The organism is Marinifilum fragile JCM 15579 (assembly GCF_001310955.1).
Taxonomy (GTDB): Bacteria; Bacteroidota; Bacteroidia; order Bacteroidales; family Marinifilaceae; genus Marinifilum; species Marinifilum fragile.
Window position 1 is genome coordinate 1 of sequence record NZ_BAZX01000029.1, and the last position, 56009, is coordinate 56009.

Sequence of the window (56009 nt, forward strand, 5' to 3'; positions counted from 1 at the left end):
ATCAAAGCTGTATAAATTCCTTTCTCAGAATCCACAGAAATTAATTGGTTACCAGTCATCTTGCACCATGCTTCTACATCTTTTGCAAATCCAGGATCGGTAACCTTCTGTTGCAAGCGTTGCCCATTTTCCAATTGATCCATCTCTTTTTTCAATTTGATGATTGGACCAGGACATTGCAAACCGCAAGCATCAACTTCTATTACCTTTGTATCTGTGTTGGTTCCTTTATTTTCAGATTTGGGTTTCCCTCTGTAGATATGACTGTCTCTTGCAATATAACTCGACTCAAAAATATCTTCATTACTTTGTTTACAGGTTGCATGTTCGTAAGTTTTGTAGCCACCACTTAGGTTGTATACTTCCGAAAATCCTTTTTGCATTAAAATACGTGCGGCAAAATATCCTCTTAAACCAACACCACAATAAATAACAATCTTTTTATCTCTCGGAATTTCATCCAGGCGGTTTCTGATCTGATCAACTTCGATATTTACCGATCCCTCAATATTTCCCAATTCATATTCATCCGGAGTTCTAACATCCAAAATGAAGTTGTTTGGAGCATGAAGTTGATAAAGCTCATCCCAATGCATGATTTTCACCAATTCTTCGATGATATTTCCTGCAGTAAATCCAGCTTGGTTGACAGGATCTTTTGCAGACGAGTAGGGAGGAGCATAAGCATGTTCAATTTCTTGAAGATCGTAAATGGTGCCGTTATTTTGAAGAACTGTAGCAATCATATCCGTACGCTTGTCAACTCCTTCGTAGCCTAAAACTTGTGCTCCATATAGCTTCCCATTTTCTGGATGGAACATCAGTTTAATACTGGTAGGAGTTGCTCCTGGATAATATCCGGCATGTGATCCTCCATGAGTGATATTTGAGATGTAATTGATTCCTTCCTTTTTCAATACTTTCTCTGCCAATCCGGTAGACCCAACAGTCAAATCGAATACTTTAGCGATTGCTGTAGCAATTGCACCTTTGTATTCGTGTTTGTGACCCAATACCAAATTGTTAGCAAGCAAACGTCCTTGCTTATTAGCGGGACCGGCCAAATAAGCATTGGTATATTTTCCAGTAATAGGGTGAGGAAAGGCGATTGCATCCCCCAAAGCATAGATATGCTCATCACTGGTTTGTAGGTATTTATTAACTTGGATACCACCATTTGGAGCAAGATCAATTCCAGCTTCTTTAATTAATTTTGTCTCAGGACGAACACCAATTGATAGAATAACCATATCGGCTTCAATTTTTCTTCCCGATTGTAAACGAATTTCAAGATAATCGCCTTTGCGATCAAATTCACTTACTCCATCCTTTAAAAAAAATTCTACTTTCTTAGTTTTCAGATGCTGATGAACTACTGCTGCCATTTCATAGTCCAATGGAGTCATTACCTGTTCTGCCATTTCAACTATAGTAACCATCATTCCCAGGTGGTGAAGGTTTTCTGCCATTTCCAGTCCAATGAAGCCTGCACCTACTACAACGGCTTTTTGTGGCTTGTTTTCATTGTAGTAAGCTTTTATTTTATCTGTATCTTTTACATTTCTTACAGTGAAAATTGCAGAATCGTTGATGCCAGGAATAGGAGGCTTAATTGGTTCAGCTCCTGGTGAAACAATCAGTTTATCGTATGTTTCTATATATACAGTATTGCTTTTTAAATCTTTTACTTCAACTTCTTTCTTCTCTCTGTTGATTTTAATTACTTCATTAAGTATTCTCACATCCACATTTAGTCTTTTGTTGAAACTTTCAGGAGTTTGTAACAAAAGATGTTCCCTTTCGGTGATTACATCTCCTACATAGTAAGGCAATCCACAGTTTGCATATGAAATGTGTTCACCTCTTTCAAACATGATTATTTCTGCTGATTCATCCATTCTTCGAAGACGAGCAGCCGTTGTTGCACCTCCTGCAACTCCACCAACAATTAAATATTTCGCCATTGTATATCTTGTAATAATTATATCTGTACAAAAATAAACATCCAGATATCTAGATGTAATAGGTGCAAAAGTAAGATTTGATTTAATGGATACAAGACTTCTGTACAGTTTTGAGATGTGTTTTGTAGCATGTTTTTAACCTATGTGCTTGTTAGTTGTTGAATATCTGTTTCATATGTAAGGTGTGATATATCTCACACTGTATTAAATTGAGAAATATCTCAATATTATTATCGTGGAATTTAACTTACTCTACAAGTAATGAGCATCTAGAGCATTACAAAAGATCAGGAATAAGGAAATCTATCAGCAAAATAAATGTGATAAATGCACGGGTAAAAAGGTAAAATAGGCTTATTTTCGTTTTAAGGATAATACCGATTTTTAATTAGTAAGCGCTATTTGTTCGTATCACTCCAAATGTAGAACTAATTATATATCGGCATTTTAATTTAAAATTTCAGAGTAAGTTTTAAGCGAAACTATGAAATTTAAATGGTGTAAATTACAGTATGATAAAATTTGATAATGTAAGCTTAAAATTCTCAGATCAAATTATTTGTGAGAGACTTAATTTCGATGTAAAATGTGGCGATTCATTTTGTTTGAGTGGGCCTTCTGGAAAAGGAAAATCGACTCTGTTGAAATTGATGCTTGGAATTATTTTACCTGATTCTGGTGATATATTTATAGATGGTCACAAACTTGCTTCTGATAATGTTGAAGAACTCAGAAAACAAATGAGCTGGCTTCCTCAAAATGTTAATCTACCTGTTGATTCTGGACAAGACTGATAGAATTATTACAGTTGAATGAAAAACAGGTAGAAATGTTTAAGCATTATCTGCAGCAGCTTGAAATAAATAATGGAGAGCAGGAGAGAGTCTTTACTGAAATTAGTGGTGGACAAAAACAGAGAATTGTATTGGCAGTAAGTCTGAGCCTGCAAAAGCCAATTATATTATTAGATGAACCAACTTCTGCACTTGATGAAGAATCAATAGAACTATTGATTCAACTGGTGAATAGCCTTAAGGATAGGACCGTTGTATCTACTTCCCACAATAGCCAATGGGTGAAGAGTTGCTCAAATGTATTTGAATTGTAATGATTTGATAAAATCAATCTGGCATGCAAGAAATAGCTGATATTGGAATAATACACCTAATTGTTGGAGGTTTTTTAATGATCATCCCTATTGTGGGATTTTTGTATTTCAAAGTTAAAATTATCAAAGAAACTTTGATTGCAATGATTCGAATGATCATTCAACTGTCATTGGTGGCACTCTATCTTGAATATATTTTTGAATGGAATAATGCGTTCATTAATTCAGTCTGGGTAATTGCCATGGTGTTGGTTGGAACTTTCACTACCATTAAACGAACTGGCTTATCTTACAAGCATTTTGTACTTCCGTTTTTTATATCTGGATTGACCAGCATATTTATTGTAGATACCTTTTTTCTTGGTTTCATCATTCAATTGGATTATGTATTTGATGCCCGTTATTTCATTCCCATTTCTGGTATGATTTTAGGGAATGCATTAAATCACAATATTGTTGGAATTAGCAATTACTTTTCACGATTGCATAAAGAACAAGAATTGTATTTCTTTCTCTTGGTGAATACCAATAGTCAAAAACACTCCTTGTTACCATATATCCAATCAGCCATTAAGAGTGGTATGAACCCTTTAATTGCAACCATGTCGGTATTGGGCTTGATTTCCTTACCAGGAATGATGACAGGACAAATTTTGGGAGGTAGTTCTCCAGTGATAGCCATAAAATATCAGATTCTAATCATGATTGCCATATTTGTTGGATGTTCTTTAAATTTGATGGTAAGTATCATCTTGACCAATCGATTTGTATTTGATTCTTACGGTAGATTTAAACCGGGTATTTTTGCAGCTAAGAAATAACTTTTTGCCTTATGATGTGGTAGATAGATTAGTCTTGTGATATCTACGCAACCGTTTTCGTTATTTGAAATGAATCTAAAAAATCTCTGGGGAATATTTTTTTATTGGCTTTAATCCAAATAATGGTATTTTAGCAGCAAATAAAAGTAGAAAGCTCATTTGAGTTACAATCTATAAGTAGAAATGAAAGATTATTTTGAATTTTACTTTTACGTTCTCGCATACTTAGTATGTTTTTTTGAAATCTTCGGTGGATTATAAAATCCACCTCTTACCGTGATCCTTAAATTTTAGGGTCCGTTTTCCTATACACAATAATTTGTAACTGAGTTTTTGAATTTGAAGTATTTTTTACTTCAAATCGTAAAATCACATCTCTCGCATACCTGCAATTTTAGATTGCAAGTTGTCTGAACATATAGAAAACTAAATAGTTAAACAAATATAACATGCAAAAGTCTTTACTATTAGGTGTTGAAGCCATTGCACAAGGTGCAATCGATGGCGGAATGTCTGGAGTTTATGCTTATCCAGGAACACCTTCAACCGAAATTACAGAGTACATTCAACACTCTAAGCAAGCACAACAATTAAATATTCACAGAGACTGGGCAGCCAATGAAAAGACTGCTATGGAATCTGCATTGGGAATGTCATATGCTGGAAAACGTTCTATGGTGTGTATGAAACACGTAGGTTTGAACGTTGCTGCTGACTGTTTTATGAATGCTGCAATTACTGGGGCAAATGGTGGTATGTTGATCGTTGTTGCTGATGACCCATCAATGCACTCTTCTCAGAACGAGCAGGATTCACGTGTGTATGGTAAGTTTGCCATGATGCCAATCCTTGAACCATCTAACCAGCAAGAAGCATATGATATGGCTCGTTTCGGATTTGAATTGTCTGAAGCTTGTGAAATTCCAGTATTAATGAGAATTACTACTCGTTTGGCTCACTCTCGTGCAGGAGTTACTCGCGCTGCTGAGGTTGTTGCTCAAAACGACATGAAGTTACCAGAAGACAAAGTACAGTTCGTATTGCTTCCAGGTATCGCGCGTAAGCGTTACAAGTTGTTGTTGAACAACCAGGCAAAATTCGAAACTGCTTCTGAAGAATCACCATATAACAGCTATAACGAAGGTACTGATAAATCAATGGGTATTATTGCTTGTGGTTTAGGTTACAACTATTTAATGGAGAATTATCCTAACGGAGAATGCCCGTATCCAGTTGTAAAAGTAAGCCAGTACCCAATTCCTCGCACAATGATTCAAAAAATCACCAGCGAGTGCGATAAGGTAATGGTATTGGAAGAAGGATATCCTGTAGTTGAAGAAATGTTGAAAGGATATTTGGAAAAAGAAGCTGTAATCGGTCGTTTGGATGGTACTCTTTCTCGCGATGGTGAGTTGACACCTGAAATGGTTGGTAGAGCTTTAGGTTTTGATGTTGAAGAAGGTGCCGAAGTTCCAAGCTTGGTATCTGCTCGTCCACCAGCATTGTGTGTTGGATGTTCACACATTGATGTATATACTGCATTGAACGAAGTTGTAGCTGAGTATGGTGCAGGTCGTGTATTTGCAGATATAGGTTGTTACACTCTAGGTGCATTGCCTCCATTTAATGCTATCAACTCATGTGTAGATATGGGTGCTTCTATAACCATGGCTAAGGGTGCTGCTGATGCAGGATTGATTCCATCGGTTGCAGTAATTGGTGACTCTACATTTACTCACTCGGGTATGACTGGTTTATTGGATGCTATTAACGAAAAGACTCCAATTACAGTAATTATTTCTGATAACGAGTCTATTTCTATGACTGGAGGTCAGCATTCATCTGCTAAAGGTAAATTGGAATCAATTTGTGAAGGTTTGGGTGTTGAGCCAGAACATTTACATGTATTAACTGCTGTACCTAAAAAACGTGATGATTTAAAAGATCTTCTTCGCAAAGAATTTGAATACCAAGGAGTATCTGTAATTATTCCTCGTCGTGTTTGTGTTCAGAAGAACGTTCGCGATCAGAAAATCAAGAAAGCCGCTATAGCAAAAGCAGCTGCTAAAGCATAATTCAATTAATAACCTGAAAAACTAAAAAGACGATGAAAACAGATATGGTCATAGCAGGTGTTGGTGGTCAAGGGATTTTATCCATTGCTGCTGCTTTAGGATCTGCTGCTCTAGAAAATGATTTATATATGAAGCAAGCTGAAACTCATGGTATGAGTCAGCGTGGTGGTGATGTTCAGTCATTCATGAGAATTTCTGACAAGCCAATTTATTCAGATTTGATTCCAAAAGGAGGTGCTGATATCATTTTATCAGTTGAGCCAATGGAAGCGCTTCGTTACCTGCCTTACTTAAAGCAAGGTGGATACGTAGTAACCAACTCAACTCCATTCGTGAACATTCCTGATTACCCGGAAATGGAAAAGTTAGAGAAGACAATTAAAGATCTTCCAAACTACGTTTTGATCGATGCTGATAAGATTGCTGAGGAAACAACTGGTTCTAAGCGTGCTTTCAACTTCGTAATGTTGGGTGCTGCTTCACCATTTATCGATGTTCCTTTCGAGTATCTTGAAGCAGGTATTCGTAAGATTTTCGAAAGAAAAGGAGAGGAAGTAATCGAAATAAATATTAAAGCACTTCACGCAGGACGTAAGTTTGCTGAGGAAAACAAATAATACCGTAGTATAGTAACAAATATTCCGGTATTATGCCGATGGATATTTGATATTCAATATCAAGTTTATGCAGATAGAGAATTAATCAAATACCAATCGGTATAGTATTTGTACCTAACCTAGACTACTATAACTCAGAATCCCCGTCAGGAATTTTCCTTTCGGGGATTTTTTGTTTCCAATTAGAGAAGATCTTAACCTGTACTTATTTATATTTTAAGTATTAGAGTTTTTTTTCTAGTACTACCATAGGTTTATTTCCAATGTAAGACGACAAGTTAATCTAGTACTAGTCAAGACTTTTTTCTACTACTAGAGAGTAATCTCATCCTGCACTGGTCATCGGTTTAATCTAATGCTAGAAAATAATTTTATCAATCTTCAGATGATTTAAATAGCCAGCTCTAATTTAAAAGCATTGCACTTTTATGAGTAAGTTAAAATTTAGTTTAATCAGGATATGTCAATGTGAAGGCCATATTTTTATTGAATTGTTTATAATAATGTTTTACTTTGCGCAAAAATTAAAACTTTGGCAAAAAAGAAGAAAAATAAACTGTTAAGTTGGATATGGTACTTTGTTGTGGTGCTAATTGTTTTGGGCATTGGCTTTAATCTTCCATCTTTAAATTGGTTAGAATTCAATTTAAAATTGGCCTTACAAATCATCATTACCACAAGCATTGCAAGTTTTATAGGTAATCTTATCGAGGAGAGAAACTGGTCACAATTGATGAAGCGATTTACCAGTCCGATTACCCGATGGGCAAAACTGCCAAATATTTCCGCTACCGCTATATTTAGTTCATTTTTCTCTTTGATTACTGCAAACAGTATGCTTACATCTGCATACGAAAACAATCAGATGAGTCGCAAACAACTTCGAGTAAGTGCAATGTGTACTTCTTTCATGAGTTATTTGTACCATAGCCTTCGAATCATGTATCCAACCATTGCAGCAGTGGGAGTGGTTGGAGCCAGTTACTTTGGATTGCTTTTCGGATTGGGTTTTCTTGTAGTTTTAATAGCCTTATTGGCATCGAGATATAGCAAAACGATTCCTGATATTCAGAATGATATTCAAGTTGAGAAAGAGGAGAGAAGTGCTGATACCTGGAGGGTGAGCATAGAGAAAGCTCGCAAAAAAACTTACTTGGTGGTGCAAAGGATGTTCCTTATCGCAATCCCGATGTTTTTGTTTTTCTCTTTTTTAAATGAAATTGGTTTTTTCGATTTATCGGATAGTTTGTTTAAATCTTCAAGTTTGAGAGAGTACTTTCCTCCGGAATCTGTTGCTGTGGCAAGTTCTATGTTGGGCGGCATTCTTAGTGCAGCTACTGTTGCTGCAGGCTTTTTAAAAACTGGAAGTTTACAGGCTTCTCATGTTTTAATAGCTTTGCTAATGGGCAATATTATTTCACTTCCCATAAGAAGTTTAAGAAGAAGTTTGCCATCAGCAATGAGTGTTTTTCCTGCTAAAGAAGCACTTGTAATTGTATTGCTAAATCAAGGAAGTAGGTTGGTGAGTAATATATTATTATTAGGAACGATATTACTACTGATGTATTATCATATCATTTAAAAAGCAGACTGCTTGTACTTGTTTCGGTAAGTATAGATGCTATAAATTGCTTTTGACTCAGGCCATTCACCTGAGTCTTTTGATCGAATCATTAATTACAATCAGAGCATTGGTTTAGCAATTCATCCGCCTCTTCGAGCATAGGCATTATATTTTCACCAATAAGCATAATGGTTGGCATTTCAAGAGGATTTTGCTCCAATTTACTCATGAAATTGCTCAAGTTTCCAAATAGCATCTTTTCGTCTGGATAGGATACTTTCGAGATCGCACAAATGGAAGTGTCTGCTTTAACACCATTTCCAATTAGTTTGTCAATGATACTACCAAGGTTATTCAAACCCATGTATATCATTACAGGAGTTCCCAGTTGAATCATGCTTGAAACGGCATCGAACTGTTTCATGTCGCCATCCAAAGTAGTGCCTGTACAAAATAATAGGGTGCGGTTTATTGAGCGCTCGGTAATTGGAATTTGGCAATGGTTTGCCGCAGCAATACCAGCTGTAATTCCTGGGACAAGTTCATAATCAATCTTTTCGTTTCGAAGAAAGCGTACTTCCTCAATTCCTCGACCAAAGATTAGAGGGTCGCCGGTTTTTAAACGAACAACACGTTTGCTTTCTTCAACACCTTTTTTCATTAAGGCATTGATTCTACACATGCGCTTTATTTGGTCCTGCTGATCTTTATAAGTTTTCCCAACATAGATTTTTTCACAACTCTCAGGAAGCATTTCAAGAATTTGTTTTCCAAGCAAAGCATCGTATAATACCATGTCTGCCTCCATTAAAACCCTGTGAGCTTTTACCGTCAATAAATCCGGATCTCCAGGTCCTGCCCCTACAATGTACAATCTATGTTGCATTTCAGTTCTCTTATATGATCAATTCTACTTCTGTAATTTATAGGATCACAAAAGTAGAATATTCTTAAAGAACCTCAAGTAAATTCAATTTAAATTGTGTCAAGAGGACTTGTGTAAATAAATTTATAATTCAATTTCTTGATTAATTTGGATGAATCAACCCATTTGTAAGCCATTTGTTCATCTTCTAGAAATTCAGGTTCGGGCAGATTGGCTGCACGAGCTGCTTTTTGGTAAAAATCTTTTCGAGTTGGGTGCTCCGGACAGCAAGCATTAAAAACATCTCCCCAAACATCTTGCCTGATAATCTCAGATATGATTTTCACGCAATCATCCTGGTGAATTAGATTTACCGGAACCAAACCATTTTTTAATTTCTTTTTGTTCGATAAAAATCTTCCAGGATGGCGATCATAGCCTATTAAACCACCAAAGCGTAATATGGTAGTTTCAAAATCATTTGATTGGGAGAGTATTTCTTCCGCCATAACTAAAGCTTTACCACTTGCCTTTTCAGGAGTTAATTGAAGCTCTTCGGTAACTTTTTCAAGTGTATTTGGATAAACGGAGGTACTACTAATGAATAGTATTTTTTTTACGCCATGTTTTTGGGCGTTCTGTTTTAGAGCCTCAATTTGTTTGGGATAGAAGGTGTCAATATCCTCTCTTCGTTTAGGAGGAATACTGCATACTATAAGATCTGTATTAAAAAAATCATCATCACTACACACCTCTAAATGTGGATTTAATACTACTTGGTAGGCTTTTAGTCCAAGTTGATGCAGCTCTTCCAGGTTTTCTTCTTGCATTACTGATCCTTTTACCTCAAAGCCTTGTGAAAGCAGTTTTTTGGCTAAAGCCAAACCTAGCCATCCACAACCAAGTATTGAGATGCGCTTCAAATTAGAAGTGTCTGTCATAGTTCAATGGATTTTATGAATTAGGTTTGTTTTCGTCAAGAATTTCGGTAATGCTCACCAGGCAGTTTGCAATTTCACGTTTAAAAGGATGATTTGGCATAATACCACTTTCAGCATCCAAGCCATTCAATATTCCCATCCAAATTGCACTAATTCCAAAACCAACCAAAATGTCTTTCTGATAATTTTTTACAAATACCTTTCTAAACTCTTCAGTAAAATTGTTGAATTTAACCGCGATTTGAAATGCATAACTTGAATCGGTATTATTTCTATTTTCAGTATGATAGTTAATTGCTTCAACAAATGCTGTGGCAAGTTGATTGGATTCAATTTCAATTTCGTTTCGCTTGTCCTGATTGATATCCATGTCATTAACTCCTTTTAGAATCAGATCATTGATATCCTTTGTATTTAGTGAATCCTTTAATAATATAGCGTCCATATTGTATTTGTATTTTATAAGAGGATCTAAAATAGTAGAAAAAACTGTGACTTGGATATTATTTATATTTCAAATGCTTTATTAATTTTGATTCATACTTAAAATAAACACTATTATAACCTTTAAAATTCACAGATGAAGAAACTATTATCACTTGTTATATTAGGCGGAATTATTGCATCGTGTACCCAAAAGCCAGATGCAAATCTGGAAATGAATCAAGTTGCAGAAAGTTACGTGAAAACCGTATTGGAGATTGGTCTTTACGATCCATTGTATGTAGATGCTTATTATGGGCCAAAAGAATGGAAGACAGAAGTGGAGCAGCGAAAAATGAATCAAATTCCATCGGCGGAGCTCTTGAAACGAATTGAAGATTTAAGTCAAAAAGTGAAGACGCTTGATGTTTCGGAAAAAGACGAAATGTTGAAATTGCGTAAGCTATACATGTTAAAACAATTTATTGCAGTTAAAGCAAGAATTGAAATGCTATCAGGAAAGAAATTTACATTTAATGAAGAATCTAATGCATTATATGATGCAGTAGTTCCTGATTTCGAAGACGAGCACTTTGCAGAAATTATCAATGAATTGGAAATATTGCTTCCTGGTAAAGGTAATTTAATCGATCGCCTGGCCAAATTTCAAAAGGATTTTGTAATTCCCAAAGACAAGGTAGATACTGTTTTTAGAGCTGCAATCGAAGAATCGCGCAAGAGAACAAAACAACATATTTCTTTGCCGGAAAATGAAAATTTTGAATTGGAATATGTTACCGATAAAGCTTGGGCTGGTTACAATTGGTATAAGGGGAACAACTTTAGCTTGATTCAGGTTAATATCGATTTTCCGATTCTTATCGATAGAGCCATTGATTTGGCAAGTCATGAGGGATATCCTGGACATCATGTTTACAATTCATTGTTAGAAAGTAATTTGGTGAAGGAAAGAGGATGGGTTGAGTTTTCTGTATATCCATTATTTAGCCCTCAATCATTAATTGCAGAAGGAACTGCAAATTATGGTATTAACGTGGTTTTTCCTCGCGAGGAAAGGATGAAGTTCGAGAAAGAAGTTCTATTTCCTTTGGCAGATTTAGATACCGAAAAAGTTGATTTGTATTACCAAATTCAAGAATTAACGCACGAGTTGACTTATGCCAGAACTTCGGCCATGAGAAATTATCTGGATGGAAAATGGACGAAAGAAGAAACCGGTAAATGGATGGAAAAATATGCTTTGCGCAAAGCAAATGAATCAACTTTCAGATTTCCGGAAACTTATCGTAGCTATATCATCAACTACAATTGGGGGCAAGATTTGGTGAAAGAATACGTAGAGAAAAGAGGAGGAGTGGAAACCAATCCCGATAAGCGTTGGGAGATTTTTACGCATTTAATTTCGACACCTCAAGTTCCAACCAATTTAAAATAACTAGAAACAATTATACAACGCCATTGAAATTCATCAATGGCGTTTTTCTTTAAAAATCACTACAAGTAGGTATATGTTGTTAGGCTGATAAAAACTAGCTTTGAATAGAATGATTTTTAATGCTAAGCATATGAATTACCAAAATGAGGAATTGCCAAAAGGAGCAATAAAAGTGGGAAGTACACCTAGTATGAATGAGGAGACAGTAAAGCCTGCCATACTAAAATCGCATTTAGCCCCAAAAGGTAAAATTGGTTTGTTGGTGGTAGAAGAGGGGCATTGCCAATATGTATGGGAAGATGAAGAAGGACCTGCTTTAGATGCTGATCCGCAACATCCGATTGTTATTTATCCTGAAAGATATCATCATGTAATAATAACCGGACCTGTAAAGTTTAGAGTAGAGTTTTATACTCTATTGGATAAGGTGATTGAAATAAAGCACCCTGAAGAGAAGGAAAGACCGGGACAAGATTTTTTATAGCTGCAAGAAACAGTGAGAAAAAGCCATTGAAATTGTTTTCAATGGCTTTCTTATTTTTGTTTACGTAAGTTTTTTCAGACCAAAAGTTAGCGTTGCTGCACTAATTATTAGAATTAAGGACAAGATTTTATGGGATCAATTTTCAAATTCACTTAATATGAGAATTTTGATCATATCATTAACAAAATTGAATGACATTGGATTTGTGGGTAAGCGCATCATATACCAATAGTTTACCTGATAGAACTTCACCAATTTCAAGAATGATTTTAATTGTCTCACAAGCTTGCATACTACCTATGATTCCAGCAAAACGCCCAGGACTCCCGAAGGAAGACTTGCTTCCTCTGGTGTTTCAGGAAACAAATCGAAATAGGAGGGCCCATTTTGATAATTAAAGACAGCAATTTGCCCTTCGAATTCTCCAATGGATGCATGAACAAATGCTTTTTCCTGTTTTTTTGTCACTTTATCAATGCATTTTCGTGAGTTAAAATTATCCGTTGCACCTACTACAATATCATATTTAGAAATGATTTCATGTGCATTATCATCATCCAGCATGACTGAATAGCAGGATATTTTCACATCAGAATTCAATTGATTTAATGTTGCTTTGGCTTGCTCAGCTTTCGATTTACCAATTTCATTTTCTCGGTAAAGGATTTGTCTTTGAAGGTTGGAAAGACTTACATTATCGGCATCGACAATACCAATTTCACCCACTCCGGCAGCTACAAGATATTGAAGAACCGGAGCTCCTAAGCCTCCGGCACCTACTACCAAAACTTTAGCATCTAATAATTTCTTTTGTCCTGATTCGCTAATTTCAGACAAAATAATATGTCGATTGTATCTCTCTTTCTGAATTTCGTTCATATTACTATTGTTGCATAAAGTTATCCCAATCTTTCCAAACAACTTCGTAGCCATTGGTTTGAATCATCTTGGCAATTTCAGAAGGACTTCTGTCATCGTTTACAGAAAACTGTTCCAATGATTCCTTTGCATTCGTGTACCCGCCAGGATTGGTTTTAGAACCAGCGCTATATGAAGTTGCACCAAGTTGTAACATGTTGTCCCTGAATTTTTCACTTTCTCTGGTTGATAGTGAAATCTCAATGTGATGATTCAAAATCCGATATGCAGTGATCAGTTGTGCCAGGTCTTTTTGAGTGGTTTCATAATTAGGCTGAAATCCACCAGCGTGAGGACGAAGACGAGGGAAGGAGATGGAATATTTACTCTTCCAGTATTTTTTCTCAAGATACTGAAGATGAAGTGCGGTAAAGAAAGTATCAACGCGCCAATCTTCTAATCCTAGCAAACAACCTAAGCCAATCTTGTGTACGCCGGCTTCCCCCAATCTGTCAGGCGTTTCCAATCGGTATTGATAATTCGATTTTTTTCCCGCCGGATGATATTTTTTGTAATTGGTTTCGTTGTAGGTTTCCTGATAGATGTAAACTGTATTCAATCCCTTGTGAGTCAATTTCTCATACTCATCAGTTGATAAAGGTTGTGCTTCAAGCGAAATCAATGAGAATTGATCTTTTATGCTATCCATCATTTCTCCTATATAATCGCATCCACAGTTTTTTTGATCTTCACCGCTAACCAAAAGAATGTGTTCAAATCCTAACTTTTTAATCTCTTCAGCTTCCTGTTTAATCTCTTTAGAAGTAAGGATTTTGCGATCAAATTTATTTTTGTGATTGAATCCACAATAAACGCAAGTGTTGGTGCAGGAGTTCGAGATGTACAAAGGAATGTACATCTGGATGCACTTGCCAAATCGCTTTTGTGTGAGCTGTTTGCTTTTTTGCGCCATTGCTTCCAAACAGGCAGTAGCAGCTGGTGAAATGAGGGCTTGAAAATCATGCAAATCAATCTTCTCTTTTTCCAGAGCTCTTTTCACATCGGCTTCCGTTTTTGAGTAGATCTGTTTCCTGACTTCTTCCCAATTGTATTTTTGTATTTCGTTATAGAAACTCATAAGTGTAAGATTAGTTGATTAGTCCAAATCATCAAGAAAAGCAGTTAAAGGACTGCTGGCATTGGCACCAACTGATCGTTCCGCTAATTTTGCCTCATATGCCATTCTTCCTGCTTCAACTGCCATTTTAAAAGCTTTAGCCATTTCAACTGGGTTTGGAGATACAGCGATTGCAGTGTTTACAAGCACGGCATCAGCGCCAAGTTCCATGGACGCTGCAGCATGAGAAGGAGCTCCAATTCCTGCATCAACCACTACCGGCACATTGCTTTGTTCGATGATGATTTTTAAGAAATCGATGGTTTGTAGTCCGTTGTTTGATCCAATAGGAGAACCCAATGGCATTACGGCAGCTGTTCCAATTTCTTCCAGTTTTTTACAAAGAACTGGATCGGCTTGTATGTAAGGCAATACATGAAAGCCCAGTTTCACCAGTTCCTCTGCCGCCTTTAAAGTTTCTTCACCATCAGGGAGCAAATATTTTGGATCGGGATGAATTTCCAGTTTTAGCCAATTGGTTTCCAGGGCCTCACGAGCCAATTGTGCTGCAAATACTGCTTCTTTTGCATTTCTGACTCCTGAAGTGTTAGGCAATAGGTTGACATTAGGAATATTGAGATGCTGTATCATGTTGTCATTCTCATCCTTAATGTCAATTCTTTTCAATGCCATAGTTACCAGTTCTGATCCTGAAGCTTCAATGGCTTGTTTCATTATTTCGTTTGAGCTGAACTTTCCGGTTCCTGTGAACAAACGCGATTTGAATATTTTGTCTCCTAGTTTTAAATCATTCATGAGTTTGGTTGTTTAGTGTTTTTAATAAAGCTCCTGAGATGGCAACTCCATACATTCCCGCTTCCAACAGTTTTTCAATTTCATCCAGAAGTATTCCTCCAACGGCAACAAGTGGAATTTCGATTCTTTGTACATTCATTTCTGAAATGATTCTTTGATATCCTTCCATTCCAACAATAGGGCTTAGCTTCTTCTTTGTAGTAGTATGCCTGAATGATCCCACACCAACATAATCGGCACCACGTGATTTTTGAAGAATGATATCATCTAATGTGTTAGCCGTTCCTCCAATAATCATTTCGCTGCCCAGAATTTTTCTGGCTTCATCAATGGGAGTATCTTTCAGACCAAGGTGAAGGGCATGAGCACCAATTTCTTTGGCAATATCAATGGAATCGTTTATAATTAAAGTTCCATTGCTCATATTGGCATATTGCAACGCTCTTGTTGCTTCCTCCAAAATTTCTTCCTTACTGCTGTTTTTCATCCTGATTTGAACTGCCTCAATGCCTTTTTCAAATGCCAGTTTTGCTTGCATGGAGTGAGACAATTCATGATGGTCTTGTGTAATGTATTGAATTTTAGGAATTGCTCTTTTCATATATGCTTTGGATTATAGAGTAAATTTTTTTGAAATTTGATCGAATCTTATCCTGATTTTGATGAGGATCATTGGTCCAAACAGCACCTAAAACAGCAAAGCCATCGAATCCCAATTCTCTAATTTGTTCCATATTTCCGGCTGCTATTCCTCCAAGTGCATGTACCTGAATCTTTCTGGACTCATTGAGGAACTTTTTGATTTCATACACATCTAGCTTTCCCTTGTATCCTGGTTTTGAAATGCTATCGAAAATCGGACTCAGATAGACATAGTCATAGCCGTCATCTAACTTTCTGATTTCATCTATTGAATGGCAAGAAGTTCCTCTATAGCAATTTCCAGCCAGGTAATTTCCATTCTCTCTATTCAAAGTGGAGAAATGAATTCCTTTCACTTTGAACCTTTCAAGAATCTCAATCGAATTAGAGACTACTATTTTTTCATGTAGGTAATCAGGAATTTTTCTAAGGAAACTCTCGAGCTCATCATAACTTGCATCAGGTTTTCTCAAATGATAGGTAAAATCAAATTGATCCAGTAAAGAGGAAACAAGATCTGTTTCCCCTTTAAAAAATTCAGGATAAGAAATCAAAATCAAATACATTTCCTTAGCTGTACAGTTCATTACCAGCTTGTTCAAATTCTTTGGCTTTTTCCTGAGCCTTTTCAGCCAATTCACGTACCTCCATAGTAGCGCGCATCGAACAGAAGTTTTCACCGCACATTGAACAGAAATGAGTGGATTTGTAACCTTCATCCGGAAGTGTTTCATCATGGAATTTCATGGCTTTTTCGCTATCTAATGCCAACGAGAATTGATCTCTCCAACGGAATTCAAAGCGAGCTTTGCTCATTGCGTTGTCGCGATATTGAGCTCCAGGAAATCCTTTTGCCAAATCGGCTGCATGGGCTGCCAATTTAAAAGTGATTACACCTTCCTTTACATCATCTCGATTCGGTAATCCTAAATGTTCTTTTTGAGTTACGTAGCATAGCATGGCGGTACCATGCCAGGCAATCATTGCACCTCCAATTGCCGAGGTGATATGGTCATAACCAGGAGCAATATCAGTAACCAAAGGACCTAAGGTGTAGAAAGGAGCTTCGTCGCAATGTTTCAATTGCTCATCCATATTTTCCTTAATCATGTGCATTGGTACATGACCCGGGCCTTCAATGATAACTTGCACGAAATTTTCGCGCGCAATCTTGGTAAGATGACCTAAGGCTTCCAACTCTCCAAATTGTGCTTTGTCGTTGGCATCGGCCAAGCATCCTGGTCGCAATCCATCACCCAAAGAAACTGCCACATCGTATTTTGCCAGGATCTTACAGATATCTTCAAAATGAGTATAAAGGAAATTCTCTTTGTGATGATTTAGAATCCATTTCGCCAGGATTGATCCACCACGCGATACAATCCCGGTAGTTCTGTGGATGGTCATTGGAATGTGTTTCCAAAGCAAACCTGCATGAATGGTAAAGTAATCAACACCTTGTTCGCATTGTTCAATTAAAGTGTCTTTGTAAATTTCCCAAGACAAATCTTCTACTTTACCATTAACTTTCTCAAGCGCCTGGTACAATGGAACGGTTCCTACCGGTACCGGACTATTTCTAACAATCCATTCTCTCGTTTCGTGAATATTCTCACCAGTAGACAGATCCATAATGGTATCTGCGCCCCAACGGAATGCCCAAACAGCTTTTTCAACCTCTTCTTCTATGCTCGAAGTAGTAGGGGAGTTCCCAATGTTTCCATTGATCTTTACCAAAAAGTTTCTGCCAATAATCATTGGCTCTGCTTCTGGATGGTTGATGTTTGCCGGTAGAATGGCACGTCCTTTGGCAATTTCATTACGCACAAATTCTGGAGTAATGTGGGTTTCAGGAATCTGAGCACCCATGGGACAACCTTTGTGCTGAGCGTATTTTTCCTTGATCTTATCGATGCGTTGGTTTTCACGAATGGCAACATACTCCATTTCCGGCGTAATGATTCCCTTCTTGGCGTAGTAGTATTGCGATACATACTTTCCTTCCTTCGCCTTTAATGGTTGGGTGCTTACATGATCGAAGCGCAAATGATCTAGCTCTCATCCGTCAAACGGATGCGTCCATAATCCGACGACAGCCCATCAAGTTCTTCTACATCTTCACGATCAAGAATCCACTGTTTACGAAGTTTTGGTAATCCTTTTTCAAGATTTACCTCAATATTTTCATCCGTATAAGGGCCTGAGGTATCATATACCGTTACCGGATGATTCTTAATTACATTTCCATTTTTATCAGTGGTATCTGCCAATTCTATTTCGCGCATTGCCACTTCTATGTTATGGATTTTACCTTTTACATAGATTTTTTGGGAGTTTGGAAAACTACCTTGAGTAATGTTTTTTGTTTTCAATCTTCTATGAATTTAATTGTTCTTCTTGCATTAGAAGAGGCAATTAAGCGACAGAAGAATATTGAAAGTTTAAGCAGTGGAGCCTGGGATCATCCACCTTTTGTAGCCGAAACAATCAAAACTTTGTCGTTTTCCTGAAGTTGGTGAGATTCCCAATCCTGTTTTTTCACTACACAATTGTTTACTGCTACTGCAATACCTTTTTGATCCACGTATTCAGTCACCGATAAAAGTGTAAACAACGAAGCACAATCATCCAAAGCAATTGGATTACCATTACAAAAAATGTTCATTTTCAAAAAAGATTACAGGAGTAGAAACAGGAGATACATACATCCCTTGGCAGCATTACTTGCCCAGGTTCATAGGGTATAATCTCAGCCGTTACAGGCACCCCTTGTTAATAATGTTGACAAACTTAAATGAAATATTTTGAATTTTTACTGTAAACGATTGAAAAATTTATTGGGATGATTTTATTGTGGTGATATTCAGTAGAATAAAATGTTATTTATTTTACTCTTTTTTCTTCTTCAATTTCTCTTGCTTTAGATAAGGATGTAGCTACCAAACCAGCCGGAACCGTAACGACACCTACACCAATTAGCAATACAAAAAATGTAAAAATCTTACCTCCTACAGTGATCGGGTAAACATCACCATAGCCAACTGTGGTAAGAGTAACAATGGCCCACCACAAACTATGAAAAACAGAGGCGAATACTTTGGGTTGGGCCTCATTTTCAAAAAAGTATATTCCAGCTGCCGATAAAAAAATTAAGATACCTGTTACGATAAAGAACAGAATGATTTCTTCTTTTACAATTTTAGCTGCGATATGAAATCGGTGTAAAGCTCTGTTGTATCGAATCAACTTTAACGTTCTGAACACTCTAAAGATTCTGAATGCACGAATTGCTCTAAAATCCAAAGTTCCTTTAAGATAAAAAGGCAGTATGGCCAAAAGATCAATGATTCCATAGAAACTGAAGATGTATGAAAGAGGACGTTTTGAAACAAAAATTCTAAGGATGTATTCAGCGGAGAATATGATGATACAGAAGATCTCAAAATATCCCAGAAACTTTACTACATGAGGAGAATTATTAGGTAATGTTTCTACTGAGAATGAAATCAGCGAAAGCATAATTAGAGTTTGGATAAAATAATCGAATATTTTTCCATTTTTTGTTGTATTGTCTTCAACAATGCTTCTGATAATTTCCTTCATTACTGATAGATATGTTAAAAAATTCTTAAAAATAATTTAAAGTTATTCTAATTTATTAAAGATTGTTCCTATTCCTAAATTATACAATTATTGTAAAAAAGTATTAGAAATAAAATTTGTAATACCAAATTTGGATAAAAAAAATAATTACGCATACAACTTATAACGACAAGTTTATACGCTTTTGATGCGTCAGCTCATCTGTGAACCTTATAAGTATAAGTTTTTTCAATAAATCAGAAATTATGTTTTTAGGAGCTTGATTTTTCGAGTGTTATACATATTCAGAATTTGTATTATAAGTTGTTGGAATGCTTAAAAATAGTTAAAATTGCTTATCAAATAAGGATAGCAGTTATTAAGAGGAGGTGGTAGAGTATGGATTATTTGTTTGTGATTTGTTTGGCCATATTGGGATTTTTATGGTTTCCATCTTGTCGCGTAAGGCAAACCATTTATCTGATAAGATATTCTCAATTTGGCTTTTTCTTGTTGCCATAGCTGAACTAACTTTCTTTTTATCTTCTCAGAATCTATTTCACGATTTTCATTGGGTTTATGAATTAGCATGTGCCAGTCATGTGATGCATGGAACCATGTTCTATTTTTATATTTTGAGTCTTGTCGACCCAAACTTTAGTTTTAGCAAGAAGCATTTATTACACTTTATTCCTTTTGCTGTGTATATGGGATACAAAACAACTACCAAATCATTGGGATTGGTAGATTGTCTTGGTGAAGGCGGTTGTTCTCATTCCGATAATATCTACGCCATTATTTCTGTTTATTTGAAATTCTTGATCATTTTGGCCTATGTGGTAATGGGTTACTTGATGATATTAAAGTTTCAGAAAAATGAGATATTTTTAAAAGGAAATCCATACAGGTTGAAATGGATCAGTAGTATCGGAAATGGTGTAATGATACTGCTATCGGCGGTTTTCCTGATTAAATTACTAGGTGTTTTAGGCTTTCACTTTGTAATTGACCAGGTAATGCTTATTAATATTATTGTATCGGTGTTTGTGATATCATTTGTTTATATCTACAGTAAGTACTCCTACATATTTGCACATCCTATGAATAATAACATTGCTATTCCAACATCTGGGAGTACCAATTCAGGAAGTAATTCAATGGATGAAAATCCATATGATGAGCAATTTCAGAAAATTTGCAATTTCATTGAAACAAAGGAGGTGTATAAAGATGGTGATTTAACACTGCGAAAATTGTCTGATATGATTGATATGCCGGAACATATCATTTCACAAGCAATCAACCGCAGTGCAAATCGATCTTATTCTGATTTTGTGAATTCTTATCGTATTAACTATTTCATCCAACTGATAGATCAAAAAGCACACGAAGATAAAACCCTACTTTACCTGGCTTTCGATTGTGGATTCAATTCCAAATCTTCATTCAATCGTGTATTCAAGCAATTCCATGAAATTACTCCTACGGAGTATATCAAGTCAAAATCCTAAATCTTGCCCAATTTATAGGGATTCTACTTTATAGTTTAAGTTACAACTACAGAGTATTTAAATGGTGTTATTTCGTGAAATGACACATATTTAGTAAGACTGAGAATCAAAATACTGAGGTTATCTATTAATGATTCTGTTATTTTAAGTTAATAAAGTTTAAGACTCCTTTTCGTTAGTGCATGATGTAATAATGAAAAGAAGTCTACTAACTACATTAATAATTCGATAACAAAAACATTAAAATTATGAGGATTTTATTTTCACTTCTATTTTTAGGTATTTCATTGGTATCAATTGCTCAGTCAAGAGAAATTCCACAATCTTATAAAGATTACGATTATCTAACTCATAAGTATGAACATTTGGATAAGGATTTTAAGATTCATATAGAATCTGTAAAATTTGATTCTATCATGACGAAATATCAATATGCACCTCAAAGAGTAGATTCATGGAGGGATTCATTAAGTGTTGTGCTAATGGGTGAATTTGGAAATTGGGATCAGCAACGAATTGCTAGCAATCGAATTTCTTATTCAAATTTAAAAACAAGCTATTATCTGTGGATTACTCCAGAAGAAGCCAAACAAATGGCAGAGAAACGAGGATTTAAACATCCTTATAGGTTTTATGAATATTTCAGGTATCATGAAAATAAATGGGACAAAGAGATGAGGGGGTTCATGAAAAAGCTTAGAAAAAAAGTAGCAAGTGTTTCAGAAAGAAAGGATGTTTTAGAAATGGATAATAGGAGTTTTTTGGGTGAAGCTTTAAAATTATCACCTCAACGAGTTAAGGATTTTTTAGAGTTGAGAGAAAAGCGCATGAAGAATCGTTCAAGGAGATGGTAAATATTGAATATTAAATAGAGAGCCTGCATCATTAAATGCAGGCTTTTTTATAACCTATAGCAGAAATACCAAAATCATGCGATTACATACTCGAACCCATACAGACAATTTTGCAAGCAGAAGGTTAATTGTGTGAGGTAATCACGCTGAAAAAAGAAAGCCTCAGGTGATTGTCAAAAGTGAAAAATCTTTTGAGTTGTGTAGAACGATTCAAAACAGTAGGATGTCATACATATTTTAGAGTGAATCCAATTAAAATCATAAGTGGCAGAAAAAGAGAGTGGTAAAAGTGTCAGAAGCCAAAATGATACGGTAGCAAAAGTCTCATATTCCAAAATGCAGCGTGTAGGATTGTATCATTTCCCACTTTTCGGTTGAAATCAAAAATCAATCTAAATCTTATGAGTAAAAAACGAGTTAGCCTATTCAGAAACATTTTGCAGTTTTCTGTTCTTTCTCTGATTATCCTATTCTTTATTGGAAATCAAGTAGGCTTAAGTGTAGTCGATTTTGAGACTTATTGTCCGATGGGGGGAATTCAAGCCATTCTTACTTTAATGAAAGATGGCCTTATTGCTTGTAACATGACCGTAACACAAATGGTACTTGGAGCAATTTTTATATTCTGCATATTGGTTCTTGGAAAATTGTTCTGTAGTCACCTTTGTCCTTTAGGTACAGTATCAGAAGCTATTGGAAAAATAGCTGACAAATTTAAAATCAGAAGAGATATTAATGGTGTTACCGATAAAGTATTAAGAAGTTTAAAATACATTCTTTTATTTTTCACACTTACCATTACGCTTGAAACCGGAGAATTGTTCTGCAAGACATACGATCCATTTTATGGTTCTGTTACCATGTTTGGGCACAGAGTAAACTTTTTGTTTGCAACAATCTCTATTTCTGTATTTCTTCTGGGTTCAATCATTTTCAGATTGTTCTGGTGTAAGTACTTGTGTCCGCTGGGAGCAATTTCAAACATTTTTAAATATTGGATTGGAGTTGGAGTTGTTGTTGCCGTATTGTCTTCAATGTACTTTTTCGAGGTAGGTGTTGATATCAGCATTATTGTTGGAATTATCTGCTTGGTAGGATATGCTTTGGAGGTTCTTAAGATTCAAACAAAACAACAATCTGTTTTAAAAATTACTCGTCACACACATACTTGTATCGATTGTGGTCTGTGTTCAAGAACTTGTCCACAGGGTATTGATGTTGCAGATCTTGAGATGGTAAAACATCCTGATTGTAACCTTTGTGGTGATTGTGTTTCTGCATGCCCAAAAGATGGTGCACTTACATTAAACGAAAAGATGAATGTGAAGTGGTTGCCTTCTGTATTGGTAGTGGTATTGTTCATTTCGGGATTACTAATTGCAAGTCAATATAATTTGCCAACTGTTTCTAAAGCTTGGGGAAGTAAGGAAGATATGGAGAAGTCGAAGGAGTTTACCATTAATCACATGAGTCATTTGACTTGCTTTAGTAGTTCTATGGGATTTGTGCGTCAGATGAAAGAAGTAGATGGAGTTTTGGCTGTTAATACTTATATCAGCGATCACAAAGCAGAAATTACCTACGATACTACAAAAATTGATGAGCTAAGCATCAGAAAAATGCTTTATGCCAGATCAAAACAATTTGTGAAGGCTCCACAATTGGATCAGGAGTTAACCGTTCACAAACTTCGTGTTGCCAAGTATCTTACAGAGGCTGACTTGAAGATTATGGCTGAGGCGCTAAAAGATAAAGGTGTTTATCAGTTGGAGACTCAATTTGATACTGAGATTAGATTATTGGCATTCTGTGATGCTGATATGAGCGAATCAAAAATTGAGACTTTGATTACTACCATTAAGCATCGCAGAAGTTACCCATACGAAGTGAAGGATGTTGTTAAATCTAATGTGCCAATTAATGGAATGGGCTTAATGAAAAGAACCTTTAAGAAGCATGAGGCAACCTTCAACAACTTTAAATCTTATCCAAGAGAGCAGTTGAGATCAGTATTGTTGGTATTGGAAGATTTTCCTAAAAATGAGAACAAGTTTAAGGAGTTGTCAAACCATGTTGCTAAGAAATACAAGGGAGTAGTTGGTATTCAGGCTGATTACCAAACACAACCAACCGTTCGATTCTTTTACATTCAGGATAAAGTAGATCCGGATGAAATAGTGAGTTGGGCAGCGAATAAGGAAATGACCTTGGTTTATACCAATGGTGAAACCGAGCAGGTTGCAAATCCATACAAATTTAAATTTACAAACTAACCCATACTAAAATCAATTAAATAACAAGTCTATGATAAGAATTTATTTAATAGCACTTCTTGTTTTACTTCAGTTCCAGCTTTTTGCGCAGGGACTGACGGTAACGGGAACGGTAAGAGATGCAAGCGATAAGCTTGGTATACCTGGGGTTACCGTGCTTGAAAAAGGCACATCGAATGGGGTAACAACTGATTTCGATGGAAAATTCAATTTGAAAGTAAGCAAAGCGAATGCTGAATTGATGTTCTCGTTTATTGGATATGAAACCCAGTTTATTCCAGTAAAAGGACAGAAAATCATTAATGTACAATTAAAATCGGCAGACCAAAAGTTAAACGAAGTGGTGGTGCTAGGTTACGGTAGTGTTAAATCACGTGAAGCTGTAGTAGGTTCTGTCGAGCAGGTAAAATCAGATGAGTTGTTAAAGCACAGTAACGCTCAAAGTGTTGACCAAATGTTGGAAGGTCAAGTTGCTGGTGTTTATTTGGAGTCGGATGATGGAGATCCAACAAGTCCCGTTAAAGTTCGTATTCGTGGTAATAATTCTATTCCTGAAATTGGAACTAATTTTTCCGCTTCGAGTGAACCGCTATACATACTAGACGGAGTGCCTTTGATTGATGCGTTGAATCCTAACGTAAATACAGGAACAGAAACGGTTATTAACCCATTGGCTTTGATTAATCCTGAGGATATTGAATCCGTTTCAATTCTGAAGGATGCTTCAGCTGCAGCGATTTATGGTGCAAATGCGGCTAATGGAGTGGTTATTATTACTACCAAAAAGGGTAAACAAGGTAAAACCAGAGTATCATTCTCTCAAAAAATGTTACTAAATACTCCAATCAATAAAATTGATTACTTAAATACGGAGCAATATGTAGAATTAGCAACTGAATTTTACAGAAATTCTGGATATCCTGAAAATGACATCCCTGATTTGGTTGGGCCATCGGATGTTTATACCAATTGGAGAGATTTAACCCTACAAAATTCGGTTTCTCACCAATCTAATCTTACAATATCAGGAGGTGGTGATAAGTCAACTTTTAGATTATCTTTAGGTTACAAGGATAATGAAACTACTACCAAAGGGAATGATTATGAATCAATTACTTCTCGTTTAAGTCTGGATAGTGAATTGGCAAAAGGTGTTAGATTGTCTTACTCGGGAGGTATAACTTCATTTAAAACCGATAAGTATAGTGCTTATGCAACTTATGCATATCAACCTAACATTCCTGTTTATGACGAGAATGGTGATTATACACAAATGGAAACCTATGCCAATCCTTTGGCAGCTTTAGAGCAAAACGAAAACTATACTAAAAAATTCTATTCGAATAACAGTTTAGAATTAAATGTGAAAATTTCGAAGAATTTTAGCACCAGAACCATGTTTGGTTTGGATTATACAAACACTAAAAACTATACTTTCTATTCAAAAGAAAATGGATTGGGAAGAAAAAAAGGTGGAGTGATTAAAGAATCCAGACGTGAAAATATGAACTGGATTGCTAATACCCAGTTGGAATATAATGGTTCATATAAAAAGCATTCGCTTGGTGCTACCGCTGGTGTTCAGTTAAGACACGATAACACCAATAGTACATCTGTTTCTGAAGATAACTTAGTTACAGAAAAATTGAAGATTCCTGGCCAATCGAAGGAGGATGAAGACAGTACTGTAAAGGGATATGAAAGTGAAAATGCAATGAGATCATATTATGGGAGATTGAATTATGATTTCAATAAAAAATATTTCATGTCTATTAACTATCGTGCGGATGCAACATCTTATTTTGGTGGGGATCAGCAGGTGGAAAACTTTGCTTCTATTGGTGGTTCATGGATCATTTCAAAAGAAAACTTTTGGGCAGAAAATGATATCATCAATTTCGTAAAACTGAAAGCATCTTACGGTAAATTAGGTAATGCAAAAGTAGGATCGTACTCAGCAAGAGGATTGTATAGCTACAATACGTCATCTAATTACAATGGTAAATTGGTTGCTCAACCTTTTGCTGCGCCAAATGAAGAACTTGGATGGCAAAAATCATTTAAGTTTAATACAGGTTTAACCATTAAGTTTTTGAAAAAGTTTAACCTGGATGTTGAATATTATAACAACAAAACCAAGGACGGGATTATGTCACTTAATGTGGTGCCTGAAACTGGTTGGGACCAAATCTCTGTGAACACTGCTGATTTGACCAATTATGGTTTAGAGTTTACCTTAAAAGCAAATGGAATTAAGCTAGGTGAGGTGAAATGGAATTCAAACTTAAATGTTGGTTTCAATAAAAACCGTTTGGATAAGTTAAATATTTATGCCGATAGATTAATTTCCGGAACTGCAGGTTTGATTGTTGGAGAGTCTACTTCCCTAATTATGGGGAACAGATATGCAGGAGTAAACCCAGATAATGGTAACCCCCAATGGTATAAAAAAGATGGTACAATCACTGACGTTTACAGTGACATTTCAGGTGATTCGAGTGAAAAAGTTAAGATTGGTAAGAGTAATCCTGACTTTTCGGGTGGTTTCTCTAACAACTTTAGCTACAAAGGATTCAATTTAGCATTTATGATTTCTTTTGAATATGGTGCTGATAGAATGCTTCCTTATGCGGCTCGTGATATGGAGAATATTAAAACTTTCCATTTGTACAATAAAAGTATAAACCTAGTAGATAGATGGCAAAAGCCAGGTGATATTACAGACATCCCGCGTTTGGATCAGAGCATTTCATTTAATGCTTATAGTGATAGATTCTTGTTTGACCAGACTAACGTATCACTTAAATCAATTTCATTGTCATATGCTTTCCCTAAGCATATTTGCCAAGCTCTTAAATTGAATAAAGCTTCCCTTAGTGCCAATGTTTCAAATATTTATACTTGGTACAAAGATCCTGGTAAATCAAATCGAAACGGATTGGCTGAATATCGATACACATTCCCTCAGTCAAGAATATTTGCATTCCAATTAAGCTTAGGAATTTAATCATTATTTAAAAAAGAAGAAATGAAAAAACTAATATACATAGCATTACTGGCAATTGGTTTTGCATCTTGTTCCGACTTTTTGGACATTGATGATGCAACAAAGATTTCCAATGATAAGTTATTTTCGACTTTAAGTGGTGTTGAAGAAGCTTTGAATGGTATTTATTATGGAATGACAGATTTCGACTATTACGGTTGTAATATGATTATGGCAGCTGAGGTAAAAGGAGGTAATCTGAAAATTAATGATCTTACTTTTGAAAATCCATTTTCATTCAACTACATTCCAGCTTTTCAATTTACTCATACCGAAGATGGACAGGATGATTATTTCGATGGCTTTTATTCTGAAATTTATAAGATTATTAGCCAGGCAAATAATATAATAGAAAATATTGAATATGCTGAAGATGCCACTGAATCTGAAAAGGCACAAGCGGTAGCAGAAGCAAAAGCAATTCGAGCTTTGGCTCACTTTGATTTAACCAAGTTATATGCACAACCTTACGCTTATTCAGCAAACGCACAACATTTGGGAATTCCTTATATGCTCAGGAATATTGCCTATGATGAATACACTACACGCGATCTGTTATTCAATAACTACGAAGCAATTGTTACCGATTTATTAGAAGCTGAAGCTGTTTTGGGTACTGCTATCGGAATTGAAGAAGCAAATTATTCTAAAGCTTACATGTCGAAACTAGCAGCACAGGCTTTATTGGCAAGAGTTTACTTGTATAAAAATGACTGGGATAGAGCCAGAGAATATGCAACCAAAGTTATTGAGAATGGTTCAGTGTCATTGGTGGAGAACCCGGAATTAGTGGATTACTATATTAAAAATGAGCCAACAAGAGAGGATATCTTTATTCTTGACAATGCAGGAGTGAATCAATCTGCACCACTTTCAGATAGAATTGGAATTAGTGATGACAGAACAAAGCTTCTGTTGTTGGCAACCAATGATATTATTGATTTATATGAAGCTGGTGACGTGCGTGCTGAATTGATTGGACAGCAATTAGGCGGGAACTTAACACGCAAGTGGACAGAATTCTCAAATAAAGATCATTATACTCCAGTAATTCGTCTTGCTGAGATGTATCTGATTCGTGCAGAAGCATCGTTGAATTTGCCAATTACCGATGAAGTGCAGGCACGTGCCGATTTGGATGTGATTCGCAAGCGTGCAAATCCTAATGCTACAAATCTTCAATTATCTGGTGCTGCTTTAAAGGAAGAATTGTTCCAGGAAAGAAGAAGAGAATTGGCATTCGAGGGGCACTTGTTTTTCGACATTGTACGTATGGGTAGAGATCTTAGAAGAGTTGATTGTAACGCATTGCAAAATGTGAACGTGGATTACCCTAGCAATTTGTTTGTATTACCTATTCCTGAAGACGCCATCAGAGGAAATTCTAGCATGGTTCAAAATCCAGGGTACTAATATTTAATGAGATAAATAAATTCTAATAAAGGATCTTACCGATTCCCTTTGGGAAGATCCAACCATAACCAAAAATCTATTAACACATGAAAAAAAGTTATTTAAACATGCTGTGGCTAATGATCGCTGCACTAATCCTGGCAAGTTGTAGTAGCGATGATGATCCTATTATCCCTAAACTATCGCTCACTGCTGATGTAATTGAAATTTCGGAAATGGCTACTTCTGCTTTGGTTGTAAAAGTAAATGCTGATGCTCCAATTGAAACAGCTTATACTGTAGGTATTGCTTTATCGGGTACAGCTGTTGAGGGAGTAAACTATCAGGAAATTGCAAAGACGGTAATCATTCCTGCTAATCAAACTAAAGCTAATATTTTTGTTACTCCGATTAATGTTTCGGCAATCGAGGACAGTAAAGTTGTGAATATTGCATTACAAGCTGGTACAGGTTATGAATTATCTACTCCTGCAAATGTAGACATTATTATTGTTGACAATGCAAATCCTCCTTCTGATGCTCCTGAAGTATCGTTTGCAACTTCTAACATGGTTACGAATCCATACATGGAAGAAGTAAAAACCATTACCGTTGGTTTGAGTAAAACATTTGCTACTGATATTGTAATTCCATTAACAATTACAGGTGATTTGCTTGCTGATACGGATTACGAAATTGCTGGTTTAACTAATAATGCAATTACTATTCCTGCAGGTAATGTTTCTGCTGACTTTACTGTGACAATGAAAAATACTGCAGTTGTTGATATGGATAAAACAGTAACTTTCGGTTTTGCAACACCATCTACAACTGACTATGCTGTAAAAGCTACAGAAAATACTTTGGCAATTAATGCTGTTGATCCTCAGGTTGATTTCTCCGTTTGGTTCAATGTTGATAACCAATTCAACTACCTGTATGCACAGTGGAATACTCAAGACAATGTTTATATTACCGATGCCGACGCTTATTGGTTGAAGCGTTACTATTGGGATGTAATCGATGGAGCGTGGAAAACACTAACAGGTGAGCATTACATGCACATAACTCCTAACGATGGTAACCAATGGGGCGAAGTGGTAAATATCTTCAAGAAAGAAATGGGAGGTAAGTTTATTGATATTGTTGAGCAGGAAAGATATGAAATTCAGGCGTTCGATTATTTAGGTCTTACTAAATATTTCTCAAACGAAGCTACTTACGGAAAAACTTCTATTTATGCACCAGAAGGATGGTTCCGTTTTGTTTCTACTGATGCTTCAGCATCTGAAGGTACTGTTGTTGTTCCTGCTCAAACATTAACTCTTTACAAAATTAAAGAAGGTGTAGATTGGAAAGCTAAAACAACAGTAGATGTTAATGGTAGTGCAGAAAGCTATTATTTCTGGTACGAAGATTCAAGAAATACTCAAGGTGATCTTTCTCTATCAACCAATGTAACTCCGGTTTCTATTGAAGTTGCTAAGTCTGTTGGTACTTACAATATTGCAACCAAAGAAGTTCAGGTTGATATTACTTTCACCTGTGATGACGCTGATTTGAATATCGACCCTAAGTATATCTATGCTCAAGAAGGAGATACTTATACAATTAGAATTAAATACATTAACAGATACTAGTATTGACAATAAGTGATCGGCAATTGCCGATCGCTTATCTATATTTTATTCAGAAACAAGCCACAAAACTATAAATAACAAAAAATGTTTCGATTTAAATTATCTTTTCTCTTCATTATAAATTTGATGGTGTTTCACCTATCCGTGAATGCGCAGTCGAATAATGCAGTATTAGCAAAAAAATACCAGACTTTGGTAAGCAAAGCTGAAATCAGCGACAGCGGGTTTATTAGCATTCATTTGAATGATAATGATTTGTGGCTTGAAATTCCCGATAGCATTATGGGGAGAGATTTGTTAATTGGCAGCCGGGTGGAAGAGATTAGCTCTACCAAAAATGCAGTTGCAGGCCAAATGATGCACAACCCAATGTTGGTAAGGTTTAGCCAGGATGATAAGAGTGTGTATTTACATGTAATAGATACTGAGAACGTAATGGATGCCAAGGATCCAATCAGTATTTCTTTCGATCGAAACAACATTCAAACCATTTATACTGCTTTTAAGATAGAAGCTAGAAACGCAAGGAATGATGCATCAGTAATTGATGTGACAAAATTCTTTAGCAACCAAATTCCTCAAATTTCTCCATTTGGAGGAGGAGGCAGTGGGAAAGTAATCCCTGAGGTAACAAAGACTACCGATGCCAGAGCCTATGATGGCAATGTTGAAATTATTACTCAAATGGGATTTATGGGGAAGCGCAGTCAATTTATGTGTTCATTGCATCGCTCAATTGTTTTACTTCCCAAAGAACCTATGCAACCTCGTTTAGCGAGTGCCCAAATTAACTACTACGAAGAAGTAAGAAAAGAACTGTCATCTGAATATATAGATGTGAAAAACTACTCATATATAAGAAGATGGAGACTAGAACCTAAAAAGGAAGACATTCAAAAACATAAGAATGGCAAATTGGTTGAACCTACGAAACCAATTGTCTTTTACGTGGACAATTCGTTTCCGGAAAAATGGAAACCATTTATTAAGGCTGGTATTGAAGATTGGCAAATGGCATTTGAGAGAATTGGATTCAAGAATGCAATAATTGCTAAGGATTATCCGGTAAACGATACATATTTCCATGCTAACGATTTTACAAACAATTGCTTTAGATACATTACAACGGAAAAGGCAAATGCAATGGGTAACCATTGGATTGATCCTCGCTCCGGAGAAATCCTTCAGGGAGATGTGCTGTTTTATCACAACGTAATTAGCAAATTGTACCAGTGGCGTTTTTCTCAGACAGCGGCAAACGATCCTGCCATTAGAGGAAATATGAATGATGTTTCAGATGCAATAATGGGTGAGTTAATTCGTTATGCAGCAGCTCATGAAATTGGACACTCTTTGGGCATGAAGCACAACTATCGTGCATCCTATGCTTTCCCTGTAGATTCATTGCGCTCGCCAAGTTTTACCAAGAAATATGGAACTGCCGCTTCAATTATGGATTATGCCCGCAACAATTACATCGCTCAGGCTAAAGACAAAGGAGTATGCTTAACCCCACCTTTATTGGGAGTATATGATTACTTTGCGATTAAATGGGCATACCAACCTATTTACGAGGCAAATACTTCAGAAGAAGAAAAGGCAACATTGAACAGGTGGTTCGAAGAACGTAGCAAAGATGATATGTATTTGTTTGGTGCTAAAAATGGTATGGGAGATGGAACTTTAGATCCTTCTGTTTTAACAGAATCCTTGGGAAATGATGTGGTGAAAGCAAGCCGTTACGGTGCTGTAAACGCAAAGCTAATCATGAAGAATTTGATTGAATGGTCTGCTGCTGATGAGCTTGGAGATGATCATTTGCGTTGGATGTACGATGGTGTAATCAAACAGTACAACAGGTACTTTAAACATGTTGAAGCCAGATTGGGTGGTGTTTTCGAATTTGATGTTACCAATGAGATGCATCCTGAAAAATATGTGGCAGTAAGTCGCGAAAAACAAAAGGAAGCATTAGACTATATCATGGATGAATTACTTGGCCAATTTGATTGGATGAAGAGTGAAGATTTAGAGAAAAGATTGGGAAGTCTGGATGAAGAGATCATTAAAGCACAAGGAAAAAAGATTGAAGATCTTTTGAATAGAGCTGTTCTGGTTAGAATGTATACATGCACAACAGAATCAAAAGATCCATACTCGGTAAGTGAATATCTATCAGATATTACAAAGAGACTATTTAATTTATCGGCTAAAAAGCAAAGTACAGACTGGGTGAGAAATCTACAGGTAGAATATGTAAAAGGTTTACAGAAACTATTGAAAGATAATGCTGACAAAAGTGGTCATGTATTTAATAATCTGATCATGGCTGATATTCATTCAGAGTTGGAATCTATTAAGAATATTGCAAACAAAAGAGCTGAAAAGGGAAATGAAAATGTAAAAAAACATTTTTCCTTCCTTACATATATTTTGGAGTAGTAGAAGAAAGTAGCAATAACACTTAACCCTAAATCCCCTAAAAGGGACTTTTCTAGTTCAATTGATTTAAGCCTTTTAGGGGGTTGAGGTAGAAGGAATTTGTCAAATAAAACAAGCTTACAACTAAATACTTAAAATGCTTAGACTAAAATTATTATTGATTTGTCTGGTGCTGTCAGTAGCATCGGTAAAGGCAGACGAAGGAATGTGGATTCCATCTCTATTGAAAAAATACAATATCAAAGACATGAAAAAGGCAGGATTCAAACTATCTGCCCAAGATGTTTACGATATCAATACAATATGCCTGAAAGATGCCATTCTTGGATTGGCAACAAAAAGCAATCCGACTACATTCTCAGGAAGCGGATCTTTTATTTCGGAATCAGGATTAGTATTAACCAATCATCATACAGCAGTTTCGTATTTGCACAAACATAGTAGCGAGGAGCATAACTATCTTAAGAATGGATTTTATGCGCAAACACAAGCAGAAGAGTTGCCAGCAAAAGGTTTAACATTAGCGCGCCTGGTTCGAATGGATGATGTGACTGAATCTTTGCTAAAAGAAACTGAAGGTTTAGGTGATGCGGAAAAAAGCAGCTTAATAGATTCAAGAGCTAAAGAACTTACGGCAAAGGCAAAAGAAGGAAATCATTACAAGATAAAAGTGAAGTCTTACTTTGGTGGAACTCAATATTTCCTTGAAGTATATGAGATCTATCACGATGTCAGAATTGTTGCAATGCCTCCTTTGTCATTGGGAAAATTTGGTGGAGAAACCGATAACTGGAAATGGCCAAGACAATCGGCAGATTTTGCGATACTTAGAGTATATGGAGACTCTAACAATGAATCGTTGAAATATTCGATTGCGAATACTCCACTTAAGCCTGCGAACCATCTTGATCTATCATTGAAAGGATACCAGGATGGTGATTTTGCAATGGTATATGGTTTTCCTGGTAGTACAAAGCAATATGTAACAGCCAGAGCCATTGAACAGATTGTTGATGTTACAAATTACCACGGAATCAAGATCAGGGATGCCAAAATGAAAATCATTAAAGATGCCATGAATAAAAATGAAGATTTATGGTTGAAATATTCCGATTTCATGGCGAAAACATCTAACCGTTTGTTGCGATGGAAGGCAGAACTTCGCGGTATTGAAAAACTAGATTTGATTAAGCTGAAAAAGAAGGAAGAAGAAGAATTTACAGCTTGGCTTAATTCCTCTGAAGAACGTAAAGAAAAATATGCAGATATCATTCCTGGAATTGAATCGTGTGTTGCACGTTTAGATACCATCGAAAAATTGAATATGTATGTTTTCGAGGGTGGTATCAGTGGTGGAAATTTTGTTGCTTTTGCAGGTAAGTTTGATATGCTGAATGCCATAAGTTCTCGTAAGAATGTGAACGAAAAACGCCTGAACAAAGAGTTGAGAAAACTAAGAGTTGAAGCCTCAAACTTCTACAACGCTTATGATGTGGAAACGGAGAAGGCCTTCTTAAAAACTCTTGTTGCTTTATATGATAAAAATGTTGGAGATCAATACAAGCCAGCTGCGATTGTCAATGCACGAAAAAAATACAATGGTGATTTCGACAAGTATATTGATGATATTTTTAGTAGGTCACTGTTTGCATCGAAGGAAAGCTTATATAAGTTTCTAAAATATTTCACAAAAGAGGATCGTGAAAAGTTAGCAAACGACCCAGTATTCGATTTATGCTTGAGCTACTTCTTAATCAACAAAGACATGGTATACATGCAACGTGCTACCATCAGAAAGGAGTATGGAAAATATCATAAGAGATATTTACAAGCAGTAAAAATAATGAAAGGTGACGAAAAAATCATTGCTGATGCAAACAGAAGTCTCAGAGTATCATATGGAAATATTGTTGGGATTAATGATGAAGGAATAGAATACTCTTATATGTCTGACTTAAATGATTTGGTTGAGAAAAGTAAGAAAGACGTTAAAACTTATGAAGTTCCAAATGGATACCTTGAGTCTTGCGAAAAAGCAATTCAGGAATCGAAGAAAAAAATTCCAACTTGTTTTATCAGCAACTGTCACACCACAGGAGGAAATTCAGGTAGTCCTGTTTTAGATGCCAAAGGGAGATTAATTGGTTTGAACTTCGATAGTGCAGGTAACGGATTGGTAGGCGATTACAAGTTTATGCCTGAGCTTACCCGTCAGATATCTGTAGACATTCGCTATGTAAGATTTGTATTGGAACATCAGCTAAAAGCAAATGCTTTATTGGAGGAGTGGAAGTAATACTTTGACGAAACTTATGAGATAAAAACATTTACTTATGAAACATTCACACTATCTAATCTTGATTGCATTGCTACTATCAGCATGTAATTCTTACGATCATGAGTCCTATATTGCTCAATTTAAAGCTGATTTTGATAATGAAATTAACAGTTATCAAGTGAGTGCACAGGATTCTGTTCGTCTTCTTAAGGAAAACAAGCAAAGCATTCAGGAATTTCGAACCGAAAAGATTGCAAACGATCGTTTCTACATTGATAATTATTCGTGGTACCAGTTGGGTAAAAATCTAATGTTATCACCTGAGGAAGCCAAAGTAGAAGCCAACAAATATGGTTTTAGTCATCCTTATTACTTTCTGGAATTTTTAAAGAGCGAAAATACCAAGGGACCAGTTAAAAAGCAGGTGATGAAAGATGTGCGCAATCGCTTGTACGAAAAACATGGAAAGGACTCGGTTGAGATCTATGCTTGCATTGCCAAAGATTTATTTCAAGCTGTAAAAAGGCATGAAAAATCTAAATACTACTTCTTTTTAAAGGTAGATTTTGAAAAGGTGAAATATGCAAGTGACAAACAAAAGAGAGTTGCTGCACAAATGACGCAGGGAGCATTTAAAAGATTGCTGGAAAAAACAGTTGTAAAAGACAATCTCTATCATATTACCATTACCAAAGGAGAGGAGATAGGTATTTCTGAAGATCTGTTCGTAATTGGAAAAGGACTGTTAGATGAATCGAATCTAGGATTTATCAAGATGAGAAAAACTCAGCCTAATAATATGGTGGATTTAGATCCTAGCCAAGCAAGATTGGTAAATTTTGATTGGGATAGTGCATATAGTTTTTACAAAAGATATGTGAAGTAATAAAAAGCATTAGGTATTCTAATTGTTGGTTATTAGAACATCTGATTTAGTTAGTGTTATCGAAAAGAGCCCTTGCCACGGGCTCTTTTTTTGTTTAAATGATAAATAAGAGGAAACATATTTATATCTTAATTGTTTGTACAGATAAGTAAGATAAAAGATAGATACAACAAAATGAGAAAGCAACTATCCTTCCTTTTTATATTCTTTGCCTTTAATTGCTATTCGCAAATTAGTACTTCCATATCAGGATATGTTACAGATGAGACAGGAATGACCTTAATTGGTGCATCAGTTTATCTTGAAAATACAACGAAAGGGGCCATTACCAATGAGAATGGTTATTACCAGATTACAAAAGTAAAGCCTGGATCTTATAATTTGGTGGCAAGCTATTTGGGCTATAAGAGTCAAACACGTTACAATATTGATGTTAAATCGGTAGGGAACCAGGAATATAATTTTGTTCTGGAAGAGGCCTCAACCAATCTTTCTGAGGTAACAGTTTCCAATCAGAATAAGATTACCCGACCAAGAGAGACGCCACTTTCAACACAATCCTTATCAGCAGTTGAAATTGCCACCTATCCTGGTGGAAATAATGATGTAGTGCGTGTGGCACAAACATTTCCCGGCATATCACCATCACCCGGAGGTTTTCGAAATGATTTGATCATTCGTGGTGGAGCTCCCAACGAATCGGTTTATTATTTGGATGGAATCGAGATCCCCAATATCAATCACTTTAGCACTCAGGGGAGCTCGGGAGGTCCGGTTGGGATGCTGAATGTATCCTTTATTGATGAAGTAATGCTTTCTACCTCGGCATTTGGCAGTCAGTACGACAATGCACTATCCGGAGTACTTCAATTCAGTCAACGCGAAGGGAGTAGATCTTCCTATCACACCAACTTTCGCTTGAGTGCTAGCGAGGCTGCCTTAACTCACATAGGCCCATTGTTTAAAAAAGGAGAAGTGCAGGGCAAAACCAGTTACATGATTTCCGTGCGTCGTTCTTACCTTCAGTTTTTATTTGAATTGATTGGATTGCCAATACGACCCGATTATTGGGATTACCAATACAAAGTCACACACAGAATCGACAAATACAATACAATAAATCTAATTGGATTGGGATCGATTGACGATTTTGCCGTAGATGATAGTGGAGATATTGAGGGAGATGAACTATCAATATTGGAGCAAGCTCCTTTTATCGAACAGCAGAGCAACACCATTGGGTTAAGTTGGAGGCACCGATTTAAAACGGGAAAGGGATTCATGCAGACCAGCCTTAGCAATAACTCGTTAAAGAATGATTTTTCACGTTATGAAGACAATCGAAACCAAAGCGGCCTGTATTTTAGAAACGATTCGCGCGAAAAGGAAACAAAACTTCGTTGGACATTAACTCACTTTAAAAAGGATTGGAAGTTTCAAACCGGTTTGAATCTTCAATACAGCGATTACGAAAACAAAACCTTTGACTTGAATGATGGTTTTGCCTACAAAACAGAAATTGATTTCATAAAGTATGGTGGATTTGCCAACATCACACGAAGCTTTCTAGACGAGCGATTGGATCTTTCTTTCGGCCTTCGCATGGATGGTGACAGTTTTACCAAAGGAAACCCTTTGCTTTCGACCTTATCGCCTCGAATGGCTTTATCTTACGAGTTTGTTGATGATTGGAAACTAAAAGTATCAGTGGGAAGATATTACAAAATAGCACCATATACCATACTTGGATTCCAGGAAAATGGAAACTTTGTGAATCAAGATGCTGATTACACCAGAAGCGATCACTTTGTGCTTGGACTGGAAAGAATATTGGGACCAGCAGCTAGCATTAGTATAGAGGCATTTTATAAGAAGTATAGCGATTACCCGGTATCCATAGCAGATCAAGTATCCTTGGCCAATAAGGGTGCCGACTTTGAGGTCCTGGGAAACGAAGCATTAGAGACTGTAGGGAAAGGAAGAAGTTATGGTCTGGAATTGCAGTTTCAGCAAAAGTTAAGCAAGAACTTTTACGGATTGCTTGCCTATACCTTTTTCTATAGCGAGTTCACAGGTTTCGATCGTAGCAAATACTTACCATCAGTATGGGACAGTCGTCACCTTTTGTCATTTACCGGAGGATACAAGCTCAAAAAAAATTGGGAGATCAGTGCCCGTTATCGTTTTGCAGGAGAAACGCCAATTGTGCCAACCAATTTGGACGAAACATTGAATCGCTATCCCGAAATTGTTTTGGATTACAGCAGAATGGGAGAGGATAAACTGGGTGTTTTCAGTGAACTGGATGTGCGAATTGATAAAAAGTACAATTTCAAGAAACTATCACTCGAGTTCTTCCTGGAGATACAAAACCTCTTGATGCATAAAACCCCCGAAGCTCCCGAGTACATCCTTGCAAGGATGAGAATGGAATTATCACGGAACCTAGAAGCCTGAAGCAGGTGGTAGAAGAGGAAGGATCACCAATTCCTACCATTGGGATTGTGATTGATTTTTAATTTGAGGTAGGGCTTCGCAATTCTATACTTTGTGCTTAAATATTCAAAAAGGCGGCATTAATGCTGTCTCCACAATTAAGATAATGCTGTCTCGGTTAATTCCAGGTGTTGATTTGGTAATCCAGCAAGTGATATTGTGTAAATAGATTTATTGAAGGGATAATTTATTGTTGTTTTCACTGTATTTAAATTTAACTAAAGTTCTTTAGTAAGGCAGTAAATAAAGGGAGTGATGAATTTAATGATGTAATATTGATTATTTCTAATGTCAATAAAGAAATAAATATATGTTAATAAAATATGATTTTAAATATTTGCAATTTATCCTTTAGTAACTCTATTCAAGTTTATTCTGCTTAACTATTTTGAAATTCTTTTGTACCTTAGACTATATCTATTGAAAGATGATTTTTGTGAAGCTTAAAATAAAAATCATAAGTAGCTTCACTTTTTTTTATTTTCCATGTTTTTTAAATCGAAAAAAATAGTTTATTTGCAAGGTTCATAATTAAAAAACAACACTTATATTTTATGATTACATAGATGAAAAATACTTATTTTGATTTGATAGATCAAAGCTATTACTTTCCTCAGGAAGGCTTTGATTTGCGAGATAATCTTCTCACTTTTCAGGGAATTTCCTTGAAATATCTAATTGAAAAACACGGAACACCTTTCCGTTTTTTCTATTTGCCAAAAATTGGCGATCAAATTAAGAAAGCACGTAACTTGTTTAATCGTGCTATCAAGAAAAACAACTATAGCGGTAATTATCACTATTGCTATTGTACCAAGTGTAATCACTTTGCCCATGTTATTGGCGAAGCGCTAAAACACAATGTCAACCTGGAAACATCTTCATCATTCGATATCGATCTGATTTTAAACCTTTACAAAGAGAAAAAGATTGATTTGGATAGAGTGATTGTGCACAATGGTTACAAAACTGATGAATACCTTAAGAAGATTGTTAACCTTCAAAAGTTTGGATTTAAAAACACTATTGTAATATTCGATAGTGCGAATGAGTTAAATCGCTTGGAAAAAATTGCTACCGATGAGACCATAAAAATTGGAATCCGTATGGCAATTAATGAAGAGCCACAGTCGTCTTATTACACTTCTCGATTGGGTATTCGAGACATTGAAATAAAAGATTTCTTCGAAACGAGAATCAAGAACAATCCAAAGTTCGAATTAAAAATGCTACACTTTTTTGTGGATTCGGGTATAAAGGATAGCTTGTATTACTGGGGTGAGTTTCAGAAAGCACTTAAGGTTTACATCGACCTTAAGAAAGAAAGCGAGCATTTGGATTCTTTCAATCTTGGAGGAGGATTTCCGATTCGAAACCATTTGGGATTTGAATACGATTATGAGTACATAATTAACGAGATTGTAAGCAATATTAAAGATGCATGCGTTAAAGAAAATGTACCAGAACCTAATATTTACACGGAGTTTGGGAAGTATACGGTAGGAGAGAGTGGTGCCATTGTTTTTAAGGTATTAGAGCAAAAACAACAAAACGACACGGAATCGTGGTACATTATCGACAATAGTTTGATGAATACCATTCCAGATGCCTGGTCGATTCATGAAAAATTCATTTTGCTTCCGATAAACAAATGGAATAATGAGTACAAACGTGTAAACATTGGAGGAATCAGTTGTGATCATTCAGACTATTATAATTCCGAAGATTTAAACCAAGAAGTACTATTGCCAGATTATTCAGAAGATGAAAAAGAGCCTCTCTATATTGGTTTTTTCCATACTGGAGCATATCAGGATGCCATTAGCGGATATGGAGGTATAAAGCATTGTTTGATTCCATCACCAAAGCACGTGATTATTGATCGAGACGAAAAAGGCAACTTCTTCGACTATGTGTATCGAAACGAGCAATCGGCTGATGAAATGTTTAAACTCTTAGGATACAATCAGGAATGAGAAATTTTGCCGGAATAGAAGATGAGTATTGCGCATTCGAGAATGCTGCGACTCTGTTGCAATCTATACCATACGATGGGACCAGTACCTGGGGTAAAGGAGCCGATAAGGCATTTCCTGCCTTTTTGGAAGCATTGGAGAATATGGAATTGTATGATATTGAAACCAATTCTGAAGTATACAAAACAGGAGTTCATATTTTACCTGATATTGTTGAGGATGAATCGCCAGAGGCAATGGTGAAAGCGGTTTACCAATCTGCTAAAGAGAATCTGGAAACAGGAAAATTTACCACCTATTTTGGAGGTGAACATTCTGTAAGTATTGGTGTAATTCGTGCATTTCATGAAAAATTCGATAATCTAACGGTTTTACAGTTGGATGCACATGCCGACTTAAGAAAAGAGTACGATGGAACTCCATTTAATCATGCTTGTGCAGTGCATGAGGCCAGTAAAATAGCTAATCTGGTTCAGGTAGGAATTAGAAGTATGGATTCTTGCGAATTGGAACATTTAAACAGAAAGCAATGCTATTTTGCACAGGACATTTATCAGCAGACAAGCTGGATGGATGATTCCATATCTAAAATGACTGAGAATGTATATTTAACCATTGATTTGGATGTGTTTGATCCATCTATCATGCCATCAACGGGCACACCAGAACCTGGAGGATTGGATTGGTATACTGTAATCAGCTATTTAAGAAAAGTATTTAAACAGAAGAATGTTGTTGGATTCGACATTGTGGAATTGGCACCACAGGAAGGACAGAAAGCTCCTGATTTTTTAACTGCCAAATTGTATTACAAGTTATTAAGCTACAAATTCGAGAGAAATGAAAAATAGAGGACCGATTTCAAAATTTATGTTAGAGCATTACCGTCATTTTAACTCTGCAACGGTGGTTGATGCAGCACAAGCATACGAAAAACATTTGGATGAAGGTAAAAAGATGATGATTACATTGGCAGGAGCAATGAGTACTGCTGAATTGGGCAGATCACTTGCAGAAATAATTCGTCAGGATAAAGTTCAAATTATTACTTGTACAGGTGCAAACCTGGAAGAGGATATCATGAATTTGGTGGCTCATTCACATTACGAAAGAGTGCCACATTACCGTGATCTTACTCCTCAGCAAGAATGGGATTTATTGGAAAAAGGTTTAAACCGTGTAACGGATACCTGTATTCCTGAAGAAGAAGCATTTAGAAGACTGCAAGGACACATCTATAAAATCTGGAAGGATGCTGAAGAGAATGGAGAAAGATACTTTCCGCACGAATTCATGTACAAATTGCTTCTTTCAGGAGTATTGGAGCAATACTACGAAATCGATCCTAAGAACAGCTGGATGCTAGAGGCAGCTAAGAAGAATTTACCAATCGTTGTTCCTGGATGGGAAGATTCAACTATGGGAAATATTTTCGCCTCTTACGTGATTAAAGGTGAGTTGAAGGCTTCAACCATGAAATCGGGTATTGAATACATGGCTTGGTTAGCTGATTGGTATACTGATAATGCAGAAGATAAAGGAATAGGTTTCTTCCAAATTGGTGGAGGAATTGCAGGAGATTTCCCGATTTGTGTAGTGCCTATGTTGTATCAGGATATGGAAAGAACTGATACACCATTCTGGAGTTACTTCTGTCAAATTTCTGATTCAACTACAAGTTATGGATCATACTCAGGAGCTGTACCAAACGAAAAGATCACCTGGGGGAAACTGGGAATTGATACTCCTAAATTTATTGTAGAATCGGATGCTACCATTGTAGCGCCATTAATATTTGCATACCTGCTAGGATGGTAAAAATAATTTTATGCCTAAATCATTTTAAAAATAGCCCAAAATGAACAAGCCACGAGTAATTCAGAACTACGAGAAGTTAAGCAAAGAAATTCAGGAGCAGATAAAATTGGTTTATCCTGCCGGATATATTGATTACTTAATTGAATTTACAAATGCCAAGGGAGAATTGGTAAGCGCTTTGCCTTTTGAAACCGATGAGAAGATCTATATGGTAAGAATGTCTGTAAGAAAAGCTCAAGAACTGGTTGATAACGATTCGGATTTTGACGAAGATGGTGTTTTGCTTACAAGCAAAAGAGAAAAATATGAGGATAAGTATTCCGATGTAGATTATTTATTTGAAGACGAAGACGACGATTAAGACCAAATAGTGAATCAGGCAATGTCATTTTTAGGTATCTAAATTTGATATTGCCTGTTATAACAATTGTATATCAAAATGATTGATCAAATCTTTTTGATTGTTACAATAGCCTGTCCCGAATTTCGGGAGTCATTGCCGATACAGAATCACAGATTGATACGTAATCAGTATAATCCTGTCAGTTACATTACTTTTTTGTAAATTATGCTATCATTTAAATTGATTTGTTATGCTTTTAGTGATAGATAATCAAAGTGCATTTATAAAAAAGTTTAAACGCCAGTTTTTGGCAGAACAGGATTTCGACTATGTGTTTTTCGACCACAATCAACCTATTACTTTATCGGCAAAATCAGAGATTAAAGGCATTATTCTTTCAGGAGGTAGGGGAAATCCATATGAACCATTAAACCTGACTTCAAACTTTATAGCATTGATGAATTTTGATGTCCCTGTTTTGGGTTTCTGTTTGGGGCATGAAATCATAGCGGTATCCTACAGGGGAAGAATCAAGAAATTACCTGAATATCATTCCAAGAAAGAAATTGTTACCATTCAAAAGTTTGATGATCCTATTTTTAAGGGTTTACAATCAAATAAACTGGAATTGGTAAAAAAACACTCTTTTTACATCTCGGAATTGCCCGAAAGCTTTGAATGCTTAGGTTATTCAGATACTTGTCCTTATGAAATAATCAGACATAAGGAGAAAGCAATTTATGGGTTCCAATCTCACCCGGAAGTTTCAGGAAATCACGGAATCGTAATGATTAAGAATTTTCTGAAAATGTGTAATATTTTATAAGTACCAAGAGGTTTGTCCTAATGTCATTTTATTACGCATAGGGTAATTAAAAAATAAACGTAGTGAAAGTTGCAATAATTTATAACAAAGACATTACCGGGGTGATCAACACTTTGGGGATGCAAAACAGGGAATTCTACAAGGAAGAACAAGTAAAACGTGTTGCAAATTGTCTTGAAAAGGCAGGTCATAATGTATCCATTTTGGATGGCAATATGTACATCATTGAGCGATTGCAGAATTTTATGCCACGTACCATCGAAGGAGAACAAATGGGAATGGTATTTAATATGGCCTATGGAATTCAGGGAGAGAGCCGTTATACGCATATTCCTTCTATGTTGGAGATGTTGGGGATTCCTTACGTTGGTTCAAATCCTTCAGGTCATGCATTGGCTTTGGATAAGGTCATGACCAAAATTATTTGGCAGAGCAAAGGCTTGCCTACTCCTGATTTTTGGGTGTTTAATTCGCCCAATGATGACTTATCGGGAGTGAAATTTCCGGTGATCGTAAAGCCGAAAATGGAAAGTGTTTCTTTCGGATTAAAGGTGGTTTATAACGAAGAAGATCTGAGAGAGAGTATCAATTTCGTAGTGACCGAATTTCAGCAGCAAGCCTTGGTGGAGCAGTTCATTAGGGGACGTGAGTTTTGTGTTGGTCTATTGGGCAATACGCCTATCGAAGCTTTTCCTGTTTTGGAGATCGATTTGGAAGGTAATCCTGACGGGATACAAACCGTAACCGATAAGAAAGAGAAGCCCAAGCAAAAGATATGCCCGGCAAACATTTCCTCGGAATTGTCTGATGAGATGATCAAATATAGTATTGAAGCTTTTAAGGCACTTGAACTAAGAGATTTTGCCCGTGTAGACATCCGATTGGATGAGAATGGAAAGATCTATCTTTTGGAAATCAACTCCATGGCAAGCTTGGGTGCAACAGGTTCTTATCCAACAGCAGCGAAAGTAGCAGGCTACGATTTCTCAAAATTGGTGAACAAGATGCTGGACGTGGCATCAGTGCGATATTTTTCCAATAGCTTAATGACAGAATTGCCAGAGGAGAAAAACAAAAGTTTATCCTTTAATTCCCGAGTTCGTTCCTTTTTAAGAAGTCGACAGCAAAATTCGGAAGCCTTATTGAAAAAGATGGTAAATATCGATACCCATGTAAGAAACATCGAGGGAGTGAACGAATGTGCTTCTCTCATTCGAAATGAGTTGAGTCAGTTGGGTTTTGCGCATGAGGTTTTTCCGCAGTACGAAGTGGGGAATATGATGTACTTTTCCAATTCATTTTGGGAAGATGTGGATTACTTGATTTTAATGCCGATTGATGACTTTCAGAAGCTGGATCAGCATGAGAATTTTTCAGAAACAGAACATCGCTTGTACGGAACAGGAGTTTGGGAGAGTAAAGCTGGAGTAATGGCTTGTATTTCTGCATTACAGTCTTTGCGATTTACCAAGCAGATCAGAAAAACGAAAATTGGTATTGTACTGATTACAGATAATGCCATTAGCGGAAAATTCTCACGAAAGCTAATTCGGGAAAAAGCAATGAAGGCGAAAACTGTTTTATCCTTGCATGGTGGAGGATTGGAAGACACGGTAGTGACTTCACGATCAGGATCGGCTTTGTTTTCTTACAATCTCAAATTAATGGACAATACTCAGGCAGAAAATGTTACCAATATCTCTCAGCTGTATTTTAAGACATTGGCTTCTATTATCGATTTGAGTAAAAACAACCCAGAAAATGTGATTGCTCCATACGAATCGGAATTTAAATCGAATATTTTCAAGGTTCATGCTTATGGTACTTCAAAAATTAGTATCCGATTTAATTCTGAAGAAGAGTTCAAGCAGTTGGAAAGCAAAATCAAAAAAATGATAACGCTTCCTAAAGTGCGCAAAAAGGATTGTCAGGTGCAATTTGAAGGGGGAGTAAGTCGTCCGCCAATGGAGTGCAACAATGCAAGTTCGGCACTCTTTAAGCGAATTAAGTCTGTAGGAAGAAGCATTGACACCAGAATACAGGAGGAACACCGATGGAGTTCTTCTGATATCTGCTCCATTGATAAAAATATTGCAAAAATTGATGGACTGGGCCCAATTGGTGGATTCGACAAGCAAAAGTCGGAGTTTATTTTAAGACACAGCCTGGTGGATCGAGCACTGTTGTTATCTCTCATTTTAGGGGAGAAATAAAAAACTTGATGTAATCTCTACAGCAAGTATATAGTTAGAAACAGTAAATCCAAGGTGTTGCCTTGGATTTACTTATTATTTTTTCTCTTCTCGTAAAATTTTCTCCATTTTACGACCTTTGGCCAATTCATCAATCAGCTTTTCCAAACGTCTACATTGTCTATACACTTCAAATTCATCTTCTATTTCTTCAATTCGATAGCCACAAATAACTCCTTTAATCAAGTGTGCGTTGGGATGTATTTTAGCTCTTTGAAAAAAACTTTCAAATGTTACCTTCTCATCAATAAGTTCTTGCAATTTCTTTTCATCAAACCGGTAAACCATTCTATTACCTGGTTGAGTTCTTCTTTAGTTCTACCATTCTTCTCCAACCTGTTCAGGTAAAGTGGATAAATGGATGCAAAGATCATTTTGGCAACTTGTTCATTCTTTTTTGCGGTGACTTTCATGTTAAGGGATTTGTATCAATAGCTGTTGGTGAATGTACAAAACAATCAAACCATTACAAAGGCATCCTATTTATTTAAGCTGAGTGAGGGGAGAGACACGCTACCGCACGAGAATCCTCCTGTGCTTACATTTTTCCAATGAAATGCGAATGAATAGCTCACTGGATAGGGGGTAATTCATTATTCAACCCACATTTGCTCTCTATTTTTTATGACCCACTTGTTATTTACTTTTTCGATTGTTACTAATTCTCCATACTGATATGAATCGTAGGTAAAATATCCCAAATTAAATTCTTGGTTAAATATAATTCTTGAAAAAATAAAGTGCATTCCAGTTCTACTTCCTCTATATCTTGAAAGTTTTTTCAATTTAAATGCATTAACATATTTAAGCTGATGAATATCAAACTTTCGAGGAGAGCTAAGTACATGCTTTAATAATTCAGATTTTGAAAAATAAATATCTCTATTGAATTTAATTAAAGTGTCATGCACGTATAGTTTCATTGGCTTATAATATGAAGTATCAATGATACCTCTTTTCTTTTCTTCTAATTTCTGGCTATGAAACTTTAACTCATTCTCAAAGCGAATAGAATCATTTCTGGTGGCATTTTTTTGTAATGGAGCAGGAGGAGGACCAGGACTGTATCCATCTATTAAGAATTCTCCGAATAAATGAATAAAAACGTCATTTAGAGCTTTTATTTCTTCCTTTTCATAGATTGCCTTTTCCTGTTGAGATACTTTTTCAGCACAGGAAAAAGTTAATGATAGAAATAAAATTAATGTTATTTGTTTCAATTTCATTTTTTGAGTTTTTCAAATGTCACACAAAGGTTGGCTGCAAATCTGCCCATCTAAAGTGCGCTGTTGTCTGCTATGCAATATTTGTCAGCTTATTGGCAGTAGTTTTTTCAATTTAGAATTGAAGTTATTTTACTACTTGTGATCTCATTCATATCGTCCATTACAATTGCTTCTATGGCACCTGCGTGTTCAGCCAAATCTCGATAGGCACGTTTTTCAATCTCGGAAATGCCGTCTGGGAATTCAACCATTTGTTGTATAATCATAATCAGAGTTGGACTAAATAGACGTTTGTTTCCTAGTATCTCCTTTACCATAGAGGACAATAGTTTTTCAGCATTATTGAAGTCTGCTATAATAAGTCTCTCAGTTGAAAATTTATACTTAGCAATTCTTCTCAATTTTAAATTTTTGTCCAATCGTATTACTTCAATTTCATTAGTGTAATCTAACGATGATTGGTATTTTCTTAAATAGTCCCGTCATTTATAACTTAATTCTGAATGTTTTTTTCTCTATACTTTAAAAGTTCATTGTTTTTGTTACTTTCCTCTACCGCACGAATCTTCCCGCGTGTTTAAATTTTACTAATGTTATTTGTCAGATTTTAATTTGCTGTAAATTTCTAAATCGGTAAATACATTTCCCGTTAGCAGTTCTCCATCTCTTTCTATTCCTTCAAATTTGAATCCTAATCTTTGAGGAATTTTTATACTTGGTTTATTCCCTACAGCACATTTTATTTGGATTCTATTGATCCCTTGTTTGTTGAAAGCAAAATCACAAAGCTTTTCTACTGATTTTGTTATAATTCCTTGTTTTTGATGTTTTTCGGAAAGCCAATAACCAATTTCTGTCTTTTGATTTAGTTTATCAGTGTCTTTAAATCCAATAAGACCAATGAATTCGTTCTGTATCCGAATAACGAATACATATTCAAACCTGTCTTCTGGTGCATTGACAATAGAATGTATAAATTTATCGGTATCTGATACCTCTTTGGTAAACTCCACGAATGGAAGCCATTTTCCTAAGTATTCCCTTTGACTGTCAATCATTTCAAAAATAGCTTTCGAATCTGACTGCTCTATTTGTTTTAATTCAATTTCTGTATCAACTTTTATTATTATCATCTTGTTTTATTTTTGCTTGGTGTTGCTGCAACTTGTTAATTCTTTTTGATCATATTTACTGAAAACCACCCGAGTAATGTGATTATTACGATCATGATCACCCACAGCCATATCTTATTTTTGAAAAGAGGCTCTGCCCCTTGCATTTCCTTTTTCTCTATTGTCATTTCCTCACCCAATTCTAATGTTATTAGTGTCTCAGGAATATTGTTGGTAAATCGCTTAATATCGTAATTCGGACTTGCCGCACTTTTATTTCCGTAGGTCAGGAAATAGCTCGCCGGGATTGTAAAACGAGCAACCAATTCATGAATGTATCCTTTCACTTCGATTGTATCGATCATTAAAGCTTGATTGTCGCGATTGTCAATAAAAATTTTTAGTTTTTGAACCGTTTTGCTGTTGAAGTTAAACTCGTTTTTCTCTAAGGAATTTAATATTCCGGAAGTCAATGTGCTGTAATTGTATTTCCATCCTTGCTCTGTTCTAAAGCTGTCTGTCAAACATTTTATTGTCACAGGTCTGTAATAGTCATAAGCATCTGCAATGCCTATGTTGATGTGACTTACACGAACAGGCAATTGCAGCTCAATATCAACTTCAGTCTGTTTGCTTTGTTTGTTCTCTTGAGTATTGATTTTCTTGATGTTGTATTTTCTGAATTTGCCATCCGTAATTTCGTGTTGTTCAATTCTCGCAGCACTCAGTTCAGGTTTCTCTTTACTGTGAATGAGCAGTCGGAAAAAACGATACTTTGAACTCGGTAAGGTGACTTTCGTGAATTGAAAATCAGTATGGTCATTTTTGATGGATAAAATTCTGTAATTTTCAATCAGTTTGAACCACTCCTGTTGGTCTTGACTTCCTTCCAAGTCAATTCGCCAGTCAAAGTTTTCTTGAGCGAAGTTCAGCTTGATCTGATTGATGGATTCTATGGTTGGAATCTCAAAAGTGAAATAGTAGCCCTTTTCGTTATGAGAAGCATTGAGTGTTTTAAATGCTACCTCTTTACGGGATATTTTTTCGGTGATTTCTCGCAAGAGAAAAGGAGCTTCAATAGTATCATTACTAGCTGTCAGTCCTAAAATCCTTAGGTCTGAGAGGTCTTGTGAAGTTTTTCCGAAAATTTCATTGGGTAGAATGATCTTACTCCATGGCTCTGAAACTTCTTTTAATTCTCGCTTGTAATTGTACTCAGCCATCTGCCCATAAGAAAATGAACATGTCGCAATGAGGAACAAAAAACATGATATTCTAATTGGGTATTTCATCCGAAATAATGTGTTTGTATTTGTTGTATAAAAATGAAATTATCAGTAGCAGAACACCTAAAGACACGAATACAACGGTTTTTGCGATAGTGTCGAGATGTGAAATATCATAGAAAAACAGCTTGACAAGTGTTACACCGAACAGTGCAATGGCTCCGATTCTCAAATGCTTTTTCTTTTTCCAGATTCCCAAAGCAATTAGGAATAGTGAATAAACTCCCCAAAGAATGCTCAATCCGAGTTTGTACGATTGTGCTGATTCGGCGATGTCCATCCAATTGATTAACTCGCTACTGGCAATCCACAAAATAGATGTGTGCAGCAAGAAATCAAAGGCCATCCTGAGATCTCTTTGGATAAACTCTTGTCGAAGATATTTATAGCAGGCAAAAAATGTCACAGAGACAAATGCGAATGAAACGTATCTCATTCCAATATTGAAAATGCCCCTTTGATAATATTGCGATAAAGTTTGTTCCAAATAGCTTTCCCGTAATTCGCTTAAGACATACAGCCCCTGAATTAAGAATACAACAAGCGTTAATGTAATCAAGCCGAGATTAATAAGCCCCAATTGCTGATTTCTTAGTTTCTTGAAATTCACGAAAGCAAGTAATGAAACGAACAGGAGGGTGTAATTGATTATCCAGATTGTTTTGAACTTGATCAAATCGTAATTCCAATAGTAATTTGCGTACTGCTGACCGTCCTCGTTAATTGTAAGTGCGGAGTCTTTATAAAGCTGATGCCAGTAGTTTGCAATTTCTATTCGGAAAGCATAGTAAATGGTGAAAAGCAGTATTGTTGGTATTGAAAAGGAAATGATTTTTGAAAGTCCTTTATGTGATATCAATGCAGAAGTATGGTTCTTGTTGCGATTCAGTTTGTTGATGAAACCGAAAGCAGTAATAAACAATATTGAGCTTAAGAAATTGATATTGAGCAAGGGAGTTATTCTTGTTTCAGGCATTTCAGGATAATAGCTATTGTATACTGTCATCCAGTCGTGGACAATGCTGAAAAATGCCAAAAACATAAGCGGATACGACAACTTTTCGTAGACCGGAATATTTTTCATCCTGCCAATCCAAAACAACAAAGCTGCTTCGCCTGCCCATAACAATGTGACCCAGTTTCCATCTAGTTGAACAGGGATGGCAATGGTGATAAAAACCAACACCAGACCTGAAACCAGGTAGAATAGGTTTCGATCAGCAAGTTTTTGACGATAAATTGTTGCGCTTACAATAAAGTGCACAATGGCATTGCAAAGTGTAAATACACCTAATAATTGCTCTCCGATATTGTGCTTGTCAAGAATTACATAACCAATTCCGTAAAAGATAAATGAGTTGGTAAGCAACAAGATAATATCGTCAGTTTTAAACTTTTCCTTTTGGAGCAATTTGTAGGCAAGAAACATCAGGTAAAAGGTGACAAAAAATATAGAAAGGAATGCCAGAGCCAAACCAAAGTATTCATCGGTTCGATATTTAGATACATGCCATATTAAATACATCAACCATGTTAGCCCGAATGAGGAATAGTAGAGTGGTTTCCAGTATTTTTTGAAGGCAATGACAAGAATCCCTATATTAATAATAGCCATGTAGGCAAACAAGATAGCTACCTTTCCTGAACCTTCACTCAGCAAGAACGGAACCGCATAAGCGCCTACCAATCCAATATGAGCAATTACCTGTCTGTTGTAATTTATAGCTGCTATTACTGTGAAAGCCGTAAATACAACCATCAGTGCAAAAGCTATGCCTTGCGGAATCAAGTCATAAAAACTGTAGGCGGAATAGGTGATGAAATACAAGATAGCCATTGCTCCACTGACAAGAACAGCACTATAATTCTCATATTTTTTCTTCAATTTTATTCCGAATCCTAAAAGCCCTAATCCTGACAAATAGCCTAAGATTATTCTTGTAAGTGGACTGATTAAATCGTGCTCGATAGAATATTTTGTACCGATTGCAACGCCAATAACAGTAATCGCAATTCCGATTTTGTTGATTAAATTTTCACCGATGAATTTTTCAAGATCAGATTTCACTTTCGGTGTTTTGATAACAGGTGGAGCAGTCTGTTTTGTTGGCTCTTGCTTTTGCTGTTCCTGTTGACGATAATCAAACTTAGGCGTTACCTTTTCCTTTTTGAATTCAAGGTTTGTGTCGGTTACAGGTACGTCCTGTTCCATTTTTTCTTTTTCAACAGTCTGCCCTTTATCGGTGGTTTTAAGCTTGTCAATCTCATTTCTCAGATGATTGATTTCTCTGGAAAAGTCATCTTGTCTTTTCAAAATAGAGTCCAGCTTGTCAAGGAGCTGATTTATTTTGTCTTGATTGTCAGTCATATTGTTTTTTCAATGTGGAAACGCATGTATAAACGCAATGTAGCATATATTTCTCTTCTATCGCTTATTGCACAATGTATCCCATTTTTACTAATGGAACAAGATAAAATCGCATACCATCTGAGGCTTAAATCCCTATGCTGTATGACTTACAGTTGTAGTTCGTTTATTTTACTTTTTTCCGTTACCCTTTCCTTTGCCTTTGCTTTTTCCCTTGCCATTGCCTTTATGCTTAGCCTTATTCTTTTTAGAGCTCGCATTATTTTTCAACTGATGAAATTCAGGAGATCCTGGTTTTATCCCAGCTTCCTTAGCTATATATCCCCAACCTTTACTCTTATTTCTTTCATAAATGGTAATCACTCTATCAATTGGCGTTTTGGATAATTTAGATATCTCTAAGGCCAAATAAATCTCACCTGGAGCCATATTCACGCTCCCTTTCATAAATTCAATTTTCTTTTCTGAAATATCATAGGAGACAAGCAATTTTCCTTTAAAGGCTCCAAAATCAACTGATGCATTCGCATTAATGGTGTTTAAATCTGTATCAAATTGAACATTTCCAGTATTGAATGAAATTTGAGCCGAAGCTGAAAATACAATAAATGGCAGAAGAATTAATAATAATTTTTTCATGTAATAATTGTAAATTTTTTTGTTGAATTTCAAATGTTTCTAGTTTATTTAAATAAGTGTCAACTATGTGTCTTGACTGTACCCAAATGAGCTACAACGGTGTTGCTAAAATTTGAGGGCTCCCGATAATTATGGGGATTAAAACCTCCACTTAATCAAAGCGGATACTGTTTAAAGTTGTGTTTTATTATCAAGTTGTGCTTCACTTCCATTAAATTTTAACTTTTGTTAGAGGTATGTGCACTTTCTAATATAATATTGATTAATTCTTTTTTGAATCCACCAAATTCCAAATGGTAAATAGAAAATTAAAAGCATTTCAACAATAATGTCTGACGTTCTTACATTTTCTTGGAATTGAATTGTCTTTAAGGTTTTTGCAACTCCATAGATTAGATAAATAAAAGTGAATAAAAATGCAGGCATCAATATTGCCGATAGAACAGTTAATTCACTAAAGTAAGTTTGTAATTGTAAAAAGACAATTACATAAAGTATGACAACAACAATCAATCTATTTACCCATTTTAAATGTGATTCGCTAAGTATTTTTTTTGGCTTATTAAAGTGGTTTATAACACTGTAATTCCAGCACATATAGACGACATAATAAATTAGGAGTGACATACCTCTAAGTATATCTAATTCATATTCTCCTAGGTCAAATAGCTTAAATATTGTAAGGGTTAAAATTAAGGGCAAGACAATCATCAAGGCAAAAATTTGCCAATGTTTCATGGTTAAAAGTATTTTCATGTTTTTATAAAGTTTTTTCTGTATGTGTTTCACGTTTTGCGTATGATTACCTCTAAACGTAAGTATAAACGCAATATTGCATTTATTTCTCTTGTATCGCTTATTGCACAATACATAGCATATGGGAATATATTGTGCAATTATAGTTTGTGAATGTACAAAACAATAATTCCATTACAAAAGTATCATATTATTATTTAAGCTTGGGTGATGTGAGGGACTCGCTTTCGTACGATTCCTTTTGTATGGTTAAATTTTTCCAATGGAACAGGATAAAATCTCTTCAGCTGGGAAAGTTAACTTTCACTAACCACTATGGTCTCAATAATTATCCATTTTTGATTTATTTTTCTCATTAATACCAATTCACCCCAACCACATAAAAATCCACAATGAGTCCAATATTCAACAATTGCATGCGATCCATTTTGTGAGAATACTGGCTTGTAAAAATAACAGATACCACTTTTGTTGTAATTTTTTTCTACGTAATACAATATTGGAGATTGGAATGGATCAATTCCCTTTTTAAGGCAGGTATCGACATTAAACTCTAGATTGTTGTATTTAAGCAATGAATCCTGTTCAACAAGTTTGAAGTATTTATTGCTATTTATCAGTAGCGTGTCAATCGGTTTTTTTATGAACTGTTCTTCACAAAAATCATATTTCTTGACAAGGTAAGGAATGTCCAGATCCGAAAAACAGACTGTTTGTGTGATCAAAGGGGAGATAACAAATGAAATGCTTGTATCTTGAAATGTAGAGCTTAAATCATTAATCAAACTTTGTTGCATTTCGTTGACCGATGCAAACTTTGTATTTTGCCCAAATGATTTAATGCTTAACAAAAGGCTCAAGAATAGGAGTATAAGTATGATTTGCTTCATGGTTTTTGTTGCTATGGGGTAAGGATTTTTCCCTTAAGATTATGACCTATTAGTAGTAAACTCTTTAGATATCATCTTTTAGTACTTTATATTTATAAACCCAAGTGCAATCAGTAAATGTTAGATTCTTATTTTCTTCAACCCAATAATAATTGTTGATAGGGAAGAATTGTCCTCCGCATTTGCAATTGAGTTCTTTGTCAAAGTTCTTTGAATGGTAACAACTGTCACATAACAAAGAGTTTGATTTTCTCTTCTTAGAGTTGGATAGTAATATATTTGCCAAACTTGTTAAGAGGCCAATATTAATTGAATTATTTATTACATTATATATTCGATCTGGACTGGATATCGCTCCAATGACAAAGGAAACTAAAGAGATAACCATGCCAAATTGCAATGATTCAATTAGTCTGTCTTTTAGAGTGTTTTTCTTATGTGACTCCTCCTGCATTATACTGTCTTCTTTTTTAACCCACATGAGATAAGGTATTTAATACTGTTCGAGAAATATCTATGTTTTCTTTGTCAAATTTACATGCACTTTTGAGGTCAATAAAAAGCCCATTTTCTAAGGCCAATTTCATGCCACGGGAAATGTTATCCAAATCATAACCATCCTTGTACATTCTGACCACTTCCAGAAAATCGATATTTATTTTCAAAGAAATTAACTGTTCAAATATTCTATTTATTATTCCAAGTGGTACCTTTTGAAACCGTAATGAAATTAATTTGAACATTGAAATATTAGTTCCTTTGATTTTAAGTGTTACATATAGTGGAAATGGGAGATAAAAGAGAAATATTATTAGTATTGATATGATTAAAACTGTTTTCATTGATTTTGTGTTGTTTGAAGTTAAGTTGTCGCCTCTTTGTAGGTTTGTTATTTATAGTTCTTTCGTTCAGTTTTTCTCCACTACGCTGCCGCACGAATCCTTTCGTGTGGCTTTACATCATAACAATTACATTTTCCAATATTCCTTTTTCGCCTCTATAATCTTTAGCACTGCTATAGATGTATTCTTCCGGATAGCTTACCAGTGCTTCGTCAACAGGATTGTTATGGATGTAATTTATTTTTTCATCAATCACTTTGTTGCTCCACAATTCAATAGGTTTGTTATCATGCCTCCAGAATTGATAATGCTTAACATTGCAGGACTGTGATGCTGCTAATTTAAATCTCTCAAGCAGCCACTCTTTTCTACTTTCTTTAGGATTTTCCTTTATTGCTTTAACCAGAGCATTACTGGTAAATCGCTTAAAATCTCCTAGTAAAAGTTCTGGTTTTTGTTCATTGACACTTCTGAATATTAAATGAACATGGTTTGTCATTATACACCATGCAAAAATTTCCATTCCTTTATTTTGCTGACAATAACGCAGACTATCCAGTAAAATTTCTTTGTACTCTAGCCTAGTAAACACATCAATCCATTCAACTACTGCAAAGCTAACAAAATAAAGTCCTTCGGGATTTTTGAACTTATAATTTCTACTCATGACATGAATTGGTTTGGTAACAATTAGAGTATTAATGTAAGATAAAATCATGAATACAAAAAAGCCTGACATTTCTTTCAAGCTGTATTTTCTGTTTTACTTTTGTTATTACCACACGAAAGGATTCGTGCGGCAGCGTGGGGCCTAACTGCGGCATGTGCTATGACCTGCTTTTGGCTGCAGATTTTTTTCTCTTTTCTTGTCTTATTGCAATCAATATTGTCGAACCAAAAATCAATCCAATTATGTAGAATATCATTCCAACCTTTTTATCTGTTGATGTTCTCTTTTCTAGATTTATTATAGTTTCCTGACCGTATTGTATATTGTAAATGTGTAGATTAATACCATCTTCTACCTTTCCCCAAGAATCAAGATACGTTATTTCAATTTGCTTATCCTTATTCTTAATTTTTTCAATAATAGAGTCATAATCTTGCCTTGAACTAAGGTACAGTCCTAATTTGTCATTCGAGTTTTCAATGAAAAATTGCAATATTGGTCTTTTGTATGTGTTTAAATTTGAGTGTACCTTTATTTCAGATATTTCGAAATCAATGAGACGCCCTGAAATAGTCTTTAAGTCTTTAGCTTCTTTTGAACCTTTGATTATCATTAAAGTTCCGTAAGTAAACCACGCAACAACAACAAATGATATGTAAATTATTTTGGTCTTAAATGAGTTTCCCATAATTATTACAGGCGTTAATTAATGCTTTTTAAGTTGCAGCCAACGGATGGCGGTAAGAAATCGTTGCGCACTTAAATGTGTTTCAGTATCAAGCCGCGAAGCCGTTTGTTAAATGTTGTGTCGTTGCAATTTTGCACTTTCAGCGCAATGTTTTTTACCGCGTGTG

General features: G+C 35.7%; 48 protein-coding genes and 1 pseudogene. 24 read left to right on the forward strand and 25 right to left on the reverse strand.

The annotated features are described in order from the left end of the window. A partial coding sequence (locus JCM15579_RS16365; protein WP_054721741.1) for a CoA-disulfide reductase occupies positions 1-1964 on the reverse strand: 1964 nt, incomplete at its 3' end. Positions 1965-2476: 512 nt separating this feature from the next. On the opposite strand from JCM15579_RS16365, the gene JCM15579_RS22045 reads away from it, so the two are divergent. From JCM15579_RS22045 to JCM15579_RS16395, 6 genes are all read left to right on the forward strand, one after another. After that, positions 2477-2758 carry an ATP-binding cassette domain-containing protein gene (locus JCM15579_RS22045; RefSeq protein WP_054721743.1) on the forward strand — a complete coding sequence of 94 codons (282 nt, stop codon included), beginning with the start codon at positions 2477-2479 and terminating at the stop codon, positions 2756-2758. 14 nt (positions 2759-2772) lie between these two features. Beyond that, the gene (locus tag JCM15579_RS22050) at positions 2773-3072 is read left to right on the forward strand and encodes an ATP-binding cassette domain-containing protein (protein ID WP_172677457.1); all 300 of its coding nucleotides are present in this window, start codon (positions 2773-2775) and stop codon (positions 3070-3072) included. Between the two features lie 23 nt (positions 3073-3095). Then, on the forward strand, positions 3096-3893 hold the full coding sequence (locus JCM15579_RS16380; RefSeq protein WP_157471524.1) for an ABC transporter permease: 798 nt from the start codon (positions 3096-3098) through the stop codon (positions 3891-3893). Positions 3894-4342: 449 nt separating this feature from the next. Further along, positions 4343-5968 carry a thiamine pyrophosphate-dependent enzyme gene (locus tag JCM15579_RS16385; RefSeq protein WP_054721747.1) on the forward strand — a complete coding sequence of 542 codons (1626 nt, stop codon included), beginning with the start codon at positions 4343-4345 and terminating at the stop codon, positions 5966-5968. A gap of 32 nt (positions 5969-6000) precedes the next feature. Then, complete coding sequence (locus JCM15579_RS16390) at positions 6001-6585, forward strand: indolepyruvate oxidoreductase subunit beta (RefSeq protein WP_054721749.1); 585 nt, start codon at positions 6001-6003, stop codon at positions 6583-6585. Between the two features lie 532 nt (positions 6586-7117). Then, positions 7118-8167 (forward strand): hypothetical protein, encoded by a 1050-nt coding sequence (locus JCM15579_RS16395; RefSeq protein ID WP_054721750.1) that lies wholly within the window; start codon positions 7118-7120, stop codon positions 8165-8167. 91 nt (positions 8168-8258) lie between these two features. On the opposite strand, the gene cobA is transcribed toward JCM15579_RS16395, so the two are convergent. The 3 genes from cobA to JCM15579_RS16410 all read right to left on the reverse strand — a co-directional run bounded on the left by cobA (position 8259) and on the right by JCM15579_RS16410 (position 10400). Further along, the gene (gene cobA / locus JCM15579_RS16400) at positions 8259-9035 is read right to left on the reverse strand and encodes a uroporphyrinogen-III C-methyltransferase (protein WP_083464731.1); all 777 of its coding nucleotides are present in this window, start codon (positions 9033-9035) and stop codon (positions 8259-8261) included. 89 nt (positions 9036-9124) lie between these two features. Then, entirely contained in the window at positions 9125-9955 is an 831-nt protein-coding gene (locus tag JCM15579_RS16405) for an NAD(P)H-binding protein (RefSeq protein ID WP_054721752.1), read from the reverse strand. Positions 9956-9968: 13 nt separating this feature from the next. Continuing rightward, on the reverse strand, positions 9969-10400 hold the full coding sequence (locus JCM15579_RS16410) for a hypothetical protein (protein WP_054721753.1): 432 nt from the start codon (positions 10398-10400) through the stop codon (positions 9969-9971). 135 nt (positions 10401-10535) lie between these two features. Here JCM15579_RS16410 and JCM15579_RS16415 point away from each other — a divergent pair, with 135 nt between their 5' ends. Beyond that, positions 10536-11834 carry a hypothetical protein gene (locus JCM15579_RS16415; protein WP_218186206.1) on the forward strand — a complete coding sequence of 433 codons (1299 nt, stop codon included), beginning with the start codon at positions 10536-10538 and terminating at the stop codon, positions 11832-11834. A gap of 130 nt (positions 11835-11964) precedes the next feature. Continuing rightward, a complete protein-coding gene (locus tag JCM15579_RS16420) occupies positions 11965-12318 on the forward strand; it encodes a TehB-like domain-containing protein (RefSeq protein WP_172677458.1) in 354 nt (117 codons plus the stop codon). A gap of 297 nt (positions 12319-12615) precedes the next feature. On the opposite strand, the gene JCM15579_RS16425 is transcribed toward JCM15579_RS16420, so the two are convergent. From JCM15579_RS16425 to JCM15579_RS16460, 9 genes are all read right to left on the reverse strand, one after another. Beyond that, positions 12616-13197: a HesA/MoeB/ThiF family protein gene (locus JCM15579_RS16425; RefSeq protein WP_218186207.1), complete on the reverse strand. Its 582-nt coding sequence runs from the start codon at positions 13195-13197 to the stop codon at positions 12616-12618. A gap of 4 nt (positions 13198-13201) precedes the next feature. Further along, positions 13202-14314, reverse strand: a complete 1113-nt coding sequence (thiH, locus tag JCM15579_RS16430) for a 2-iminoacetate synthase ThiH (protein WP_054721757.1) — start codon at positions 14312-14314, stop codon at positions 13202-13204. A gap of 18 nt (positions 14315-14332) precedes the next feature. Continuing rightward, the gene (locus JCM15579_RS16435) at positions 14333-15109 is read right to left on the reverse strand and encodes a thiazole synthase (RefSeq protein WP_054721759.1); all 777 of its coding nucleotides are present in this window, start codon (positions 15107-15109) and stop codon (positions 14333-14335) included. Further along, positions 15102-15710, reverse strand: coding sequence for a thiamine phosphate synthase (gene thiE / locus JCM15579_RS16440; protein WP_054721761.1), 609 nt, complete (start codon positions 15708-15710; stop codon positions 15102-15104). Before thiE ends, JCM15579_RS16435 begins: the two co-directional genes overlap by 8 nt. Then, positions 15691-16338, reverse strand: a complete 648-nt coding sequence (locus JCM15579_RS16445; RefSeq protein WP_054721762.1) for a thiamine phosphate synthase — start codon at positions 16336-16338, stop codon at positions 15691-15693. The genes thiE and JCM15579_RS16445 overlap by 20 nt, the downstream gene beginning before the upstream one ends. Then, a complete protein-coding gene (thiC, locus tag JCM15579_RS16450; RefSeq protein ID WP_305067106.1) occupies positions 16322-17797 on the reverse strand; it encodes a phosphomethylpyrimidine synthase ThiC in 1476 nt (491 codons plus the stop codon). The genes JCM15579_RS16445 and thiC overlap by 17 nt, the downstream gene beginning before the upstream one ends. 5 nt (positions 17798-17802) lie before the next feature. Further along, on the reverse strand, positions 17803-18123 hold the full coding sequence (locus tag JCM15579_RS22135) for a hypothetical protein (protein ID WP_305067107.1): 321 nt from the start codon (positions 18121-18123) through the stop codon (positions 17803-17805). Positions 18124-18212: 89 nt separating this feature from the next. Further along, a complete protein-coding gene (gene thiS, locus JCM15579_RS16455; protein ID WP_054721763.1) occupies positions 18213-18416 on the reverse strand; it encodes a sulfur carrier protein ThiS in 204 nt (67 codons plus the stop codon). Between the two features lie 218 nt (positions 18417-18634). Continuing rightward, positions 18635-19354 carry an ion transporter gene (locus JCM15579_RS16460; protein ID WP_054721765.1) on the reverse strand — a complete coding sequence of 240 codons (720 nt, stop codon included), beginning with the start codon at positions 19352-19354 and terminating at the stop codon, positions 18635-18637. A 368-nt stretch (positions 19355-19722) separates the two neighbouring features. Between JCM15579_RS16460 and JCM15579_RS16465 the strand changes: the two genes are divergently transcribed. The 16 genes from JCM15579_RS16465 (at position 19723) to JCM15579_RS16540 (ending at position 45327) form a co-directional block, all read left to right on the forward strand. Then, positions 19723-20844 carry a helix-turn-helix domain-containing protein gene (locus tag JCM15579_RS16465; protein WP_054721767.1) on the forward strand — a complete coding sequence of 374 codons (1122 nt, stop codon included), beginning with the start codon at positions 19723-19725 and terminating at the stop codon, positions 20842-20844. Between the two features lie 248 nt (positions 20845-21092). Then, a complete protein-coding gene (locus JCM15579_RS16470) occupies positions 21093-21698 on the forward strand; it encodes a hypothetical protein (protein WP_054721769.1) in 606 nt (201 codons plus the stop codon). Positions 21699-22099: 401 nt separating this feature from the next. After that, positions 22100-23971, forward strand: a complete 1872-nt coding sequence (locus tag JCM15579_RS16475; RefSeq protein ID WP_054721772.1) for a 4Fe-4S binding protein — start codon at positions 22100-22102, stop codon at positions 23969-23971. A gap of 31 nt (positions 23972-24002) precedes the next feature. Next, entirely contained in the window at positions 24003-26978 is a 2976-nt protein-coding gene (locus tag JCM15579_RS16480) for a SusC/RagA family TonB-linked outer membrane protein (protein WP_054721774.1), read from the forward strand. A 21-nt stretch (positions 26979-26999) separates the two neighbouring features. Further along, complete coding sequence (locus JCM15579_RS16485; RefSeq protein WP_054721776.1) at positions 27000-28430, forward strand: RagB/SusD family nutrient uptake outer membrane protein; 1431 nt, start codon at positions 27000-27002, stop codon at positions 28428-28430. Positions 28431-28516: 86 nt separating this feature from the next. Further along, positions 28517-30049, forward strand: coding sequence for a hypothetical protein (locus tag JCM15579_RS16490; RefSeq protein WP_054721778.1), 1533 nt, complete (start codon positions 28517-28519; stop codon positions 30047-30049). An 84-nt stretch (positions 30050-30133) separates the two neighbouring features. Continuing rightward, a complete protein-coding gene (locus JCM15579_RS16495) occupies positions 30134-32491 on the forward strand; it encodes a zinc-dependent metalloprotease (RefSeq protein ID WP_083464732.1) in 2358 nt (785 codons plus the stop codon). Positions 32492-32627: 136 nt separating this feature from the next. Further along, positions 32628-34787 carry a S46 family peptidase gene (locus JCM15579_RS16500; RefSeq protein ID WP_054721783.1) on the forward strand — a complete coding sequence of 720 codons (2160 nt, stop codon included), beginning with the start codon at positions 32628-32630 and terminating at the stop codon, positions 34785-34787. A gap of 37 nt (positions 34788-34824) precedes the next feature. Further along, on the forward strand, positions 34825-35655 hold the full coding sequence (locus tag JCM15579_RS16505) for a hypothetical protein (RefSeq protein WP_054721785.1): 831 nt from the start codon (positions 34825-34827) through the stop codon (positions 35653-35655). A 174-nt stretch (positions 35656-35829) separates the two neighbouring features. Then, positions 35830-38112: a TonB-dependent receptor gene (locus tag JCM15579_RS16510; protein WP_218186208.1), complete on the forward strand. Its 2283-nt coding sequence runs from the start codon at positions 35830-35832 to the stop codon at positions 38110-38112. 605 nt (positions 38113-38717) lie between these two features. Continuing rightward, positions 38718-40127 (forward strand): type III PLP-dependent enzyme domain-containing protein, encoded by a 1410-nt coding sequence (locus tag JCM15579_RS16515; protein WP_054721787.1) that lies wholly within the window; start codon positions 38718-38720, stop codon positions 40125-40127. Then, complete coding sequence (gene speB / locus JCM15579_RS16520; RefSeq protein WP_054721789.1) at positions 40124-40978, forward strand: agmatinase; 855 nt, start codon at positions 40124-40126, stop codon at positions 40976-40978. The genes JCM15579_RS16515 and speB overlap by 4 nt, the downstream gene beginning before the upstream one ends. Further along, positions 40968-41945: a deoxyhypusine synthase family protein gene (locus JCM15579_RS16525; protein WP_054721791.1), complete on the forward strand. Its 978-nt coding sequence runs from the start codon at positions 40968-40970 to the stop codon at positions 41943-41945. Before speB ends, JCM15579_RS16525 begins: the two co-directional genes overlap by 11 nt. A 40-nt stretch (positions 41946-41985) precedes the next feature. Next, positions 41986-42306, forward strand: coding sequence for a hypothetical protein (locus tag JCM15579_RS16530; protein WP_054721793.1), 321 nt, complete (start codon positions 41986-41988; stop codon positions 42304-42306). Between the two features lie 232 nt (positions 42307-42538). After that, positions 42539-43114, forward strand: coding sequence for a glutamine amidotransferase-related protein (locus JCM15579_RS16535; protein WP_054721799.1), 576 nt, complete (start codon positions 42539-42541; stop codon positions 43112-43114). 62 nt (positions 43115-43176) lie between these two features. Then, a complete protein-coding gene (locus JCM15579_RS16540; RefSeq protein ID WP_054721801.1) occupies positions 43177-45327 on the forward strand; it encodes a M20/M25/M40 family metallo-hydrolase in 2151 nt (716 codons plus the stop codon). 75 nt (positions 45328-45402) lie between these two features. Here JCM15579_RS16540 and JCM15579_RS22350 read toward each other — a convergent pair. The 12 genes and pseudogenes from JCM15579_RS22350 to JCM15579_RS16605 form a co-directional block, all read right to left on the reverse strand. Next, a pseudogene (locus JCM15579_RS22350) lies at positions 45403-45779 on the reverse strand (DUF2200 domain-containing protein). A 180-nt stretch (positions 45780-45959) separates the two neighbouring features. Then, positions 45960-46592 (reverse strand): hypothetical protein, encoded by a 633-nt coding sequence (locus tag JCM15579_RS16550; RefSeq protein WP_054721803.1) that lies wholly within the window; start codon positions 46590-46592, stop codon positions 45960-45962. 107 nt (positions 46593-46699) lie between these two features. After that, positions 46700-46993, reverse strand: a complete 294-nt coding sequence (locus JCM15579_RS16555) for a rod shape-determining protein (RefSeq protein WP_054721805.1) — start codon at positions 46991-46993, stop codon at positions 46700-46702. Positions 46994-47185: 192 nt separating this feature from the next. Then, complete coding sequence (locus tag JCM15579_RS16560; RefSeq protein ID WP_054721807.1) at positions 47186-47725, reverse strand: GNAT family N-acetyltransferase; 540 nt, start codon at positions 47723-47725, stop codon at positions 47186-47188. A gap of 35 nt (positions 47726-47760) precedes the next feature. Continuing rightward, positions 47761-48927 (reverse strand): DUF3999 family protein, encoded by a 1167-nt coding sequence (locus JCM15579_RS16565; RefSeq protein WP_218186209.1) that lies wholly within the window; start codon positions 48925-48927, stop codon positions 47761-47763. Between the two features lie 52 nt (positions 48928-48979). Then, entirely contained in the window at positions 48980-51358 is a 2379-nt protein-coding gene (locus JCM15579_RS16570) for a DUF2339 domain-containing protein (protein ID WP_054721811.1), read from the reverse strand. Positions 51359-51529: 171 nt separating this feature from the next. Continuing rightward, entirely contained in the window at positions 51530-51997 is a 468-nt protein-coding gene (locus tag JCM15579_RS16575) for a hypothetical protein (protein WP_157471527.1), read from the reverse strand. A 228-nt stretch (positions 51998-52225) separates the two neighbouring features. After that, positions 52226-52753 carry a hypothetical protein gene (locus JCM15579_RS16580; protein ID WP_054721815.1) on the reverse strand — a complete coding sequence of 176 codons (528 nt, stop codon included), beginning with the start codon at positions 52751-52753 and terminating at the stop codon, positions 52226-52228. Positions 52754-53049: 296 nt separating this feature from the next. Then, positions 53050-53643: a hypothetical protein gene (locus JCM15579_RS16585; protein WP_172677459.1), complete on the reverse strand. Its 594-nt coding sequence runs from the start codon at positions 53641-53643 to the stop codon at positions 53050-53052. A gap of 470 nt (positions 53644-54113) precedes the next feature. After that, positions 54114-54485, reverse strand: a complete 372-nt coding sequence (locus tag JCM15579_RS16595; protein ID WP_157471529.1) for a hypothetical protein — start codon at positions 54483-54485, stop codon at positions 54114-54116. 112 nt (positions 54486-54597) lie between these two features. After that, entirely contained in the window at positions 54598-55152 is a 555-nt protein-coding gene (locus JCM15579_RS16600; protein WP_054721828.1) for an REP-associated tyrosine transposase, read from the reverse strand. A 160-nt stretch (positions 55153-55312) separates the two neighbouring features. Beyond that, positions 55313-55843, reverse strand: coding sequence for a hypothetical protein (locus tag JCM15579_RS16605; RefSeq protein ID WP_054721822.1), 531 nt, complete (start codon positions 55841-55843; stop codon positions 55313-55315). Between the last annotated feature and the right edge of the window lie 166 nt (positions 55844-56009).

Coding starts and splice junctions, on each gene's coding strand:
- JCM15579_RS22045 (WP_054721743.1), top strand. CDS start 2,477: ATGATAAAATTTGATAATGTAAGCTTAAAATTCTCAGATCAAATTATT.
- JCM15579_RS16380 (WP_157471524.1), top strand. CDS start 3,096: ATGCAAGAAATAGCTGATATTGGAATAATACACCTAATTGTTGGAGGT.
- JCM15579_RS16385 (WP_054721747.1), top strand. CDS start 4,343: ATGCAAAAGTCTTTACTATTAGGTGTTGAAGCCATTGCACAAGGTGCA.
- JCM15579_RS16390 (WP_054721749.1), top strand. CDS start 6,001: ATGAAAACAGATATGGTCATAGCAGGTGTTGGTGGTCAAGGGATTTTA.
- cobA (WP_083464731.1), bottom strand. CDS start 9,035: ATGCAACATAGATTGTACATTGTAGGGGCAGGACCTGGAGATCCGGAT.
- JCM15579_RS16405 (WP_054721752.1), bottom strand. CDS start 9,955: ATGACAGACACTTCTAATTTGAAGCGCATCTCAATACTTGGTTGTGGA.
- JCM15579_RS16410 (WP_054721753.1), bottom strand. CDS start 10,400: ATGGACGCTATATTATTAAAGGATTCACTAAATACAAAGGATATCAAT.
- JCM15579_RS16415 (WP_218186206.1), top strand. CDS start 10,536: ATGAAGAAACTATTATCACTTGTTATATTAGGCGGAATTATTGCATCG.
- JCM15579_RS16420 (WP_172677458.1), top strand. CDS start 11,965: ATGAATTACCAAAATGAGGAATTGCCAAAAGGAGCAATAAAAGTGGGA.
- JCM15579_RS16425 (WP_218186207.1), bottom strand. CDS start 13,197: ATGAACGAAATTCAGAAAGAGAGATACAATCGACATATTATTTTGTCT.
- thiH (WP_054721757.1), bottom strand. CDS start 14,314: ATGAGTTTCTATAACGAAATACAAAAATACAATTGGGAAGAAGTCAGG.
- JCM15579_RS16435 (WP_054721759.1), bottom strand. CDS start 15,109: ATGAATGATTTAAAACTAGGAGACAAAATATTCAAATCGCGTTTGTTC.
- thiE (WP_054721761.1), bottom strand. CDS start 15,710: ATGAAAAGAGCAATTCCTAAAATTCAATACATTACACAAGACCATCAT.
- JCM15579_RS16445 (WP_054721762.1), bottom strand. CDS start 16,338: ATGAACTGTACAGCTAAGGAAATGTATTTGATTTTGATTTCTTATCCT.
- thiS (WP_054721763.1), bottom strand. CDS start 18,416: ATGAACATTTTTTGTAATGGTAATCCAATTGCTTTGGATGATTGTGCT.
- JCM15579_RS16460 (WP_054721765.1), bottom strand. CDS start 19,354: ATGAAGGAAATTATCAGAAGCATTGTTGAAGACAATACAACAAAAAAT.
- JCM15579_RS16470 (WP_054721769.1), top strand. CDS start 21,093: ATGAGGATTTTATTTTCACTTCTATTTTTAGGTATTTCATTGGTATCA.
- JCM15579_RS16475 (WP_054721772.1), top strand. CDS start 22,100: ATGAGTAAAAAACGAGTTAGCCTATTCAGAAACATTTTGCAGTTTTCT.
- JCM15579_RS16480 (WP_054721774.1), top strand. CDS start 24,003: ATGATAAGAATTTATTTAATAGCACTTCTTGTTTTACTTCAGTTCCAG.
- JCM15579_RS16485 (WP_054721776.1), top strand. CDS start 27,000: ATGAAAAAACTAATATACATAGCATTACTGGCAATTGGTTTTGCATCT.
- JCM15579_RS16490 (WP_054721778.1), top strand. CDS start 28,517: ATGAAAAAAAGTTATTTAAACATGCTGTGGCTAATGATCGCTGCACTA.
- JCM15579_RS16495 (WP_083464732.1), top strand. CDS start 30,134: ATGTTTCGATTTAAATTATCTTTTCTCTTCATTATAAATTTGATGGTG.
- JCM15579_RS16500 (WP_054721783.1), top strand. CDS start 32,628: ATGCTTAGACTAAAATTATTATTGATTTGTCTGGTGCTGTCAGTAGCA.
- JCM15579_RS16505 (WP_054721785.1), top strand. CDS start 34,825: ATGAAACATTCACACTATCTAATCTTGATTGCATTGCTACTATCAGCA.
- JCM15579_RS16510 (WP_218186208.1), top strand. CDS start 35,830: ATGAGAAAGCAACTATCCTTCCTTTTTATATTCTTTGCCTTTAATTGC.
- JCM15579_RS16515 (WP_054721787.1), top strand. CDS start 38,718: ATGAAAAATACTTATTTTGATTTGATAGATCAAAGCTATTACTTTCCT.
- speB (WP_054721789.1), top strand. CDS start 40,124: ATGAGAAATTTTGCCGGAATAGAAGATGAGTATTGCGCATTCGAGAAT.
- JCM15579_RS16525 (WP_054721791.1), top strand. CDS start 40,968: ATGAAAAATAGAGGACCGATTTCAAAATTTATGTTAGAGCATTACCGT.
- JCM15579_RS16530 (WP_054721793.1), top strand. CDS start 41,986: ATGAACAAGCCACGAGTAATTCAGAACTACGAGAAGTTAAGCAAAGAA.
- JCM15579_RS16535 (WP_054721799.1), top strand. CDS start 42,539: ATGCTTTTAGTGATAGATAATCAAAGTGCATTTATAAAAAAGTTTAAA.
- JCM15579_RS16550 (WP_054721803.1), bottom strand. CDS start 46,592: ATGAAATTGAAACAAATAACATTAATTTTATTTCTATCATTAACTTTT.
- JCM15579_RS16560 (WP_054721807.1), bottom strand. CDS start 47,725: ATGATAATAATAAAAGTTGATACAGAAATTGAATTAAAACAAATAGAG.
- JCM15579_RS16565 (WP_218186209.1), bottom strand. CDS start 48,927: ATGGCTGAGTACAATTACAAGCGAGAATTAAAAGAAGTTTCAGAGCCA.
- JCM15579_RS16570 (WP_054721811.1), bottom strand. CDS start 51,358: ATGACTGACAATCAAGACAAAATAAATCAGCTCCTTGACAAGCTGGAC.
- JCM15579_RS16575 (WP_157471527.1), bottom strand. CDS start 51,997: ATGAAAAAATTATTATTAATTCTTCTGCCATTTATTGTATTTTCAGCT.
- JCM15579_RS16580 (WP_054721815.1), bottom strand. CDS start 52,753: ATGAAAATACTTTTAACCATGAAACATTGGCAAATTTTTGCCTTGATG.
- JCM15579_RS16585 (WP_172677459.1), bottom strand. CDS start 53,643: ATGAAGCAAATCATACTTATACTCCTATTCTTGAGCCTTTTGTTAAGC.
- JCM15579_RS16595 (WP_157471529.1), bottom strand. CDS start 54,485: ATGAAAACAGTTTTAATCATATCAATACTAATAATATTTCTCTTTTAT.
- JCM15579_RS16600 (WP_054721828.1), bottom strand. CDS start 55,152: ATGAGTAGAAATTATAAGTTCAAAAATCCCGAAGGACTTTATTTTGTT.
- JCM15579_RS16605 (WP_054721822.1), bottom strand. CDS start 55,843: ATGGGAAACTCATTTAAGACCAAAATAATTTACATATCATTTGTTGTT.